Annotated in this window: 43 protein-coding genes and 2 pseudogenes (1 of these 45 running past the window's edge); 24 read left to right on the top strand and 21 right to left on the bottom strand. The window is 73.6% G+C overall.

The window, feature by feature from the left end; all coding sequences use genetic code 11:
* The 8 genes from PV342_RS00005 to PV342_RS00040 all read right to left on the bottom strand — a co-directional run.
* Positions 1–402 (bottom strand): ATP-binding cassette domain-containing protein (locus PV342_RS00005; RefSeq protein ID WP_500315496.1); only part of this gene is annotated, 402 nt, incomplete at its 3' end.
* Positions 399–3,164: an FtsX-like permease family protein gene (locus tag PV342_RS00010; RefSeq protein ID WP_500315497.1), complete on the bottom strand. Its 2,766-nt coding sequence runs from the start codon at positions 3,162–3,164 to the stop codon at positions 399–401. The genes PV342_RS00010 and PV342_RS00005, both read right to left, overlap by 4 nt.
* 1 nt (position 3,165) lies before the next feature.
* On the bottom strand, positions 3,166–6,510 hold the full coding sequence (locus PV342_RS00015; protein WP_500315498.1) for an ABC transporter permease: 3,345 nt from the start codon (positions 6,508–6,510) through the stop codon (positions 3,166–3,168).
* Positions 6,511–6,697: 187 nt separating this feature from the next.
* Positions 6,698–7,777 (bottom strand): trypsin-like serine peptidase, encoded by a 1,080-nt coding sequence (locus tag PV342_RS00020; protein WP_400797456.1) that lies wholly within the window; start codon positions 7,775–7,777, stop codon positions 6,698–6,700.
* Between the two features lie 146 nt (positions 7,778–7,923).
* Positions 7,924–8,334: a VOC family protein gene (locus tag PV342_RS00025; RefSeq protein WP_400797453.1), complete on the bottom strand. Its 411-nt coding sequence runs from the start codon at positions 8,332–8,334 to the stop codon at positions 7,924–7,926.
* A 118-nt stretch (positions 8,335–8,452) separates the two neighbouring features.
* Positions 8,453–8,854 (bottom strand): helix-turn-helix domain-containing protein, encoded by a 402-nt coding sequence (locus tag PV342_RS00030; RefSeq protein WP_386998189.1) that lies wholly within the window; start codon positions 8,852–8,854, stop codon positions 8,453–8,455.
* A 72-nt stretch (positions 8,855–8,926) separates the two neighbouring features.
* Positions 8,927–9,409: an Ig-like domain-containing protein gene (locus tag PV342_RS00035; RefSeq protein ID WP_400797449.1), complete on the bottom strand. Its 483-nt coding sequence runs from the start codon at positions 9,407–9,409 to the stop codon at positions 8,927–8,929.
* 35 nt (positions 9,410–9,444) lie between these two features.
* Positions 9,445–10,578 (bottom strand): MGDG synthase family glycosyltransferase, encoded by a 1,134-nt coding sequence (locus tag PV342_RS00040; RefSeq protein WP_391576264.1) that lies wholly within the window; start codon positions 10,576–10,578, stop codon positions 9,445–9,447.
* Between the two features lie 392 nt (positions 10,579–10,970).
* Between PV342_RS00040 and PV342_RS00045 the strand changes: the two genes are divergently transcribed.
* The 7 genes from PV342_RS00045 (at position 10,971) to PV342_RS00075 (ending at position 17,413) form a co-directional block, all read left to right on the top strand.
* Positions 10,971–11,807 carry an SDR family NAD(P)-dependent oxidoreductase gene (locus PV342_RS00045; protein ID WP_400797445.1) on the top strand — a complete coding sequence of 279 codons (837 nt, stop codon included), beginning with the start codon at positions 10,971–10,973 and terminating at the stop codon, positions 11,805–11,807.
* 4 nt (positions 11,808–11,811) lie between these two features.
* Positions 11,812–12,750, top strand: a complete 939-nt coding sequence (locus PV342_RS00050; RefSeq protein ID WP_500315499.1) for a DMT family transporter — start codon at positions 11,812–11,814, stop codon at positions 12,748–12,750.
* Positions 12,747–13,481, top strand: coding sequence for a polysaccharide deacetylase family protein (locus tag PV342_RS00055; RefSeq protein ID WP_500315500.1), 735 nt, complete (start codon positions 12,747–12,749; stop codon positions 13,479–13,481). Before PV342_RS00050 ends, PV342_RS00055 begins: the two co-directional genes overlap by 4 nt.
* Positions 13,482–13,631: 150 nt before the next feature.
* Positions 13,632–15,476, top strand: coding sequence for an asparagine synthase (glutamine-hydrolyzing) (asnB, locus tag PV342_RS00060; RefSeq protein ID WP_386998179.1), 1,845 nt, complete (start codon positions 13,632–13,634; stop codon positions 15,474–15,476).
* Between the two features lie 30 nt (positions 15,477–15,506).
* Positions 15,507–15,935: a MarR family winged helix-turn-helix transcriptional regulator gene (locus tag PV342_RS00065; RefSeq protein WP_500315501.1), complete on the top strand. Its 429-nt coding sequence runs from the start codon at positions 15,507–15,509 to the stop codon at positions 15,933–15,935.
* 190 nt (positions 15,936–16,125) lie between these two features.
* A complete protein-coding gene (locus PV342_RS00070) occupies positions 16,126–16,698 on the top strand; it encodes a TetR/AcrR family transcriptional regulator (RefSeq protein ID WP_386998175.1) in 573 nt (190 codons plus the stop codon).
* Positions 16,699–16,813: 115 nt separating this feature from the next.
* Complete coding sequence (locus tag PV342_RS00075; RefSeq protein ID WP_500315502.1) at positions 16,814–17,413, top strand: hypothetical protein; 600 nt, start codon at positions 16,814–16,816, stop codon at positions 17,411–17,413.
* 12 nt (positions 17,414–17,425) lie between these two features.
* On the opposite strand, the gene PV342_RS00080 is transcribed toward PV342_RS00075, so the two are convergent.
* Positions 17,426–20,233 (bottom strand): helix-turn-helix transcriptional regulator, encoded by a 2,808-nt coding sequence (locus PV342_RS00080; protein ID WP_500315503.1) that lies wholly within the window; start codon positions 20,231–20,233, stop codon positions 17,426–17,428.
* Positions 20,234–20,454: 221 nt separating this feature from the next.
* Between PV342_RS00080 and PV342_RS00085 the strand changes: the two genes are divergently transcribed.
* Positions 20,455–21,660 carry an epoxide hydrolase family protein gene (locus PV342_RS00085; RefSeq protein ID WP_500315504.1) on the top strand — a complete coding sequence of 402 codons (1,206 nt, stop codon included), beginning with the start codon at positions 20,455–20,457 and terminating at the stop codon, positions 21,658–21,660.
* A gap of 297 nt (positions 21,661–21,957) precedes the next feature.
* Positions 21,958–22,146 (top strand): hypothetical protein, encoded by a 189-nt coding sequence (locus tag PV342_RS00090; RefSeq protein ID WP_018563668.1) that lies wholly within the window; start codon positions 21,958–21,960, stop codon positions 22,144–22,146.
* A gap of 17 nt (positions 22,147–22,163) precedes the next feature.
* Here PV342_RS00090 and PV342_RS00095 read toward each other — a convergent pair whose 3' ends face one another.
* Both PV342_RS00095 and PV342_RS00100 read right to left on the bottom strand, forming a co-directional pair.
* On the bottom strand, positions 22,164–22,787 hold the full coding sequence (locus PV342_RS00095; protein ID WP_500315505.1) for a DsbA family oxidoreductase: 624 nt from the start codon (positions 22,785–22,787) through the stop codon (positions 22,164–22,166).
* A 104-nt stretch (positions 22,788–22,891) separates the two neighbouring features.
* The gene (locus PV342_RS00100) at positions 22,892–23,770 is read right to left on the bottom strand and encodes an alpha/beta fold hydrolase (protein ID WP_386994001.1); all 879 of its coding nucleotides are present in this window, start codon (positions 23,768–23,770) and stop codon (positions 22,892–22,894) included.
* A 137-nt stretch (positions 23,771–23,907) separates the two neighbouring features.
* On the opposite strand from PV342_RS00100, the gene PV342_RS00105 reads away from it, so the two are divergent.
* Positions 23,908–25,911, top strand: a complete 2,004-nt coding sequence (locus PV342_RS00105) for an AfsR/SARP family transcriptional regulator (protein ID WP_500315506.1) — start codon at positions 23,908–23,910, stop codon at positions 25,909–25,911.
* A 79-nt stretch (positions 25,912–25,990) separates the two neighbouring features.
* On the opposite strand, the gene PV342_RS00110 is transcribed toward PV342_RS00105, so the two are convergent.
* The 3 genes from PV342_RS00110 to PV342_RS00120 form a co-directional block, all read right to left on the bottom strand.
* The gene (locus PV342_RS00110; RefSeq protein WP_018563672.1) at positions 25,991–26,194 is read right to left on the bottom strand and encodes a cold-shock protein; all 204 of its coding nucleotides are present in this window, start codon (positions 26,192–26,194) and stop codon (positions 25,991–25,993) included.
* A gap of 241 nt (positions 26,195–26,435) precedes the next feature.
* On the bottom strand, positions 26,436–30,377 hold the full coding sequence (locus PV342_RS00115) for a S8 family serine peptidase (RefSeq protein WP_500315507.1): 3,942 nt from the start codon (positions 30,375–30,377) through the stop codon (positions 26,436–26,438).
* Positions 30,378–30,574: 197 nt separating this feature from the next.
* Complete coding sequence (locus PV342_RS00120) at positions 30,575–32,713, bottom strand: alpha-galactosidase (RefSeq protein ID WP_500315508.1); 2,139 nt, start codon at positions 32,711–32,713, stop codon at positions 30,575–30,577.
* Positions 32,714–32,892: 179 nt separating this feature from the next.
* Here PV342_RS00120 and PV342_RS00125 point away from each other — a divergent pair, with 179 nt between their 5' ends.
* The 5 genes from PV342_RS00125 to PV342_RS00145 all read left to right on the top strand — a co-directional run bounded on the left by PV342_RS00125 (position 32,893) and on the right by PV342_RS00145 (position 39,190).
* Positions 32,893–34,068 (top strand): ROK family transcriptional regulator, encoded by a 1,176-nt coding sequence (locus tag PV342_RS00125; protein ID WP_500315509.1) that lies wholly within the window; start codon positions 32,893–32,895, stop codon positions 34,066–34,068.
* Positions 34,069–34,076: 8 nt separating this feature from the next.
* Positions 34,077–35,390 (top strand): ABC transporter substrate-binding protein, encoded by a 1,314-nt coding sequence (locus PV342_RS00130; RefSeq protein ID WP_400797404.1) that lies wholly within the window; start codon positions 34,077–34,079, stop codon positions 35,388–35,390.
* Positions 35,391–35,410: 20 nt separating this feature from the next.
* On the top strand, positions 35,411–36,379 hold the full coding sequence (locus tag PV342_RS00135; protein WP_400797401.1) for a carbohydrate ABC transporter permease: 969 nt from the start codon (positions 35,411–35,413) through the stop codon (positions 36,377–36,379).
* A complete protein-coding gene (locus PV342_RS00140; protein WP_392609896.1) occupies positions 36,376–37,299 on the top strand; it encodes a carbohydrate ABC transporter permease in 924 nt (307 codons plus the stop codon). The genes PV342_RS00135 and PV342_RS00140 overlap by 4 nt, the downstream gene beginning before the upstream one ends.
* A 64-nt stretch (positions 37,300–37,363) precedes the next feature.
* On the top strand, positions 37,364–39,190 hold the full coding sequence (locus PV342_RS00145; RefSeq protein WP_500315510.1) for an alpha-galactosidase D: 1,827 nt from the start codon (positions 37,364–37,366) through the stop codon (positions 39,188–39,190).
* A gap of 222 nt (positions 39,191–39,412) precedes the next feature.
* On the opposite strand, the gene PV342_RS00150 is transcribed toward PV342_RS00145, so the two are convergent.
* The 4 genes and pseudogenes from PV342_RS00150 to PV342_RS00165 form a co-directional block, all read right to left on the bottom strand.
* The gene (locus tag PV342_RS00150; RefSeq protein ID WP_386993986.1) at positions 39,413–40,699 is read right to left on the bottom strand and encodes an ATP-binding protein; all 1,287 of its coding nucleotides are present in this window, start codon (positions 40,697–40,699) and stop codon (positions 39,413–39,415) included.
* Between the two features lie 45 nt (positions 40,700–40,744).
* Positions 40,745–41,119, bottom strand: coding sequence for an ArsR/SmtB family transcription factor (locus tag PV342_RS00155; protein ID WP_018563681.1), 375 nt, complete (start codon positions 41,117–41,119; stop codon positions 40,745–40,747).
* Between the two features lie 200 nt (positions 41,120–41,319).
* Complete coding sequence (locus tag PV342_RS00160; RefSeq protein ID WP_018563682.1) at positions 41,320–41,694, bottom strand: roadblock/LC7 domain-containing protein; 375 nt, start codon at positions 41,692–41,694, stop codon at positions 41,320–41,322.
* A gap of 162 nt (positions 41,695–41,856) precedes the next feature.
* Positions 41,857–42,781 (bottom strand): annotated as a pseudogene (locus PV342_RS00165) (aminoglycoside phosphotransferase family protein).
* A 108-nt stretch (positions 42,782–42,889) separates the two neighbouring features.
* Between PV342_RS00165 and PV342_RS00170 the strand changes: the two are divergent.
* Positions 42,890–43,582: a hypothetical protein gene (locus tag PV342_RS00170; RefSeq protein WP_500315511.1), complete on the top strand. Its 693-nt coding sequence runs from the start codon at positions 42,890–42,892 to the stop codon at positions 43,580–43,582.
* A gap of 7 nt (positions 43,583–43,589) precedes the next feature.
* Here PV342_RS00170 and PV342_RS00175 read toward each other — a convergent pair whose 3' ends face one another.
* On the bottom strand, positions 43,590–43,934 hold the full coding sequence (locus PV342_RS00175; RefSeq protein WP_500315512.1) for a LysR substrate-binding domain-containing protein: 345 nt from the start codon (positions 43,932–43,934) through the stop codon (positions 43,590–43,592).
* On the opposite strand from PV342_RS00175, the pseudogene PV342_RS00180 reads away from it, so the two are divergent.
* Positions 43,870–44,085 (top strand): annotated as a pseudogene (locus tag PV342_RS00180) (EamA family transporter); the annotation flags it as partial. The gene PV342_RS00175 and the pseudogene PV342_RS00180 overlap by 65 nt on opposite strands.
* A gap of 15 nt (positions 44,086–44,100) precedes the next feature.
* Here PV342_RS00180 and PV342_RS00185 read toward each other — a convergent pair.
* Complete coding sequence (locus PV342_RS00185) at positions 44,101–44,733, bottom strand: hypothetical protein (RefSeq protein ID WP_500315513.1); 633 nt, start codon at positions 44,731–44,733, stop codon at positions 44,101–44,103.
* A gap of 205 nt (positions 44,734–44,938) precedes the next feature.
* Positions 44,939–46,093: an ROK family protein gene (locus tag PV342_RS00190; RefSeq protein WP_500315514.1), complete on the bottom strand. Its 1,155-nt coding sequence runs from the start codon at positions 46,091–46,093 to the stop codon at positions 44,939–44,941.
* Positions 46,094–46,493: 400 nt separating this feature from the next.
* On the opposite strand from PV342_RS00190, the gene PV342_RS00195 reads away from it, so the two are divergent.
* The 7 genes from PV342_RS00195 to PV342_RS00225 form a co-directional block, all read left to right on the top strand.
* Positions 46,494–48,596 (top strand): fibronectin type III domain-containing protein, encoded by a 2,103-nt coding sequence (locus PV342_RS00195; RefSeq protein ID WP_400797379.1) that lies wholly within the window; start codon positions 46,494–46,496, stop codon positions 48,594–48,596.
* Positions 48,597–48,666: 70 nt separating this feature from the next.
* Positions 48,667–49,710: a carbohydrate ABC transporter permease gene (locus PV342_RS00200; protein ID WP_386993979.1), complete on the top strand. Its 1,044-nt coding sequence runs from the start codon at positions 48,667–48,669 to the stop codon at positions 49,708–49,710.
* A gap of 12 nt (positions 49,711–49,722) precedes the next feature.
* Positions 49,723–50,655 (top strand): carbohydrate ABC transporter permease, encoded by a 933-nt coding sequence (locus PV342_RS00205; RefSeq protein WP_500315515.1) that lies wholly within the window; start codon positions 49,723–49,725, stop codon positions 50,653–50,655.
* Between the two features lie 28 nt (positions 50,656–50,683).
* A complete protein-coding gene (locus PV342_RS00210) occupies positions 50,684–53,107 on the top strand; it encodes a glycosyl hydrolase family 95 catalytic domain-containing protein (RefSeq protein ID WP_500315516.1) in 2,424 nt (807 codons plus the stop codon).
* Positions 53,101–54,114 carry an acetylxylan esterase gene (locus PV342_RS00215; RefSeq protein WP_500315517.1) on the top strand — a complete coding sequence of 338 codons (1,014 nt, stop codon included), beginning with the start codon at positions 53,101–53,103 and terminating at the stop codon, positions 54,112–54,114. Before PV342_RS00210 ends, PV342_RS00215 begins: the two co-directional genes overlap by 7 nt.
* Positions 54,111–55,460, top strand: a complete 1,350-nt coding sequence (locus PV342_RS00220) for an ABC transporter substrate-binding protein (RefSeq protein ID WP_400797362.1) — start codon at positions 54,111–54,113, stop codon at positions 55,458–55,460. The genes PV342_RS00215 and PV342_RS00220 overlap by 4 nt, the downstream gene beginning before the upstream one ends.
* A gap of 90 nt (positions 55,461–55,550) precedes the next feature.
* Positions 55,551–57,671 carry the 5' portion of an alpha-galactosidase gene (locus tag PV342_RS00225; protein ID WP_400797357.1) on the top strand. It continues 60 nt past the right edge of the window, so the window shows 2,121 of its 2,181 coding nt (coding positions 1–2,121); its start codon is at positions 55,551–55,553; its stop codon lies off the right edge, out of view.

Genomic DNA, 57,671 nt, shown 5'->3' on the forward strand with positions numbered 1-57,671 from the left:
GGGCAGCAGGTTGCGTGAGGTCTGCTGCCAGACGAAGCCGACGACTTCGCGCTGGTAGCGCAGGCGTGCGGCGCTGTTCATGGCGAGCAGGTCGAAGCCTGCCACCGAGGCGGCGCCCGCGGTGGGGGTGTCGAGGCCGGCGAGGATGTTGAGCAGGGTGGATTTGCCGCTGCCGGAGGCGCCGACCAGGGCCATCAGTTCGCCTTGTCGCACCAGTAGGTCCAGGCCTTGCAGGGCTTGGACCTCCACGCCCTGGGCGGTGAAGATCCGCACCAGGCGGTCGCAGACGATCAGGGCGTCGTGGCCGTAGGCGGGCTGTTCCCGGCTCTCGGTGACGCGTCGTTCCAGGTCGGCCAGTGTGACGTTGCCGCGCTCGGCGGTCCCGGACGTGTGCTGACTCATGATCGTTCCCCCATCCGGAGTTCGGTTCCTTCTCCCCGTCGTCCTGTCAGCCAGGCCTGCACCGCCAGCACCACGCAGGCCAGCACCACCAGCGAGGCCGACGGCAGAAGCAGCGACAGCGGGTCCGTGCGAAGCACCGCCTCGGACACCCCGGTGACCGGCTCGCCCGCGGAGAAGGCCAGCGCGGTCAGATCCACCCCCTGACGCAGCAGCGGCACCGTGGCCAGGCTGACCAGGATGCCGCCCAGCGCACCGAGCAGGACCTGCGGCAGCGTCTCCAGGACGGCGATCCACTGCCGCTGGCGGCTCGTCATGCCCATCGTCCGCAATCGGGCGAGGAGCGCCTTGCGCTGCGGTGTGTGCACCATCAGGGACAGCAGCAGGGCCAGTGCGCTGTAGCCGGCGCCCGCCGCCACGGCTGCCAGATACACCCGGCGCGCACCGATCTGGAGGGCCGAGGAGGTGAACGAGGCGCGCTCCTGTGAGCGCAGAGTCGCCGTCAGGTCCGATGCGGCGGTGCGCGCGACGGCGTCCAGCGCCCGTCCGTCCACCCGCGGCCCGGTCACATAGAGAGCGGTGGCGGCCTGGACGGGGGAGCGGGCGGTCTCGGGATGCGTGCGGGCCAGCCCCTCGGCGGAGATGATCACGAAGTCGCCGCCCAGGACGGCCGGGGTCACGTCGCGCACGGCGACCGTGCGCACCGGCGTCGCCCCGGCGGAGGCCTGCACGGTCGTGGTCGTCGTGCCGAACTCCCCTTCCAGCCCGGGGGAGACGACGGCGGGGAGCGGACCGGTGCCGTCGCCCTCCAGGCTCGCGGCGGGGAAGGGGGCCCCGATCCCCGTCGACGCCACCAGGGCGGCGTAACGCGCCGGATCCACGACCACCAGGTCGTAGGAGGTCCCGGCCGGCGTCGTCGACAGTCCCGTCTCGATCCGCACAGGCGAGGTGCCGAGCACGCCGTGCACCCGGCGGACCCGCGCGTCCAGCCCCTTCGGGAGCGTGGTGAGGGACTCGATCCGCGCGTCGCCGCCGACCGCGCGCGTGGCGGCGCGGTCGCGGCCGCTCTCGACGCCGGTGAGGACGGAGCCGCCGAACGACGTCACCGCCAGCGCCACCAGCACCGCCACCAGCGGCAGTGCCGTGGCGGAGGGCGTACGGCCGGCCCGGGCCAGCCCCAGGTACAGGACGGTGCCCCGCAGCCGGGCCGCGGGGCGGGACAGCAGCCGCAACGGCAGCGGGTACAGCCGCAGCAGGACGAGCGCCCCGATGACGGCGACCAGCACCGGTGCCGCCGCGGTCAGCAGGTCGGCGCCGCCCTCCGCGGTGCCACGGCGCCGCAGTGCCACGACCGCGCCGGTCACGACGACCGCCACCGTCAGCTCGGCCACCGTACGGCGGCGCGAGGGCCGGGTCTGCACGAGGTCGTCGCGCTGCTCCGGTCCCGTCCGGCGGGCGAGCACCACTGCCCGCAGTGGCAGCGCCGGGACGGCGACCGCCGCCACCAGCACCCCCGCGAGCACGGACACCGCCGTCCGTTCGGCCGGTACCAGCAGCAGCGCGAGCAGTACCCCGGCCGCCGCGCACGGGACGACCACGACCGCGCTCTCCGTCAGCAGCCGGGCGCACAGGCCCGTCAGGCTGCTCCCGCGAGCGCGCAGCAGCCGCAGTTCGGTCCGGCGGCGGGTCGCCGACAGTCCGCCCGCCATCAGCAGCACGATGCCCGCCACCGTGCCCACGCCCACCGTCGCTATCAGCACCAGCGGTGCGGCGGCCTCCCGCTCCCGTACGAACGGCCCCAGCAGTTCGGCGAGTCCGTCCTGGTCCACGGTGATGGCCGGGCTGCCCGTCGTCAGGCGCAGCCGGGTGGAGTCCGGCCCGCCCGACAGCGACGCCAGCCGGTCGCGCAGCGCGGGCACGTCGCGGGCGGAGAGCGCGCCGACGTCGGCGGGGTGGTGCCAGTACAGGCGGGCGCCCTCGGGCAGGTCGAGCACCACGCCCGCCGCGTCCTGGCCGATCAGCGCGGTGAAGTGCCAGTAGTGCTCGGGGTCCTCGCCGGGCGGTCCGGGGACGCTCACCAAGGTCGGGGCGAGCAGGTCCTGCTCGGCGTTCCAGAAGGCCTCGCCGGGCGAGCGGGGCTGGACGATCCCGGTGATCCGCACGGTCAGTCCGGCCCCGGTCGTGTCCATCAGGCGGACCGAGGAACCCGCGCGCAGACCCATCACCTTCGCGGTCCGGGCGGTGAGCGCCGCCTCCACCTCGCGCTCACCGGAGGTGGACGCGGGCATGCGCCCCGCGAGGAGCCGGGAGCGGGCGGCGAGGCCGGGCTGCGAGACGAGCGTCGCCCGCGGGTCGCGCTCCTTGGTCGGTCGCGGCAGGCCGGGATCGGTCGCGGCCGCCGCCACCGCGTTGCGCACCCCGTACACCGTCTGCGCGGTGTCCAGGGCCAACGGGGGCCGCACCACACCGCGGAACGCGTCCTCGGTCCTGGCGAGGGCGCTCGCCCGGAACGGTGAACCGCCTCCGACGCGCACCCCGGAGTACGACACGTCCAAGGTGGCGGTGACGCTGCGGTCGGAAAGGGAGGCCCGCCGCAGGGTGTCCCGCAGCGCGGTGTCCTCGTAGCCCTCGACGGTGCGCGGCAGCGCGGCCGCCAGGAACGCGGTCACCAGCACCAGGGCCGCCAGTGCCAGCGCCCCACCCGGGGCGGCGCGCAGACGGGCGGCGGTCCACGAGGACTGCCGGGCCGAACGCGTCTCGGTCAACTCACTCCCCTCCCTGCCGGCGCAACGCGCGGACCGGATCGGCCGTGCGCAGTGCCGCCACCGCCACCGCGAGCAGCGGCAGCACCGCCACCGCGGCCAGCAGCTCCAGCAGCGGCACGGCCGGCAACTCCACGCGCACCGCGGGCACCGGGCTGTCCGCCCGTGCCGTCAGCACGATCAACGGCACGATCGAGCGGGTCAGCAGACCGCCCAGCAGCGCCCCCACCGCGACGGCCGTGAGCACCAGCAGCCCCTGCTCCGCCGCGATGACCCGGGCCAGCGACCTCCTCGGCGCCCCCAGCGCCCGCAGCACCGCGAACTCCTCAGAGCGCTCCCGTACGGCACCCGCCGCGGCGACCGCGAAACCGACGGCGGCCAGCACGGCGGCCGCCACCACCGCCGCCGGCAGGGCCGACAGCGGACCCGCGCCCAGCGGATCACGCCGCAACTCCGCCCGCGCCTCGTCGCGGACCACGATCGTGGCGGCGTCGCCCCGGGCCCGCAGGGCCGAGGCCACCCGGGGCGCGCCGGCCGGCCCCGCGGCGAGCCACCACTCGGTGGGTTCCAGCGGGCGCTGTTCCTGGAAGGCGAGCGCGCGGTCGAGGCTCGCCAGGTCCAGCAGGACGGCGCCGCCACCGGTTCCGGTGGAGCCGTCCCGCCCGGTGGTGGGCAGCGCGAGGACCGACCCCGTGATGCGCAGGGACAGCCGTGTGCCGCTCAGTTCGACGGGGACGGTGCTGCCGGGCCTCGCGTCGACCGCGTCCAGGAAGGCGTCGGTGACGACCGCGGGCAGCACCGCGGGCGGCGGAGGCCCCGCCCGCAGGGTGAGGGAGGCCGCGTCGGCGCCGCCCGGTGTGTCCTTCTGGAAGGGCTCCTCGCCCGTGTCGTAGCGGACGCTCAGCGGGGCTCCGGCCGTTGAGCGCGGTGTGCCGGCGTGCGAGGGGCGGTAGCCGAGGCCGGGAGCCTCGGGGAAGTCGGGGTTGTCGATCTGCGTGCGGGCGGACCACGTCGTCGTGGTAGGGGCGGGCACCTCGCGCGGGCCGCCACCGGTCACCGCGTGTACGCCGGTGACGGTCAGGCTGTGCCGCTCGTTGCGCCGGGGCACCGGGTACTCGGCCCGCAGGCCCGTCAGACGCAGCGGCCCGGCCGGGGCCGCGCCCCGCGCGCGGCCGGTCACGTATCCGAAGTCGGCCTCCAGCACGTGCTGCTCGCCGTCCGCCCGGACCTCGCCCAGAGGGAGGGTGTACGGGACGCCGTAGCGGTCGGTCAGCGTCGCGAACAGCAGGTCGGTGACGGTGCCCGCGACGGTACGGTCCCCGGCCCCCAGGGACCGGAGGCGGACCGCCAGGCGGAGCCGGTCCGTGCCGTCGGGCAGTGCGAACCCGGCGCTGCGGGCGGCGGGGCCGCCGTCCGCCCGCAGCGGCCGCATGAGGTCGGCGAGGGGCTGGGCGGACAGGTCGTCGCGCAGTCGCAGGACACGGGCGGCCGAGGTGGTGTCCACGGCCACGACGGTGGCGTCGCGGTCGCGGGGCAGGGACACCGTGTCGCGGACGGCCGGGGTGACGGCCGCGATGCCGGGTACGTCGTCGTAGCTGCCGCCCTGTCCGAACGCGGGTGTGGCGGAGCCGGACACGCGAAGGTCCGCGCCGACCGCGAAGTCCGCCTGGTCGGCCTGCGAACGCGTCCAGGTGCCGTTCTCCCCGATCGCGAACATGCTGATCGACACGGCGAAGACGAGCAGCAGGGCGGGCCCCGCCCCGCGCCCCGGACGGCGCGCCAGCTGCCAGCCGACCAGGGACGCTGGCAGCCCGCGGGCCCTCGCCGCGCGGCGCTCGCCGAGCCGGGCCGCCAGCGGCAGCAGCCGCAACGCCAGCACCGCACCCGCCAGCAGGCACAGCGCGGGCGCCCCGACCAGGACCGGGTCCAGCCCCAGCCGTCCCGAGGTGTCCGTGCTCAGCGCCCCGCTGCCCGCCTCGCGACGGGACAACTGCCAGAACGCCAGGCCGGCCACGAGCACCAGACCCGCGTCCGCACCCGCCTGCGCGGCGGCGGGCAGCGCCCGCCGACGCCGCCGTGCGGTGGACTGCTGCGCGTACGTCCCCGAGTGCCGCAGTACGGGTCCGACGACGGCGAGCGCACAGGCGAACGCGGTGAGCGCCGCCACCCACCAGGCGGTCGCCGGCGAGGGCTCCAGCCGTACCCCCGCCCTGGAGAGCGCACCGTGACCGGCCAGCAGCCGCACCAGCGGCCCGGCCAGCAGCGGGGCCAGCACCGCGGCCGGCACGGTCAGCAGCAGGGCCTCGGCCGCGGCGAGGCCGGTCATCTGGGCGCGCGAGCCGCCGCGGGCCCGCAACTGCGCGGTCTCGCCGGAACGTTCCTCCACGAGCAGCCCGGCCACCAGCAGCAGCGACAGCGCCGCCAGCAGCATCAGCTGCAGCACGCTGATCAGCAGGGTCGACCGGCTGACCAGCAAGGTGCCGCGCAACTCGGTGAGCAAGCCGGGCAGTTCGCTGTCCGCCGTGACGGAGTTCGCGGCCCGCAGGGTGTCCAGCCGCTGCACGGTCCGCCGGACGCTCCCGCTGACGTCGTCGGCGCGGGCGGTGGTCATCGCCGTGAAGTCCCCGCGGGTCTGCCACACCATCTGCACCGCGGGGACGCCGCCGGAGCCGAAGGCCGCCGGGTCGGCGAGCATCGGCCCGTACGTGGTGAAGGAGAGCGTGCGCACGCCGCGGCCCTCCAGCGGGTCGAGCCGCCAGTACAGGGCGTACCGGTCGACCGGCCGGTAGGTCCCGGTCACGCGCACCCGCAGCGCGCCGCGGTGCAGGCGGTCGGTCAGGGAGATCACCTGCCCGGTGCGCACCTTCAGCGCCGCGAAGGCCGCTTCCGGCAGTGCCACCGGGACGGGGCCACCGTCCGCAGGCGGACCGGGCAGGGCGCCCTCGGTCATGGTCACCCGCGCCCGGTCCAGCGTCGACAGCACCGTCAGGTCCGGGTCCACGGTGCGCGGGGAACCGGGCGGGCGGAGCGCCGCCGGCAGCCCGTACGGGCCGGAACGGGTGACCCCGGCGACGGAGACCGGCAGGCCGTCGTAGGCGCCGCTCAATGTCGCGCGCACGGCCCTGTCCGCGGCGCCCGGGTCCTTGCCGTCCACGTCGGCGGTGATCTCGACCAGCGTCCGTGCGGCCGACTGCTCCTGTAGCGCGCGGCGCAGACCGGCGTCCCCCACGGCCGAGCTGAACGCGGCGAGCGCCGCGACCGCGCAGGTGGTGAGGAGCACGGAGAGCACCGCGGCGCCGAGCAGCAGACGATGCGCGCGCAGACGCAGGAACACGAACGCCGACACCACGCCCCCCGTTCTCGATGGCCCGTGCAATGAGATGGCACAGACTAACGCCCGCCCGGCCCGGGTGAGAGGCCTCGTCGGTCACCGGTTGCGGACCCAACACGCTGTGCCCTGGGCGTTGTTGGACGCACGACGCGGACGGTGCCCCCCGGCGGTGGCCGGGAGGCACCGTGCGGCCGGTGCCGGCGACTCAGCGGGTGGCGCGCCCGGCGCGCTCGGCGCGCTCGTAGAGCGGCCCGGTGACGGCGGAGGTGAACTGCGGGCCCACGAGCCGGCGGGTGCAGTCCGGGGCGGGCTCCCAGGGATCGCAGGTGTTGCCCCCGGCGTCGAGCCGGCTGCCCTCGGAGTTGTCGCCGACGACGGTGCCCACTCCGGACTCCGGGTCGAGGCCGGCTATCCGCGGGCCGCCGCTGGAGCCGCCGCCCATGACGCACTCGGCCCCCCACAGGCCCTTCGCGGCGGGGAACTCGGCAGTGCCGACGACCTGTTCTGCCCGGCCGGTGCAGTAGGCGAGCCGCTCGCCGGTGTACTCGGGCAGGCCCTCGCGGTCCGGGTCCGAGGCCGAACGGGGGTAGCCGAACTGGTGGACCGTCCGGCCCCCGGGACGGTCGAAGCCGATCCTCTGCGCCGCGCCGGCCGCGGCCTGCACGGTCCGGCCCCGCGCGTCCGCGTTGAGGACGACGAACCCCTGGTCGTAGGCGCCGTACACCTCGCCGTGCTGCTGGTCGTTCTCCAGCCAGGCCGGGGCGACGACGCCCAGCCGGCCGGTGAACTTCCCGTAGGGCGCCCGTCCGTCGCGGTAGCCGGGCACGAACAGCACGTTTCGCGTCCACTGGTCGTCCTCACCGATGAGGTCGGTGTTGTTCACGCAGTGCCCCGCGGTGACCACGGTGCTGCCGTTGGCGCTGTCGACGACGGTGGCGGTGCAACTGGCGTCCTCGCCGTGGTCGGTGAAGAACAACCGGCCCACCGTACGGGCGAGGGCGTTCCTCGCCGTCCACGGGGCTCCGTCGGGGCCGCTCCTGGGCGGGTTGCCGGACGACGGCCGGGTCAGCGCCGCGATCCGCTCCGGCGTCCAGTAGTCGAGGACGGCCCGCCGCTCGGCCCGGCTGACCGCCTGGTCGTGGGTGGCCGCGGCGGCAGTGTCCGGCGGGACGGCCCCGAAGGCGTCCGCCGCTGGGGCCGTGACGAGCACGGCCGCGGCGGCGAGGACGGCCGCGAGGAGCGGCCGGTGGAAGTGCGCGGAACGCGGTGGCTGATGTGACGGCATGCTGCTCCTCGGGACGCCGATCGCCCGCCCGGGAGGCCGCGTGCCGGACGGCACGGGGACCTCCGGGCGGAAGGACGTGCGATACAGACGTCCGGGAGGGGCAGTCGGTGGGGACGGATCCCGGGGCGCCCGCGGCGGGGCGGGCCTCAGGCCTTCGGCTGGGTGAAGCGGATGCTGTTGCCGAAGGGGTCGCGCAGACCGCAGTCGATCCCGTACGGGCGCTCGGTCGGCTCCTCGGTGAACTCCACGCCGAGGTCCCGGAGCGTCTCGTACGTCTTGCGGCAGTCATCGGTGCTGAAGATCAGGTGGCCCCCCATGGCGCCCTTGGTGACCAGCTCGCGGACCTGCTGCGCGGTCTCCTCGGACAGCGCCGGCGGGCCCGGCTTCTCCAGCAGGATCTGGCGCTCCGGGTGGCCGGGGACGCTCACCGTGAGCCAGCGCATGAAGCCCAGGTCGACGTCGGCGTTCACCTCCAGGCCGAGCTTGCCGACGTAGAAGTCGAGGGCCTCGTCCTGGTCGAGGACGTAGATCTGCGAGTGCGTGATGGCGTTGAACATGGACATCACGCTACTGGCCGGGCCGGCGGAAAACTTATCCAAAACTGCTCGGTCGGCCGGGTCGGCCGGGTCGGCAGGGCTTGCCCGGCCCACGAGGTCCGCCCGCCTCCGCCGGCAATCAGGCCCTCGGCCGCATCCAGGCCTTGGCGAAGCAGGTCGGCACGTCCACCGCCGTCGCCTGCCCGCGGTACGCCCGCGGCGACGTGCCCACGATGTCCCGGAAGGTGCGGCTGAAGGTCCCCGGGCTGCCGAAGCCGACCTCGAAGCAGATGTCCGTCACGCTGCGGTCGCTCTCCCGCAGCAGGAACATCGCCCGCTCGACCCGGCGGCGCTGCAGGTAGCGGTGCGGCGTCTCGCCGAAGGTGGCCCGGAAGGTGCGCGTGAAGTGCGCCTGCGACACATGGGCGATCCGCGCCAGCGCCGGTACGTCCAGCGGCTGCGCGTACGCGCGGTCCATCGCGTCCCGTGCCCGGAGCATCCGGCGGTTGGTCTCTTCTGCGGCGCGGCTCACGCAGCCCATGAGACCACAGGTTTCCGGCGCCCCGAACAGGGGCGGTGGACGGCGTGCGCGACGGCCGCCCTCACACCGGGTTCACCAGGACCGGCACCCGTCGGGCGAGCCGAAAGGCCGGACCGCCCGGTGGACGCCCGGGGCCGACCGGCGGGTCCGGCATTCCGACGACCCCGGCCGGCGGCCCTGGCCGTCCCGGCACGAGTCGGTGCCGTAGGAGCAGTACTCGGCCGGGGTCACCGTGACCGTCGCCTTGGCGTTCGAGGCGAAGCAGTTGACGTTCCCGTTGTACGCGGCCGTGATCGTGTGTGTCCCGCTGGTCGCGAACCTGGCCACGTAGCTGGCGAACCCGGTGGCCACGACCGGCCGCGTATCGAGGATGTTCCCGCCGTCGAAGAGCGTCACTCCGAGGCCGACGCCACCGCCCGGCTCACCGGGACAGAACACCCGCGCGGTCAGCTGCACGGGTGACCCGGCGGCGGCTGTCGTGGGTGAGATCTGGAGCGTCGTCGTCGACTGATCGGCCGCCGCCGCCGGCGAGGCGGCACCCACCACCGCGGTCATCGCGGGACACGGCGTGCGGCAGGGCGTCCGTCAGGTCAGACCGCGACCGGGTCCGGTGCGCAGGCCTCCATCAGGTGCGCCGCGGTGTCCGGGGCGAAGAGCGCCGCCGCGGCCGGGGAGGGGGTGCGGCGCTCGCGGCGCGGACGGGTGAGGCCGTCCAGGACGTCGATCAGCGTCCACGGGTCGGGGGCGAAGCGGGTCAGCCCGAGCGCGGCCATCTGGTGCGCCCCGGCCTTGCCGTGGCCCGGGATGGGGCGGTGGCCGACGACGGGCAGGCCCATCGCCAGCGCCTCCAGCGCGGTCTGCCCGGCGGCGTTGTCCACCAGCGCGTCCGCCGCGCTCATCAGCGCGGGCATGTCCCGTTCCCAGCCCAGCGCGAGCGTCCCGGGGACGCGGGAGAGGCGGGCCCGCAGCCGCCGGTTCTCGCCGCACAGCGCCACCGGCAGGAAACCGGCCCGGGCGAGCAGGGCGGCGGTGTCCGCCAGGTGTGTTCCGGCTCCCCAGGCGCCGGCGGAGAGCAGGACGGCCGGCCGCTCCGGCGCCCGGGCACGGAACACCCGCTGCCAGGGCCCGGCGTCCGGGGCGGGCGCCAGGAAGCGGGAGGCCACCAGGGGCCCGGTCGCCGCGGCCGGCCGGCCGGTGGCCTCCCGCACCCGGCGGGCGGCGCTCTCCGTGAGGCAGCAGTACAGGTCGTTGCCGGGGTGCAGCCACTGGCCGTGCACGTCGAAGTCCGTGACGACCACCGCGCTCGGCACCTGGAGCGATCCGCGCGCCCGCATCCCGCCGGTGAGCTGGGCGGCCAGGTGGAAGACCGGGACGACCAGCCCCGGCCGCTCGCGCCGGACGAGTTCGGCGAGCCCGCGCTCGGCGAGCCCGGCGAGCCCGCCCGGGCCGGGGGTGCGGCGTGACCCGCCCGGACGCAGGAACGTCGCGTAGATGCCCGCGTAGAGCAGCGGGAGGTGCAGGACGGTGGCGCGGTAGAACCCGCGCAGCGCCGCGCCTGCGTGCGCGGGCAGGAGGTCCAGGACATCGGCCCGTTGGGCCTGCCCGCCGCGGGCGGTGAGCCGCGCGACGAGCTCGTCGGCGACGGCGTCGTGACCGGCGCCCATGGAGGCGCTGAGCACGAGGAAACGCCGGGGCGTACGGGCCGCCCGCCCGGTGTGCGTCACCGCGACACCACGTCCCGCCGGGAGGAAGCGGGCGGGGCAGCTGCGAGCACATCCGGCACGTGATCACCTCGTACACCAGTCGCGGACTACTCGGGTCTAACCGATTTGCCCCGTCTTGAAACGAATCGTGGATACCTCTCCGTGTCACCCCCGACGATCCGGTGACGCGCGTCGCGGTGCGGCGGGCGGCAGGGCCGTCCGCGTCGCACGGTCGCGGCCCGCCGGACGTCACCCCTGGCCCGGGCGCACCGGCCCCTCGTCTCCCGGCGGGTCGCCCACAGAGCCGGTCCGGCGATCGGGCGGTTTACTGAGACCGGAGGGGGACGTGCCCCGGGGAGCCGCACCGGCCCTCCCGGGCGGCAGCTGCAGCGGCAGGGACAGAAAGCGGTGCCATGACCTCTCACCCTCCCCAAGCGGTCCCCGACGGCGGCAAGGCCGTGCACGGCGAGCCCGTGCGCGGTCCGGCGGACACGGGCGGCGGACCGGCCCCGGTCGCGCTGGTCACCGGCGCGTCCTCGGGCATCGGCGCGGCGGTCGCCGACCGCCTCGCCGCCGAGGGCTGGCGACTGCTGGTCAGCGGCCGCGACCACGAGCGACTGCGGGCGGTGGCCGAGCGCACCTCGGCGACCGCGCTGCCGGCCGACCTGGAGGACCCCGGGGGCACCGGCCGGCTGGTGCGTGACGCCGCGCTCGTGACGGGCGGCCGGGTCGACCTGCTGGTGGCCGGGGCGGGCATCGGCTGGGCGGGCCCCTTCGCCTCGATGCCGCAGGGCGTCATCGAACGGATCTTCATGGTGGACGTCGTCTCGGCGATGGAGCTGGTCCGCCGGGTGCTGCCGGGCATGCTGGCGCGGCGCGGCGGCCACATCGTGCTGATCGGCTCCTTCGCGGGCACCGTCGGCGTCCGCGAGGAGGCCGCCTACTCCGCGGCCAAGGCGGCACTCGGCGCCTTCGCCGACTCGCTCCGCTACGAGCTGGCCGGCAGCGGGGTCAGGATCACCCATGTCGTCCCGGGCGTCGTCGACACGCCGTTCTTCGCGACGCGGGGTGTGGCGTACACCCGCTCCCGGCCCCGCCCGATGCCCGTCGAGCGGGTGGCCAGGGTGGTGACCGACGCGATCCGCCGCGGACGGGACGAGGTGTATGTGCCCCGCTGGCTGCGTGTCCCGGTCGCGGTGCGCGGTGTGATGCCGTGGGTCTACCGGCGCCTCGCGGGCAAGTACGGATGACGCGGTGCCCGTCCTGACGGTCGTGCTGGCGCTGCTGGCGGCCCTCGCGAATGGCGCGGCCTCCGCGCTGCAGCGGCGCGCCGCCCTGCAGCAGGAGGAGGAAGGGGGCGCGGGGCACGGTCTGCGCGGGCGGCTGCGTCACCTGCTGGAACTGGTCCGGCGCCCGTTCTGGGCGGCCGGGATGGCGGCGCTCGTCGTCTCCGGGGCCCTGCAGGCGAGCGCCCTGGCGGTGGGGCAGCTGTCGGTCGTGCAGCCGCTGATGGCGACCGAGCTGCTGTTCACCCTGATGGCGGGAAGCCTCGCGTTCTCCCGGCGGCCCGACGCCGGGACCTGGTTGTGGTTCCTCGCGCTGGCCGGGGGACTGGCCCTGTTCCTCGGCGCCGCGAGGCCCTCCGGCGGCGAGGCGCAGGCCCTGCCGGGCACCTGGCCGCGCGCCGCCGTGCCGCTGGCGGTGCTGGTGCTCGTCCTGTGGCTCGTCGGGAGGGTGCTGAGCGGTGGCGCGCGGGCCTGCGTCCTGGGGTGCGCCACCGCTGCGTGTTTCGCCTGCACGGCGGCGCTGATCAAGGACGTCACGGGCCTCGTCCCGGACGGCCTGCCCCGGGTGTTCGCCTCCTGGCAGCTGTACGCGGCGGGCACCGTCGGGCTGCTCAGCCTGCTGCTGCTCCAGGTCACCCTGCGGGCCGGCAGCCTCGCGGCGTCCCAGCCGGCGCTCACCATCGGGGACGCGGTGGTGAGCGTGGCGCTGGGCTGGGTGCTCTTCGAGGAGCGGATCGCGCTCGGGGCGCAGGTGGTGCCCGAGGCGGCGGGTGTCGCCCTGATGGCCGCCGGGGCCGTCGGGCTGTCGCGCTCGCCCGCGGTTGCCGGCGGCTGGGACGTGCCGCGGGGGCACGGCCCGGGCGCGGCGCAGGGCCGTCACCGTCCCGTCCACGGCGGGCCGCGGTGAGGCCCGGCGGCGACGTCCGGCGGGCCGCGCTCGCGGCGGGCGTCCTGGCGGCTGGCCACATCGTCCCGGCCGCCACCTGGCTCCCCGGACTGCGCCGCCGCGCCTTCCCCGCCCTGGCCGGCCTCGGACGTCCCGACCATGTGGCCCTCACCTTCGACGACGGACCGGATCCGCTCTCCACACCGCGCTTCCTGGACGCCCTCGACGAACTGTCGGTCCGTGCCACCTTCTTCGTCCTGGGCGCACGGGTGGACGGCCATCCCCGGGTCGTGCGCGAGGCCGTCCGGCGCGGCCACGAGATCGCCGTCCACGGCTGGACCCACGACCGACCCTGGCTGCCGGACGCCGCACGCGAGCGGGTGGGCCTGGCCCGCGCCGTCCTGGCGGTCCGCGACACCTGCGGCACCGCGCCGCTCTGGTACCGCCCCCCGTACGGCATCCTCACCGGCGGCCGATGGGCGGCGGCCCGCCGCGTCGGCCTGACCCCGGTCCTGTGGAGCGCCTGGGGCCGCGACTGGACGCCCGGCGCCACCGCGGAATCCGTGCTGGCGACCCTCCGCCCCGATCTGCGTGCGGGCGCCACCGTCCTGCTCCACGACAGCGACCACGCCTCGGCGCCGGGGTCCTGGCGGGCGACCCTCGCGGCGCTCCCCGCGCTGGTCACGACCTGCCGGGAGGCCGGTCTGACGGTCGGTCCCCTGGGGGACCACGGGGTCGGTGCGGGCGTTTGACGCCTGGCACTAGCCGACGGAGACTCGATAGATAGGTGCCCGATACATATCACTCGGAGTGACAATCGCGCCTCGGAGCCGGCCAGGGCCGACCCGATCCGTGACGCAGCGGACGACGGTCGGGCACAGCTAGCGCCCGGAGGCATACGCATGTGCGGAATCGCCGGATGGATCTCGTTCCGCAGGGACCTGCGGAACGAGCAGGCAACAGTCGACGCGATGACCGAGACGATGGCCTGCCGCGGGCCCGACGACCGCGGCACCTGGGTGGACGGGCCCGCCGCGCTCGGACACCGAAGGCTCGCGATCATCGACCTGCCGGGCGGCCGGCAGCCGATGAGCGCCGAGGGACCCGAGGGCGGCGCGGTGGCGATGGTCTACTCGGGCGAGGCCTACAACTTCGCCGAACTGCGTGAGGAACTGACCGCGCGCGGCCACCGCTTCACCACCACCTCCGACACCGAAGTGGTGCTCCGCGGCTACCTGGAGTGGGGTGAGGCCGTCGCCGAACGGCTCAACGGCATGTACGCCTTCGCCATCTGGGACAGCCGTGAGCAGAAGCTCGTGATGATCCGCGACCGGATGGGGATCAAGCCCTTCTACTTCTACCCGACCGACGACGGCGTGCTGTTCGGGTCCGAGCCCAAGGCGATCCTGGCCAACCCCCTCGTCCCGCGCCGCGTGACCCTGGACGGGCTGCGGGAGCTCTTCGCCTTCGTCAAGACGCCCGGTCACGCGATCTGGGACGGCATGCGCGAGGTCGAGCCCGGCACGGTGGTCACCGTCGGGCGGGGCGGCATCCGCACCCACGTCTACTGGTCGCTGCGGACCGAGCCGCACACCGACGACAAGGAGACCTCGATCGCGCGCGTGCGCGAGCTGCTCGAGGACATCGTGCGCCGCCAGCTCGTCTCCGACGTGCCGCGCTGCACCCTGCTGTCGGGCGGCCTGGACTCCTCGGCGATGACCGCGCTCGCGGCGCGGCAGCTCGGCGAACAGGGCGAGAAGGTGCGCAGTTTCGCGGTCGACTTCGTCGGCCAGACCGAGCACTTCGTCCCCGACAGCCTGCGCGGGACCCCCGACACCCCGTTCGTCCACGACGTCGCGGAGCTGTGCGGGACCGAGCACCAGGACATCGTCCTCGACTCCGACCAGCTCGCCGATCCCGAGGTGCGGGCGAGGGTGATCCGCGCCCGCGACATCCCGGCCGGGCTCGGGGACATGGACTCCTCGCTCTACCTGCTGTTCAAGGCCATCCGGCAGCACTCCACCGTCGCCCTCTCGGGCGAGTCCGCGGACGAGGTCTTCGGCGGCTACCGCCAGTTCTTCGACGAGGAGGCCCGCAGGGCCGACACCTTCCCCTGGCTGGTGCGGTTCTCGACCGAGTTCGGCGACGACGGCAACATCCTCACGGACCAGATGGCCAAGGCCCTGGACCTGCAGGGCTACGTCCACGACGGCTACCGGCGCGCGGTCGCCGGGGTCGATCGCCTCGACGGCGAGAGCGACTTCGAGTACCGGATGCGCGTCATCAGCCACCTGCACCTCACCCGCTTCGTGCGCATCCTCCTCGACCGCAAGGACCGGGCGAGCATGGCGAACGGGCTGGAGGTCAGGGTCCCGTTCTGCGACCACCGACTGGTCCAGTACGTCTACAACGCGCCCTGGTCGCTGAAGTCCTTCGACGGCAGGGAGAAGAGCCTGCTGCGCGAGGCCACCGCCGACGTGCTGCCCCGTTCGGTCTACGACCGGGTCAAGAGCCCCTACCCCTCCACCCAGGACCCGAGGTACTTCGTCGCGCTCCAGGACAACGCCAGGGACCTGCTGGCCAGGCCCACGCACCCGGTGTTCGACCTGGTCAGCCGGACCTGGCTGGAGGACGCGGTGAGGACCGACACCCCGGTCAGCACCCACGCCGCCCGGCACGGCCTGGAACGCGCCCTCGACCTGGCGCTGTGGATGGACCTGTACTCGCCGACGATCGGGATTCCCTGACCCGACACGGACGAAGCGAGGGGGCGGAGGATGGCGGCGGTCAGCGAGGACGAGGCCCTGGACTTCGTGGTCTCCCTGCACCGCCTGGTGCGGCTGCTGCGCCGGGCCCGCCCCGAGCCGCGGGTCCAGCCGACCCCGCTGATCGTCCTCGCCCTGCTCAACCAGTACGGTCCCTGCCGCGTCGGCGTCCTCGCCGAGCGGGCCGCGTGCACCCAGCCCACGATCACCGCCGCGGTGGGCCGGCTGGAGGCGGGCGGACTGGTGCGCCGCGAACCCGACCCGGCCGACGGCCGTGCCACCCGGGTGGTCATGACCGCGCCGGGGAGGCGGGAACTCGTCCGGATGGCCCGCGGCGAGGCGGAGGCGCTCGCCGGGCGCCTCGCCACCCTGCCGCCGGAGGACGTGCGCAAGGTCCTCGAGGCGGGCCGGGTGCTGCGCCGCCTCACGGACTGCGACTGACACACGGACGCGACCGGCACCGGACCCGACCGGCACCCGGACGCGACCGACGCTGGACGCCACGGCCACGCGCCACCGGCCTGGCCGATCACCGCGGGTGACGGGCGATGGGCCTGGAGTACGCTCCCGGCGGGAGCACCCTCCGGCGGGGCGGGCTCCACCGCACCCGACGATGCGATGGGGAGGCCCCGTGACCGGTACGGACGCCCGCCGGCGCGCGGACGCGCTCCGGAACCGGGAGCACATCCTGCGGGTGGCCCAGGAGGCCTTCGCCGAATCGGGCGCCGCCTCGCTCAACACCATCGCCAAGCGGGCGGGCGTCGGCGCCGGCACGCTGTACCGGCACTTTCCGACCCGCGAGGCCCTCGTCCTGGCCGTCTACCGGCACGACGTCCAGCGCCTGATCGACTCCGTCGACGACCTCCTCGCCGCGCACGGCCCGCTGGAGGCGTTCCGCATCTGGTTCACGTCCCTCGCGGACTGCGTCCGCGTCAAGCACGGACTCGGCGAGGCCCTGCACGGCGCGGCGGCCCGGGACACCGTCGTCCACGAGACCTGCGGCCGCGTCGTCGGCGCCGTCGGTACGCTGCTGCGCGCCTGCGAGGCGGACGGCAGTGTCCGCCCCGGACTCGCCCCGCAGGACGTGCTGCTGCTGATGGGCTTCCTCTGGCGCGTCGGCGGCGACACCCTCGGCCGGGACCGGGACCGGGACCGCCGTGTCACCGAGCTGGTGGTCAACGGACTGCGGGCCACCGGCGGTTGACGAGCCGGCGCGCCGTGCGCGCGGGTCCCGCGATCACGGGGGACCGGCGGGACCGCTGCTTGATCGGCGCGGGTTGGTCTGTGCGCGTCCGGACGTCAGGAGTGGGGAGCTGGGTGTGGCCGAGATGACGGACCGTCGCCGGCGGGCGGCGGTTCTGGTGCTGGTCGGAGTCGCGGGGTTGCTGATCCTCGGCGCGTGGACCGGGCGGCGGGAGCGGCGCCGCTCGGGCGGGCTGCTGCTCGCCGCCCAACTCCTGGACCATCCTGTGGTGTTCACCGTCGCGGTGGGGGCAACCCTGACCGCGGCGCTGCTCCTCGCGGTGCGGGGCGCCATCCTGCGGACCCTGTTCCTGGTGGCGGGCGTCCTCGGCACGCTGGTGGTGACGCTGGCGGCCGGCCTGTTCGGGTTCTCCGGCGGGCAGGAGACCATGCGCGCCGGGGCGCCGGACCGCCCCGACCGGCACCTGGTGGTCGAGGAGGGAGCGGCCATGGTCGACCCGCTGTGGTGGGTCTACGTCGACGAGGGGTCCGGGCTGACGGCGCGCCGCCGGCACGTCGGCTTCGTCGACGGGGACTACTACGCCCTGCGCGCGGCGGAGTGGCACGGGCCGGACCGGGTCCGCCTGACGGTGGACGTCGGAGAACGGGACGAGGTCCACGTGGTCGAACTCTCCCCGTCCGACGGCAGGCCCCATCGCTTGGTGGACAGGGGCTGACGAGCCCGCGGCTCAGCCCCACTGCCCGGTCGCCGTCCCCGTGGGGGGCAGCGCCGTGCGCAGCTGCCGCCGCCCGGAGACGCCGAGCTTGGTGAAGACGTTGCCGAGGTGCCACTCCACCGTGCGCGGACTGATGAACAGCTGCGCGGCGATCTCGTAGTTGGTGTGCCCGTCCCTCGCCCGCGCCGCGATCTGGGCCTCCTGGCCTGTCAGCCGGTCGGCGGCGCCGACCGTCCGCTTGCGTACGGTCTCCCCGGTCGCCAGCAGCTCGCGATGGGCGCGTTCGGCGAAGCCGTCCGCCCTGAGCCCGCTGAACACCTCGTGGGCGGCGCGTAGTTGGATGCGGGCTTCCTGGCGGCGGTTGCGGCGGCGCAGCCACTCGCCGTACAGCAGCCGGGTGCGGGCCAACTGCACCGCGATACGGCAGCGGCCCAGGTGGTCGACCGCCTCCCGGTAGAGCGCGTCGGCGGTGCGGTCGTCGTCGCTCAGCAGCGCGCGTGCGCAGGCCTCGGTGCCCAGCGCCCACTCCGTGCCGCTGGCGCCGGTGCGTTCGCAGAGCCGTTCCAGCGCGGTGGCGGCCGCCTCGGGCCGGCCGCTGCGGGCGGCCGCCTCGATCAGTTCGAACAGCGTCCACCCCAGGAAGCCCAGGTCCTCGTACCGGCAGGCGCGCGTCGCGGCCTGCAGCGCGGCGTCGTAGCGGCCGAGTCCGTTGTGGAGCACGGCGGTCGAGTACTCGGCGAGAGTGAGGGCACGGCCCTCGCCGCGGTCACCCACCTCCCGGATGTGGTGCTCGATCAGGTCCAGCGCCCGGGACTCCTCCCCCCGCCAGGCGGCGAGCAGGAGCGAGGTGTACACCATCGGTACGCTGCCCGTCGCCTCCGAGATCGCCGCCGCTTCGTCGATCAGCGCCTCCGCGGTGTCGAACTCGCCGGCGTGCACGTGGAAGCACGCCTGGAAGCTGAGCGCCATCGGGAGGACGGCAAGTGCTCCTCCCGCGCGGGCGACGCACACCGCTCCGGACGCCAGTTCGCTCCACGCGGCGTCGTCCCACAGCTCCAGTGCCAGGGGTTCGGGCGTCACCGGGCAGGCCAGCCAGAGCCAGCGCCGGTCGCCGTCCGCGCGCACGGCGCCGGAACGCAGTTCCTGGCGGACGCGGCCCAGCGCGTCCCTGAGAGCGTCCGCGCTCGCCGCGAAGCCGTCGAGCACCAGAGCGGCCACGCTGTCCAGGAGCACGTCGAGCGTCCGCGGCACCGGGGGCGCGGGCGCCGCACGGGCCTCCTCCGCGATCTCGCGCAGCCCGGGCCCCTCGCTGAGGCCGCCCGCGAAGATCGCCGCGCCGACCGCCTCGAGCAGCGTGTCCCTGGCCAGGGCGCTGTCGAGCGGCTCCAGCCGGCGCGCCGCGTCGAGCAGGAGCCGGGGCGCGACGCTTCCGCGCACCTGCGAGAACTCCAGGCGGGCGCGCAGCCGCTCCAGCCGGGCGCGCTGCAGTTCGTCGAGCGGGCCGGCGTCGGCAGTCGCCAGCAGGGTGCGGGCCCGGTCGACCCCGCCGGAGTCGATGGCGGCCTGGGCGGCGGCCAGGGCACGGCCGGCGCGGCGCGCGGGATCGGGGGTGAGCTCGACCGCCTGACGCAGGAACGCGGCAGCGGCGGCGGCCCCACCCCGCCCCTGCGCGCGGCACGCCGAACGTTCCAGGTCGAGGGCGACGCTCTCGTCGGGCCGCGCTGCGGCGTGGGCGCGGTGCCACGCCCGGCGATCGGGGTCGAGGCGGGGATCGGTGGCCTCGGCCAGCGCGTGGTGCGCCGCCCGGCGCTCGGGCGCCGGCGTCCGCCGGTAGACGGCCGAGCGTGCCAGGGGGTGGGGGAAACGCACCGTGGCGCCGAACTCGACCAGCTCCGAGGCCTCGGCCGGACCCGCAGCGTCCGCCGGTATGCCCTGCGCGGCGGCCGCGCGCCACAGCAGCGCCACATCGCCGGTCGGTTCGGCCGCGGCGGTCAGCAGCAGCCGGCGGCTGTCCCGCGGCAGCGACAGGAACCGCCGGCGGAACGCGCTCTCCACGTGGCCCGCCGCCGCACACCTGCCCGGGAGCCAGAAGCCGCCTGCCAGCTCGGAGGGGGTGAGCGTACTCGGCAGGTGCAGCAGGACCATCGGGTTGCCGTGGGCTTCGGCGACGATCCGGTCCCGCACCAGCGGGTCGAGCGGCACGCGGACGGCCGAGGCCAGCAGGGCGCGTGCGTCGGGTTCGCTGAGCCCCTTCACGGTCAGCTCGGGGAGTCCGGCCAGCTCCCGGTCGTCGTCGGGCTCGCGTACGGCCAGGACCAGGGCCACGGATTCGGCCACCAGACGTCTGGCGACGAAGGCCAGCACCTGCCGCGACCCGTCGTCGAGCCACTGGGCGTCGTCGACGAAACACGCCAGCGGGCGCTCCTCCGCGGCGCCGGCCAGCAGGCTCAGCACGGCCAGGCCCACCAGGAACCGGTTGGGCGCGGTGCCCTCCCGCAGCCCGAACGCGACGGACAGGGCGTCCCGCTGCGGTCCGGGCAGCCCGTCGAGCCGGTCCAGCAGGGGTGCGCACAACTGGTGGAGGCTGGCGAACGGCAACTCCATCTCCGCCTCGACGCCCGCGATGGCGGCGGTGCAGAACCCGGCGGCCCGGGCCGCCGCGTGGTCGAGGAGCGCGGTCTTGCCGATCCCCGGCTCGCCACGTACGACCAGGACGGCGCTGGTGCCCGACCGCGCCGTGGCCAGGACCCGCTCGAGCGCGGCCATCTCCTTCTCCCGGCCCCGCAGTCCGAGCTGTGCGTCGATCGCGGGCACACCCATGAGTCGATCTTCCTGATCTCCTGCCTGACGTGGTCATTTTAGTTCATTCATGCGTTTTGGGGGAGTTGCTCCGGGCTGCTGCCCCCCGGGGTGCCAGGGACACCCCGGGGGCGCGGCCCCGGGGTGATCCCCGGGGGTTCCACTGGGGCGATACCCGCTCCTTTCGGCCACCTTGGGTGAGCCGGCGACGCAGGGTCGCCGCAGACGACGAGGAGAGCCAGATGTCCTTCACTCCGCAGAACCCGGAGATCCGTCCGTTCACGTTCGAGTTCTCCGATGCGGAACTCGCGGACCTGCGCGCACGCATCGAGGCGGCGCGCTTCCCCGAGAAGGAGACCGTCGACGACCAGTCGCAGGGCACCCAGCTCGCCACGGTCAAGGAACTCGCCCGCTACTGGGCGACGGAGTACGACTGGCGCAAGGTCGAGGCGAGGCTGAAGGCGCTGCCGCACTTCATCACCGAGATCGACGGGCTGGACATCCACTTCGTCCACGTGCGCTCGAAGCACGCGGACGCCCTGCCGGTGATCGTGACGCACGGCTGGCCGGGCTCGATCGTCGAGCAGCTGAAGATCGTCGAGCCGCTCACCGACCCCACCGCCCACGGCGGCGACGCCTCCGACGCCTTCCACGTGGTCATCCCCTCGATGCCGGGCTACGGCTTCTCCGGCAAGCCCACCGCCAAGGGCTGGGGGCCGGAGCGCATAGCCGCCGCCTGGGGCGAGCTGATGAAGCGCCTGGGCTACACCAAGTACGTCGCGCAGGGCGGCGACTGGGGCGCGGTCGTCACGGACCTCATGGGCGTGCAGGAGCCCGAGGGCCTGGCCGGCATCCACACCAACATGCCGAAGGTGATCCCGCCCGCCATCGAGGAGGCGATCGTGGCCGGCAACCCGCTGCCGTCCGACGTCGTCCTCGCCAACGACGAGGAGAAGGCCGCCGTCGAGCAGCTCGACTTCGTGTACCGGCACGTGTACTACGCGTACATGATGGGCTCGCGCCCGCAGTCGCTGACGGCCCTGGCGGACTCCCCGGTGGGCCTGGCGGCCTTCATGCTCGACCACGACAAGGCCAGCCTGGAGCTGATCACCCGCTCCTTCGAGGGCGTGAGCGAGGGCCTGTCCCGCGACGACGTCCTGGACAACATCACGCTGTTCTGGCTGACCAACACGGCGGTCTCCGCGGCCCGCCTGTACGGGGAGAACACGACCCCGTTCTTCGGTGCGAAGGGCGTCAAGCTTCCCGTCGCCGTCAGCGTCTTCCCGGACGAGCTCTACCAGGCCCCCAGGAGCTGGGCCGAGCAGGCCTACCCGAACCTGGTCCACTACAACCGGCTCCCCAAGGGCGGGCACTTCGCCGCCTGGGAGCAGCCGGAGCTGTTCGTGAACGAGCTCCGCACGGGCTTCCGCGCGATGCGCCAGGGCTAGGCCTTGTCGTCACCTTGGCTCCCCCAGCTACCGCTGGGAGGGGCCCCCGGTGCGGTGCATCGCAAGGCGGAGGATCGTCCTCGTGGTGGGCTGCTCGGACGATGCGACAACGCAGCGTGGGGGCACCTCCCGGCGTCAGTTGGGGGAGTGCGGTGCCAGGCGCCGCGGGGTGAGGACGCCCCCGGCCGAAGGTGGGGCGAGGGCATGTGACGATACGGCCCAGTCGTCCCGGGTTGCGGAATCCCACCGTCAGCGCGGACGGTGGGATTCCGGGCCCATCACAGAGGAGGTTCCGCCATGGACGTTCCGACCCTGGCCGGGCTCCTGCACGAGACCGAGGACCGCCACGGCGCGTACGAGGCGACCGCACCGGAGCACCACTGGTGGGACTGGTACGCCGCCTACCTGTTCGCCCGTGAGCAGGGCCGCACCCCGGACGAGGCCGCCCGCGAGGCCGCGGCCCACATGGAGGCGCTGCTGAAGTAGGCCGCCGCCGTCCCGGCTCAGGACGTGAGTGCCTCGGCCCAGTCCCGGTACCACTCCCGGGGCCGCAGCCCGGCGATGCCGTGCCGGCCGGAGACCCAGGTGGGCGTGGAGTGGACGCCGTACCGCACGGCGAGCGACTTCGACGCGGCCAGCGCGCCGTTCATCGCCGGGGAATCCCATGCCGCGCGCAGTCCGTCCGCGTCGCCGCCGGACTCGGCCGCGAGGGAGAGCAGCAGCTCCCGGGACTCGATGTCGAGGCGGTCGGCGAAGTTGGCGTCGAACACGGCGACGGCGAAGCGGCAGGCGGCCTGCGGGGCGGTGGCGGCGAGCCACTCGTGGGCCGCCAGCGCCGGGCGGGAGCAGGCGACGCGGTCCGTCCAGTGCAGCGGGAGGCCGGCGGCCTCGGCCTCCCGTGCGAGGAACGCGTAGCCGGGGCCCGTGCGCGGGCCGGCCGGTACGCCGCCGGGCCCGATCCCGGGGTGGATCTGCAGCGCGTGCCCGACCACGTGGACCCCGTGCTCCCGGAGGATCCGGGAGCGGTCCTGGGCGACGTAGCAGTAGGGGCAGATGAAGTCGAACCAGTGCTCGGCGGTCGCGATGCGCGGCGGCGAGCCGGTCCCGGGGGCGAGGGTGGCAGGCATCGGGTCCTCCTCGATGGGGTTCCCATGTTTCGTTACGATTAATGTCCGTAACGAATTCCTCTCCCGTCCTCTTCCCCTCACCCGGGCGCGCGTGCGTGCGGAGGTCAGGAGGCGACGAGCGTGCGCAGTGCCGTCGCGACGAGTTCCGGGTCCTCCTCCGCCATGAAGTGGCCGCAGCCGACCGTGGTGTGCGTCAGATCCGGTGCCCAGGCCTGCCAGAGTGCGCGGGCGTCGTAGCCGAGGGCGGCGCCCCAGTCCTGCTGGAGGACCGCGACCGGCATCCGCAGCCGCCGCCCCGCTGCCCGGTCGGCGCGGTCGTGGTCGATGTCGACCGTCGCCGAGGCGCGGTAGTCGGCCACGATCGAGGGGACGGCCGCGCGGCACGCGTCCAGGTACGCGGCGCGCACCGCGGGCGGGACGGCGTCCGGGGACGGGTTCCACACGTCGAGGAAGTGGCCGAAGAAGGCGTCGGGGGCGGCGCCGATCAACGCCTCGGGCAGGCCAGGAGGCTGGGCCATCAGGTAGAGGTGGAAGGCGACGGCCGCGCCGGCGCCGCGCAGCACGTCCCACATGTCCAGGGTCGGCAGCACGTCGAGACAGGCCAGCCGGCTGACCGCGTCGGGATGGTCGAGCCCGGCGCGGAAGGCGACCAGGGCGCCGCGGTCGTGTCCGGCGAGCGCGAAGCGGTCGTGACCGAGCGCGCGGGCCAGCGCGACGACGTCCGCGGCCATGGTGCGCTTGGCGTACGTGGCGGGTCCCGTCGCGGCCGGCTTGTCGCTGGCACCGTAACCCCGCAGGTCGGGGCAGATCACGGTGTGGTCGGCGGCCAGGTCGGCGGCGACGTGCCGCCACATGAGATGGGTCTGCGGGAAGCCGTGCAGCAGCACGACGGGGCTGCCCGAGCCGCCGACGGCGACGTTGAGGGCGACGCCGTCGGCGACGGGGACGCGGTGGTGGGTGAAGCCGGGGACGACCGGTGTCATGGTGCGTTCTCTCGTTCCGTGGTCGGGGGAGTCGGGTGCCCGCCGGCGGCGGACGAACCGAGCCTCCCGCCCGCGAATCAGCAACCGGTCAGCGCGTACCGTGGCAGCGGGGGATGACGGCCGGAGAGGTGGGCAGGGTGCGGGTCGCGTTCGGTGTGCTCGGGCCGGTCGACGCCTGGGACGGCGACGGTCGCGCGCTCGCGCTCGGGGGACCGCGGCACCGGGAGGTGCTGGCCCGGCTGGTCGTTGCACGCCGCCGCGTCGTACCCGTGAACCGCCTGGTGGCGGATCTGTGGGACGAGCCGCCGGCCGGAGCCGTCGGGGCCGTGCAGACCTTCGTAGGGGCGCTGCGCCGCGAGCTGGAACCGGGGCGGCCGCCCCGGGCACCGGCCCGGCTCCTGGTCACCGCGGGCACCGGGTACGCCCTGCGGGCTGACCCGGACAGCGTGGACGCCTGGCGGTTCGAGGCAGCCGTCGACGCCGCCGCGGCCCTGTCGCCCGCGCCGGCCCTGGCGCGGCTCGGCGAGGCCCTGGAACTGTGGCGCGGTCCCTCGTACGGCGAGTACGCCCACCGGCAGTGGGCCCGCGGCGAGCGCTCCCGCCTCGCCGAACTGCGGTTGCGGGCCGTGGAGCGGCGCGCCGAGGCCCGGCTGCGCCTGGGCCTGGCCGCCGAGGCGGTGCCCGACCTGGACGCGCACCTGACCGAGCACCCGTGGCGTGAGGACGCCTGGCGCCTCCTGGCGCTCGCGCTGTACCGCTCGGGCCGCCAGGGGGACGCGCTCGCCGTGCTGCGCAGGGCCCGGGCGATGCTGGCCCAGGGCCTGGGGCTCGACCCGGGACCGGCGCTGCGCCGCCTGGAGGCGGACGTACTCGCCCAGGACCCGCGGCTGGACGCGCAGGCGCCGTTGCCCGCCGACCCGGGCGACACGGCCGCCCGCGTGTGGACGCGGGCGGCCGAGGCGTACGACCGCACCGTCGCCGCCGGGGCCCGCGCACGGCTGGAGTCGACGGTCGGCCTGCTGCGCAATCTCGCGCTGACCGGGGGCGGCGGCCTGGAAGCCGCCCGCGAACACCGTCTCGCGGCCGTCACCGCGGCGGAGGAGACCGGCGACCCGGAGCTGGCCGCCCGGGTGATCGGCGCCTACGACGTGCCCGCGATCTGGACCCGAGGGGACGACCCGGAACAGGCCCGGAGCGTCGTCGCCGCGGCCGAGCGCACCCTGGCCGCACTGCCCGCCGATGCCGCGCACGAGACGGCCCGCTGCCGGCTGCTGGCCACGATCGCGGTGGAGACCCGCGGCGTCCGCACCCCGCGCGGACCGCTGGCGGCGCGGCAGGCCGAGGAGGCGGCCCGCCGGCTCGACGATCCGGCGCTCCTCGCGTTCGCCCTCAACGGGGTGTTCATGCAGACGTGCACCCGGGCGGGCCTCGCCCCGCGCAGGGACGAGATCGGCGCCGAACTGGTCTCGCTGTCCCGGCGGCACGGCCTGACGACGTACGAGGTGCTCGGGCACCTGATCCGCCTCCAGGCCCGCAGCGCCCTCGCCGACTTCCCCGCGGCCGACGTGCACGCCGCCGCGGTCGACGTCCTCGCCGAACGTCATGAACTGCCCCTGGCGGGCGTCTTCACCCAGTGGTACGGCGCGCTGCGCACGGCCGCCTCCGGGGACGGGGGCGCCGCGCGGGCCGAAGCCGCCTACCGGGCCGCCGCGGCGCGACTGGAGGGCGCCGGGATGCCGGGCGTCGAACGCGGCCTGCTCCCGCTCTCGCTGCTCTGCCTCGACCTGGCCGACGGCGCCGTCCCGGCGGCGCGGCTCGCCGAGCGCGTGGACCCGGCCGCGGACTGGGGGCCGTACCGGCCGTGGGCGGAACCCTTCGCCCTGCTGCGCTCCGGCCGCCGCGCCGAGGCCCTGGCGGCCCTGCGGGTCCTGCCCGAGCCGCCTCCCGACCTGCTGTACGAGGCGCTGTGCTGTCTGCAGGGCGTGCTCGCCGTCGAGCTCGGCGACCGCGAGGTCCTCGAGGCAGTCCACGCCCGCCTGCTCCCCGCCGCCGGGCAACTGGCGGGAGCCGGCAGCGGTCTGCTCACCGCGGGCCCGGTGGACCGCCACCTGGGCGCCGTCGCGGCGGCGCTCGCCCGGTAGACCCGGGGCCCGCGCCGCCCCCAGGGAAGAGGAAGGGCCGGCACCCCGAGAGGTACCGGCCCCTTGCATCCCCGGTGGATCAGATGGGGAGGATGTTCTCCGCCTGCGGGCCCTTCTGGCCCTGCGTGACGTCGAAGCTCACCTTCTGGCCCTCCTGGAGCTCACGGAAGCCCGAGGTGGCGATGTTGGAGTAGTGAGCGAAGACGTCGGCGCCGCCGCCGTCCTGCTCGATGAAGCCGAAGCCCTTTTCCGAGTTGAACCACTTCACGGTGCCGGTCGCCATGGGAATCTCCTTTGGGAGCAGTACATGAAGGCCGCACTTTGCGACCTCCCGTCGCCGCAATGACCCCTCCGGAAGGACCGGAAAACAAAAGTGCACCTGTCGGTTACATCCCGGCAGGTGCACGTAAAGTTCATGGGTACCAAAACTGCAACGCGCTTAACGTAGCACAGGTGTCACCACGTGGCCGTGGAGGCCGGGTCCGCCGTCTGTGCGTGGCGGACCCGGCCCCGTGGGCCCGCGGTCAGTAGGTGAACCGCTGGAGCCCGTTGGCCCAGGGGTTCACCAGGAAGACCGTGCGCGTGTCGGTGTCGAGGAACAGCCCGCGCCGGCCGGTGAAGTCGAAGTTGCTGGTGCTGAGCGTGGAGTTGACGAGGTTGGCGACGGGGTGCCGGGCGAGCACCCTGCCCGTGTCGGGGTCGAGGACGGTGATCTCGCTCAGGGCGTTGTTGTCGCCGGTGGTGGCCTCCTCGTAGAGATGGGCGACGAGGGCGACGTGGTGCCGGGTGTCGAGCACCGGCCACATGACGCCCCGGGTGCCCAGGTCGGCCGGGGCGGCGGTGGCCAGGGACTTCTGGTCGGCCGAACGCCAGGTGCTGGTGGGGAACTCGCCCGTGGTGTAGCTGGGCGTGGCCGGCCCGGCTGCGACGTAGACCCGGTCGCCCTTGCCGTCGGGCAGGAGCCCGGCGGTGCAGGCCGGCATGGTCGTCAGCGGCGACACCTTGCGGGTGCCGGGGTCGACCGACACCGCCCAGTAGGGGACGCGTCCGGACAGGCAGGGGCCCATGGTGCCGGTGGTGGCCGCGAAGAACGTGCCGGTCGACGCGTCGACGGAGACGTTGCCGAAGGTGCGCCCCGGGTTGTCCGCGTTGAGCGGGATCGGCGTCGAGACCTCGCCGGTGGCCATGTCGACGGTCCACAGCGAGGCCACGCCCGAGACCCCGTCGAAGGTCGTCACGGCCGCCCGGTGACGGGCCGGGTCGACGACTCCGCCCTGGAAGTAGACCGACGCCGAGCCGGTGCCCGGGTCGAGCGTGCTGAGCTTCACGCGCTCACCGGTCGCAGTGTCGCGCAGGTCGACCTCGGGGAGCACGCCGCCGTCGAACGGCCGGTGGCCGATGAGGGTGTGTCCCGTGCCGAGGTCGGCGCCCAGCACCTCCTGCATCATCGAGGTGCCGGTCTCGCGGGACACCGTGGTGCCGAGGGTGCCCTCGGAGAGCGAGTACGCGGTGGTGGTGGAACTCTCCAGGTGGATCCAGCCGTCGTCGCCCTCGGCGAAGTCGTCGGTGGAGAGCAGCGCCTTGCCGCCGCTGACCTCGATGTTCTCCAGGGTGCCGGAGACCGTGTCGCCGTCGAGGTACTGCACGAACGACGTGGGCGAGGCCTGCCCCACGGGCTTGCCGGCCCGGGTGGGGAGGATCCGGACCGGGTACTGCAGACCGGTCGGCAGACCGAGCGCCCTCAGGTCGAGCACGGTCCGGCCCTTCACCGACGGCAGGGGCCGGAAGAGGGTCGAGGCGTGGTCGACGCCGTTGTCGTCACGGCCGCTGCCGTTCTGGTTGGTGGCGGTGTTGAGCGCCCCGTACAGGGTGGGGGCCGGGGTGAGGAACTCGATGGCCGCGCCGTCGGCGTGCCGCACCGAGGAGGCGTCCCAGGAGACCGTCAGCCTCGGCTCCGGGCGGCTCAGTTCGACGGCGTGCGCCGTGGCGGACCTCCCCTGCCCCAGCAGCGGTGCCTGCGGCCGCTGGTCCGCGCCGGGCCCGATGCGCAGGGCGCGGAAGTCCCCGAAGACCTGGCCGTCGTAGAGCGTGACGCCGATGCCGTAGAGCCCGGCGCCACCCGGCCTGAAGGCGGAGGCGGGGATGGTCACCGTGCCCTTGGTGCCGGCGAGTGGTGTGCGCCACTGGGCACGCCACTTGTCGCTGGTGGTGAAGGGCGTCCAGTGGCCGACCGAGGAGAGCACCAGCTCGGGGGAGGTCGCGTCCCGCAGTCCGGTGAGGTCGTAGTGCACGGTGACGGGCTTGCCCAGCGGGGCCGAGCCGGGCGCGGTCGGGGCCTTGGGCTGCACGTAAGTGCCGTCGGCCGCGCCGAAGGTGAGCCGCCGGCCGGTCGAGGCGACCACCTTGCTCCCGGACAGCGCCTCGAACGTCACCTGCAGGGTGCGCGGTTCGCCGGAGGCCAGCGGCAGGCCGGCGGCGGCCAGCAGCTCACGGGGCAGGACGCGCAGGCTCGGGCCCGCGGACGGGATCGTGCCCCTGTCGCCGACGCGCAGACGGTACGTCAGCTTCCGGTGGGCGCCGGTGAGGTCCAGACCGAAGGTGATGGGCGAGACCGCGTTCTGCCCGGACGGGTTGCCCCAGGCGTCGGCGGGGCCCGCCAGGTCGATGGCGGAGGGGTCGGTGGCCTCGACGAAGGCGGTGGTCGGGCTCACCGACAGCAGTTGGCGTTCGGCGACGGACAGCCGCACCGCGGCCGGGCTGAGGTCGTGGCGCTTGGCGAGCACCTTCTCCACCGCCGCGGTCACGTCCAGCTGCGGGCCCATGCGCAGTTCCCGGTCGGCCTGCGGGGGCTGGGCGATCGGGCGGCCGGTGTCGACCAGCAGCTTCCTGACCTCACGCGGGCTGAGCTTCTGCCCGGTCGCCTCGGCGGCCGCCAGCACGTTGGCCGCCGCGGCGGCGATCATCGGGGCGGAGGCCGAGGTGCCGCCGTTGAGCACCACGCCCGGTCCCTCCGGGGTGTGGATCAGCGAGGGCAGGTTGTCACCGGGCGCCGCCAGGTCGATCCGCGTGCCGAACCCGGAGGAGTATCCGGCGGACCCGTTGTAGCGGGTCGTCGGGTAGACGGCGGTGCGTACGTCGTCCGAGCTCAGGGTGTCGTCGACGGTGGTGCCGCCGGCGGCGATCACCCCGGTGTCGCGGACCAGGGTGGGGGTGGTGGTGGGTGCGACGTCGTCGATGGACGTCTGCGCGCTGCCGTTCGACGTCACGTCGGTCGGGGTGCTGCCGCCGTCGGGGCCCACGGAGACCGGAAGCCCCAGGCGGGTGCCGTCGTTGGACGAGACGACCACGACGATCCCCGAGTCCACGATCGAGCGCAGGGTGTCCCTGATCTCCGGGTCGTCCTCCAGCCACCGCGAGGGGAAGCCGATCGAGCCGTCCGTGCCGAAGCCGAGGCTCGCGGTGATGACGTCCGGCCGGGGCTTCTGGGCGGCCGCCGCCCGCAGCGCGGCGGCGATGCCCACGGCGGAGGGCTCCTCGGGGATCACGAGCCGGTACTGCGCGCCGGGCGCGATGCCCAGCAGGTCGGTGGCGCCGCTCCCGGTGGCCTCCGGGCGCTGCCGGTCGTGCGGCAGCGGGGCCATCATCGAGAAGTCCAGGAGCACTTCGGCGAGGTTGGGGTCCTGGCCCTCGATGGCGCCGGCCGGGTCGAGGCGGCCTTTGTTGTCGCTGGTGTAGGTCGGTATCAGCGGCAGGGAGGGGAAGTCCAGGTAGCGCCTGCCGTCGCGGAGCACCGTGGTCGGGCCGTTGAGGCGCACGTACTCGTCGCCCGCGTCGGCCATGCCCTGGTCGGTGAGGTCGCCCAGCGACACATTGGTGACGATCTGCCCCTTACCGGGCAGCGCCCGCAGATACGTGGCGGTGTCGTGGAAGGCACCGACCGCGTTGACGCCGCCCGCGTTGAGGTACGACTGGAAGGACGTCGTCAGGCCCTCGTTCGAGGGCAGGTCCTTGGCGGCGGTGGCGGGAGCCGCGGTGCGTGCCGCGGCCCGGTCGCCGATGCCGTCGACGGCCGCGAGGACGTCCTTCGGGAGCGGCGCGGCACCGGAGTTCATCGTGCGGGGCCGGACCGCGGAGCCGGGGCCGGTGGACGCGCCCACGCTGTACGGCGTCAGCGCGGCGGCGTCGGCCCGGCGCCGGAGGATCTCGGCCGAGGGGGTCAGCGGGTCGCCGAACGCGCTGCGGCCCTTGCCGGCCGCCACGGGGAACGCACGGGTGGTGCCGTCCCTGCGGGTCAGGGTGCCTGAGCCGTCGTCGGACCAGCGCAGCACCGAACCGTCGGAGAGGGTGAGGGAGTGCGCCGAGGGGGCCGCCTGCGCCGCGGACCGGGACGCGGGGGCGTCCGGGTCCGCGGCGTGGGCGACGGAAGGCACGGCGATCGTGGACAACAGGGCGGCGAGCGCCGTCAAGCGCGCTCGTCTGAAGCGGTGGGACATGCAACGCCCTTCGGGATCGGGTGAGGAACGTGCAGAGGGCCGGCGGGTCTTCGGGACGGGCGGACGGAGCTCACCTTGACGGTGTCACGTCACGTCGGACAAGCTTCGGCAGCTGCGGGTTTGTGCAGTTGCCCACATGCGCGGGGCGTCGCCGCGGCCAGGCCGCGCGGTCACGCGCCGTCCCGCTCCGCGAGGCGGACCAGGTGTACCGCCGAGCTGGCCCAGTCTCCGGGCGGCAGGTCGAGCGAGAGCCCGTACCCGCCGAGCACGGTCGCGTGGTGCACGGTCCCCGTGCGCGTGTCGCGATAGCGTGCCCCCGGCGTGAGACCGCCCAGCCGCACCGGCCCCCGCGGGCCGCCGTGCCGCTGGACGCGCTGCCAGGCGAGCACCAGCGCCTCGCTCCCGTCGTGCGCGGCGTACTCCACCACGGTGGGGCCCTCGTCCCCGGGTCCGCGCAGGCGGTGCAGCGCGCCGTGCTGGACGAGGTGCCGTACCCGCTTGTACCCGGCCACCAGCTCGGCGCCTTCGGCCAGTTCCTCCTCGGACCAGCGGGTGAGGTCACCTCCGATGCCCAGCAGCCCGGCCATCGCGACGTGGAAACGGAAGCGCAGCGGCACCGTGCGCCGGGTCAGCTGGTTCGGCACGTCGGTCACCCAGGCGGCCATCGTGCGCGCGGGATAGACCTGGCCGAAGCCGTGCTGGATGGCCACGCGGTCGGCGGCGTCGGTGTTGTCCGAGGGCCACGCCTGGTCGGTGCGGGACAGGATGCCGAGGTCCACCCGCCCCCCGCCGCCGCTGCAGGACTCGATCCGCAAACGCGGGTGGTCGGCGCGGAGCCGGTCGATCACCCCGTAGAGGTTGTGCACGTACCGCGTCCACAGCCGGTCCGCGCCGTCGTCGCGGCCGGGCCAGCCGGCCTCGCTGAAGGCGCGGTTCATGTCCCACTTGAGGAAGTCCACGCCGTTCTTCGCGACGAGCCGGGTGAGCCAGTCGTACGCCCAGTCGGCGACGTCCTGGCGCGCGAAGTTGAGGACCAGCTGGTTGCGCAGCTCGGTGCGGGTGCGGTCCGGCACGTGCAGCACCCAGTCCGGGTGCTCGCGGTACAGGTCGCTGTCGGGGTTGACCATCTCCGGCTCCACCCACAGGCCGAAGCGCATCCCGAGCCGGTGCACCTCGTCGGAGAGGGGGGCGAGCCCGGAGGGGAAGCGGTCGGCGGCCGGTGCCCAGTCACCCAGTCCCGCCCGGTCGTCGCGCCGCGCCCCGAACCATCCGTCGTCGACGACGTACAGCTCCACGCCGAGCGCGGCGGCCCGGGCGGCGAGCGCCGTCTGACCGGGTTCGTCGACGTCGAAGCCGGTGGCCTCCCAGGAGTTGTAGAGCACCGGAGCCGTCTCCCGCGGGTGCGGCAGGACGTGGGCCAGGGCGTGGGCGTGCCAGGCGCGGCTCGCGGCACCGAAGCCACCGTCGGTGCACACGCCGGCGAAGCCCGGTGTGGTGAACTCCTCGCCGGGGGCGAGCGGCACACTCGTCCCGTCGTGCCCGGCGCCCCCGGTGAAGCCGGCCCGGCCGTCCGGGGTCCGCTGCGCGGTGATCCGCCAACTGCCGCTCCAGGCCAGGGCGGCGCTCCACACCCGGCCGTGCGTCTCGGTGGCGTCGCCCGCGTCGAGCATCACCCAGGGGTTGGCGTGGTGGCTGGTGATGCCGCGGCGGCTGGTCAGCACGGTCTCGCCGTACGGCAGCCGGTCCCGGCGCAGTTGGCTCTCCGCGGACCACTGGCCGGTCACATGGCTGAGCCGGTAGTCGGGCAGGGGCGGCAGACTCCACGCCGCGGAGTCGGCCCGGAGCACGGTGAGGCTCCGGTCGCCCGCGTTGCGCAGGACGGTGTGCCGCTCGATGACGTCGCTGTCGTCGTGCACGCGGTACCGCAGGGTGACCTCCAGCGGGTGGAGGCGGTCACGGAACCGCAGCGACAACTCGGCCGCGCCGGGCGCGGGTTCGCGTACGTCGTGTCCCACCGGCTGCCACTCGAAGGCCCGGGTCCCGTCGGCGAAGCGGACCTGGAGTGACGGCGGCCCGAAGCGGGCCCCGCCGTCGACGGGGAGCTCCTCGCCCACCGGGGACCGGCCCTCGAAGCTGCTCGCGTCCGGCCCCGCGGGGACGGCGAGTTCCGCCGCCTCCTCGAGGGTGAGCCGCGGACCCCAGGCGACGTGGCAGGGGGCACCGGTGGCGTCGATGCGCAGCGCGTACGACGTGCGCGGGGTGCTCAGCAGCCAGATCCCGGTGTCCGGGGCATGGGAGATCACGGGCATGGGTCCTCACGTTCGGGTGGTGCCAGGGGACAGGCGGCAGCCAATCCTTACCTTGGATCAGATGTCAACACCCATCCTGGTCCGGTCTTTTCCAGTTGACAGGGCCTCACAGAGGCAACTTACGAGGAACCTTGATTCTTTTATTGACAGCAGAAAAGAACCCACCTAGGTTCCCGGCCATGCGCTCGATCCTGCCGGGGGAGGCGTTCCCGGCCCACACGCCGGCCGCCTCCCAGATCTTCACCACCGTCCTCTGCCACGGTCCGCTCACCCGCACCGAGGTCGCCAAGCGTGCCGGGCTGTCCGCGGCCGCGGTCACCAAGGCGGTCCGGCCGCTGATCGAGGCCGGTTACCTCGTCGAGGACGTGGACGAGGAGGCGCGTCCCTCCCTGGGGCGGCCGGCCAACCCCGTACGGGTGGACGGCGGCCGGGCGCTGTTCATCGGCCTCAAGATCACCGGGGACGAGATCATCGGCGTGCTCACCGACCTGTGCTGCCGGATCCGGACCTCGCGCCACGTACCGCTGGCGGCCCCCGGCCCCCGGCCCGTGCTGGAGTCGGCGGCGGCCCTCGTGCACGAACTGCTCGCGGAGGCCGACGGTTTCGGCGTACCCGTCAGCGGCGTGGGCATCGCGGTCTCCGGCGACGTGGACCGGGCCGGCGGCGTGGTGCGCTACTCGCCGTTCCTCGAGTGGCGCGACATCCCGCTGGCCGAGTTGGCCGGGATGACCACCGGCCTGCCCGTCACCGTCGACAACGACGTCAGGGCGCTCACCGTCGCCGAGCAGTGGTTCGGCGCCGGGGTGGGCCTGTCCGACTTCGCCGTGGTGACGGTCGGCGCCGGCATCGGCTGCGGTCTCGTCGTGCACGGGCGGGTGGTCTCGGGCGCGTACGGGGTGGCCGGTGAGATCGGGCATCTGTCCATCGATCCGGCGGGACCGCTGTGCCACTGCGGCAACCGCGGCTGCGTGGAGGCGATCGCGGCGGACCCCGCCATCGTCCGCGCCGTCCGCGAGGCGACGGGCATCCCCGTGGCCGACGCCGCCGAGGCACTGCGACTGGCCCACGGGGGCGACCCCGGGGCCAGGGAGGTGTACGCGCGGGCCGGTGAGGCGATCGGCCGGGCCATCGGTTCGGTGGCCAACCTCTTCGGCCCCGAGCGAGTGATCATCTCGGGCGAGGGCCTGGTGGCCCACGACCTGTTCGCCGACCAGATCCTCGAGGCGTTCGCCGCCTCCGCCTTCGGCACCGCCGGGCAGTGCGACCTGCGGACCCGGCCGCTGCCCTTCGAGGAGTGGGCGCGCGGGGCCGCGGCCACCGCGATCCAGTCCTTCATCAGATCAGACACGTACTAGGAGTAGCGATGACGCTGCAGAGCCGCACCGTCCTGACCGCGCCTCAGCCCAGCCGCCGCACCGTCGTCGGCGGGCTGTTCGGGCTCGGCGCCGCGGCGCTCGCCGCCCCCCTCCTCACCGCCTGCGGCGGCGGAGCGGCGGCCGACCCCAAGACGGTGACGTTCGGGTCCAACGGGGCCGACGCCACGCCCAAGTCCGCCTACGCGGCCGTGACCAAGGCCTTCGCCAAGGAGAGCGGACTGACGGTCAAGACCAACACCGTCGACCACGACAGCTTCCAGAAGGGCATCTCCAGCTATCTGCAGGGCACCCCGGACGACGTCTTCACCTGGTTCGCCGGCTACCGCATGCAGTACTTCGCCAAGAAGGGGCTCGCCACCCCCCTCGACGACGTGTGGGAGAAGATAGGCGGCGGCTTCAGCGAGGCCACCAAGCAGCTCTCCCGCGGCGAGGACGGCAAGTTCTACTTCGTCCCGCTGTACAACTACCCCTGGGGCGTCTTCTACCGCAAAAGCCTCTTCCAGGAGCGCGGCTACACCGTCCCGCGCACCTGGTCGGAGTTCACCGCGCTGGCCAAGCGGATGAAGAAGGACGGCCTCTCCCCGATCGCCTCCGGCTACGGCGGCGGCGACGCCTGGAGCATCCTGGGCGCCTTCGACTACCTCAACCTGCGGGCCAACGGCTACGAGTTCCACATGTCCCTGATGCGGGGCGAGGTCTCCTGGACCGACAAGCGCGCCGCCACCACCCTCGACCTGTGGCGCGAGATCAGCCCGTACTACCAGCAGGGCGCCGGCGGACGTTCGTGGCAGGACGCGGCCCAGTCCCTGCTGGACAAGAAGTCCGGCATGGCGGTCATCGGCCTCTTCCTCGGCCAGCAGGTCTCCGACGAGGCGCTCCGCGCCGACATCGACTTCTTCCCCTTCCCCGAGATCGACCCGGCCAACGGGCAGGACGCCGTCGAGGCGCCCACGGACGGCTTCATGCTCAGCCGCCGCCCCAAGAACGAGAAGGGCGCCAAGAAGCTGCTGGAGTTCCTCGGCAGCGCCAAGGCGGAGGGCCTCTACATGGGCGTCGACCCCAGCAACGTGGCCGTCCACGCGCAGGCCGACACCGGTTCCTACAACCCGCTGCAGAAGAAGTCCGCGGAACTCATCGCCTCCGCCAAGCACATCACCCAGTTCGCCGACCGCGACAGCGACCCCGGGTTCATCTCCACGGTCGTCCTGCCCGGGCTCACCCAGTGGCTCGGCCACCCGGACGACGGCACCGCCCTGCTCAAGCGCATCGAGTCGCAGCGCTCGCGCTTCTTCACCTCCTGACCGGACCTGGAAGGTTCACCGTGCCCTCCGCGTCCCCCACCGCAGCACCCGTCCCCGGGCCCGAGACCCCCGACACCGGGGCGCCCCGCCGCCGCCCCCGCCGGCTCGGTCCCGGCGACCGGCTCTTCCTGACCGTCGTCATCGGCGTGCCGCTGCTCGCCCTGCTGGTCTTCGTCTGGCTGCCGGCGCTGGCCTCGATGGGCCTGTCCTTCACCAGCTGGGACGGCATCTACCTGTCCGACATCCACTGGGTCGGGCTCGACAACTACCACCAGATCCTCACCAACTACCCGCCGTTCTGGCCGGCGGTGCGGCACAACGTCGTCTGGCTGCTCTTCACCGCGCTGCTGCCCACCCCGTTCGGGATCTTCCTCGCCTACCAGCTCGACCGGAAGCTCCGCTTCACCCGGGTCTACCAGACCGCGATCTTCCTGCCGATGGTGCTCTCCCTGGCCGTCGTCGGCCTCATCTGGGAGATCATCTACAACCCCGACACGGGCCTGCTGGACGGCATCCTGGGCGCGGTGGCCCCGGGCCACCACATCGACTGGCTGGGCGACCCCGACCTCAACCTGTGGGCCGTCCTGGTCGCCTCGGCCTGGCGGCACACCGGCTACATCATGATCCTCTATCTGGCCGGGCTGAAGGGCTTCGACCCGGCCCTGAAGGAGGCCGCCGCCCTCGACGGCGCCAACGGCCGCCAGACCTTCCTGAAGGTGGTCTTCCCCGCCCTCAAGCCGGTCAACGTCATCATCCTGGTCGTCACCGTCATGGAGTCCCTGCGGGCCTTCGACGTCGTCTACGTGCTCGGCGGCGGCGTCGGCAGCAAGCCCGGCATGGAACTGCTGTCCCTGCTGATCACCGACAACATCATCGGGGAGTCCAGCCACATCGGTTACGGCTCCGCCCTCGCGGTCGTCCTGCTCCTGGTCTCCCTCGCCGCCATCGGGACCTTCCTCGTCCAGAACTTCCGCAAGGAGGACCGGTGACCACGACCGCCCCCGCGCCCGTCACCCCGTCCCACCCCCGCGACGAGCCGCCGCGCGCCGCCGCCTCCAGGCCTCCGCGGCAGACCGGCCGGCACCTGATGCTCGCCACGATCGCGCTGCTCTGGCTGCTGCCGCTGCTGTGGGCCGTCTACACCTCGCTGCGCCCCTACGCGGACACCAGCAAGCACGGCTACCTGTCGTGGCCGCGCGGCATCAGCCTGCAGAACTACACCGACGCCTGGAACCAGTCGGGCATGCCGCACTTCTTCTGGAACTCGGTCCTCATCACCGTCCCGTCCGTCCTGGGCACCCTGCTGTTCTCCGCGGCCGTCGCCTTCTTCGTCTCCCGCTTCGACTTCCGCTGGAACATCGCGCTGCTGATGCTCTTCACCGCGGGCAACCTGCTGCCCGCGCAGGTGCTCATCACCCCGCTCTACCGGCTCTACCTGCTGGTCCCGCTGCCGGCGTGGATGAGCGACTCGCTGCTCCTGTACAACTCGACGTGGGGCATCATCGCCATCCACATCGCCTACCAGTGCGGCTTCTGCACCTTCGTGCTGAGCAACTACATGAAGACGATCCCGGGGGAGATCTCCGAGGCGGCCCTCGTGGACGGCGCTCAGGTGTGGCGGCAGTTCTTCCAGATCATCCTGCCGCTGTGCCGGCCGGCCTTCGCCGCGCTGGCCACCCTGGAGTCCATCTGGATCTACAACGACTTCTTCTGGCCGCTCGCCCTCATCGAGACGGGTGACAAGCGCCCCATCACCTCCGCCCTGGCCAACCTGCAGGGCCAGTACTTCACCAACCCCAACCTCATCGCCGCCGGCGCGCTGATGACCGCCGTTCCCACCCTGCTCGTGTACTTCGCGCTCCAGCGGCAGTTCATCAGCGGCCTGACCATCGGCTCGGGCAAGGGCTGACGCCCGGGCCCGGAACACCCCCGCACCGCACCCGCCGTACCCCCACCCCCAGGAGGCCCGACCCATGCGGTCACCCTCGCGCTCCACCCTGCCCTCGACCGCCGCCAGGACCCTGCTCGTCCTGGCCCTCACCGCCGGAGTGTCGGCGGCCGTCCCCGCGGCCGGGGCGACCGGCCCGGACACCGCGCCCAGCGCGCCCGCGGCCACCGCGCACCAGGCCGCCGCCAAGCCCTACATGGGCTGGTCGAGCTGGAGCATGCAGTCCTCGAAGTACCCCGGACTCAACCCCACCGGCGACTACAGCTACCTGACGGAGGCGAACGTCCTCAAGCAGGCCGACGCCATGGCCGCCAAGCTGAAGAAGTACGGCTACGACTACGTCAACCTGGACGCGGGCTGGTGGCGCGACCAGTCCTGGAAGCCCGAGTTCGACGCGTACGGTCGGCAGACCCCCGACCCCGAGCGCTTCCCGCGCGGCATGAAGGCGGTCGCCGACCACGTCCACGCCAAGGGCCTGAAGGCCGGTATCTACCTGCCCGTCGGCCTGGAGAAGGAGGGCTACGGCGACGGCAAGGTGCCGATCTGGAACACCACCGACTGCACCACCGCCGACATCGTCTACGACGACCTGCGCACCACCAACGGCTGGGACAGCTCCTACAAGATCGACTTCTCGAACCCCTGCGCGCAGAAGTACGTCGACTCCCAGGCGCGGATGATCGCCGACTGGGGCTACGACTTCCTGAAGATCGACGGCGTCGGTCCCGGCTCCTTCAAGAGCGGCGACAACTACGACAACCGCGCCGACATCGCCGCCTGGCAGAAGGCCATCGCCGCCACCGGCCGTCCCATCCACCTCGAACTGTCCTGGTCGCTGGACATCGGCCACGTCGCCGACTGGAAGAAGTACTCCAACGGCTGGCGCATCGACACCGACGTCGAGTGCTACTGCGACACCCTCGTGTCCTGGGAGAACTCGGTCGACGACCGCTTCGACGACGCCGCGGCCTGGAGCCGGCACGGCGGCCCCGGCGGCTGGAACGACCTGGACTCCCTCGACGTGGGCAACGGCGAGATGGACGGCCTGACCAAGGCCGAGCGACAGACCTACATGACGCTGTGGGCCATCGCCAAGTCCCCCCTGTACACCGGTGACGACCTCACCCGCCTCGACGACTACGGGCTCTCCCTGCTGACCAACCGCGAGGTCATCGCCCTCAACCAGTCGAGCACCCCGCCGGCCCGCCCCGTGACCCCCGCCGACGACCGGCAGGTCTGGGCCGCGAAGAACGCCGACGGCAGCTACACCGTCGCCCTGTTCAACCTCGGTGACACCCCCGCCGCCGTGACCGCCGACTGGACCTCGCTCGGCTTCTCCGGCCGGGCCGCCGTCCGTGACGTGTGGAGCCACGAAGACCTCGGCTCGTATCGGGACGAGATCACCAAGTCCCTCCCGGCGCACGGCTCGCGCCTGTTCACCGTCACCCCGCACGGACCCGCCCAGCGCACCACCGGCTACGAGGCGGAGGCCGCCGGCAACACCCTGTCCGGCAACGCCTCCCTCGCCGACTGCTCCGCCTGCTCCGGCGGCCGCAAGGCCGGCAACCTCTATCTCGGGGGTTCGCTCACCTTCAACGACGTCGTGGTCAAGAAGCCCGGCACCTACCTGGTCAAGGTCGCCTACGTGAGCGGTGACGTCCGCACCGTCCACGTCTCCGCCAACGGCAACGCCGCCACGGGCCACCGGTTCCCCGCCACGGGCGACTGGGGCACCGTCGAGACGGTCAGCCTCCCCGTCACGCTCAAGGCGGGTGCCAACACCATCACCTTCGACAGCGGCACCGGGTACGCCCCGGACATCGACCGGATCGACGTGCCCAAGCTGTCCTGACACCCCGTGGGGCCCGGCACGCGCCGGGCCCCACGGCGGCCGGAAGGCAGGTCGGGCCGGCAGACACGGACGGGGGAGCGCGTATCTCCCGACCCACGATCACCCTAGGGCCCCTCGGGGGGCAACCGCCCGCTCATCGCGGATGTCCGCCGGTTCCGGCCACGAACCCCGCGGGAACGGCCGCCACCCTTCGCTCACCCCTTCAGCCGGGCCCCGCGTGCCTCACACGCGGGCGGCGGAGCGCAGGTCGTGGTCGAAGGCGCGGATGTCCTCCGTCGTGAGGGTCGCACGGGTGCGGGCGACGGCCTGCAGATAGTCCTCGGTGCGGTGCGTCAGGTCCGCACTGCTGCGGGGGTCCGTCGCCAGGTGCCGCTCGAAGGCGGTCTGCGCGGCGGCCTGGGCCGCGTACTCGATGTCCGCGGGCGTGAAGCGGTCGCTGGCCTCGACCAGGGCGTCCAGGTCGATGTCCGCCACCCGGTCCGGCCCGATGTAGCGGATCCAGATGGCCCTTCGGGCCGAGGGGTCCGGCGGACCGACCGGGATCAGGAAGTCGAAGCGGCCGGGCCGCAGGAAGGCCGGGTCCAGCGACCGCACCGCGTTGGTCGCGCAGATCAGCAGCCGGCGCTCGCCGCGCCGGAACTGCGGGATGAGCTTGAGCAGCTCGTTGGTCACCCGGTGGGCCAGGGTGGAGGGGTCCTGCCGCTCGGAGGCGATCTCCTCCGCCTCGTCGAAGAAGAGCACCACCTGCTCCAGGTGCTCGACCCGGGCGAAGAGGCGCCGCAGCCCGTCCGCCACGCCGTGCGCGTCCTCGGCCAGCTGGTACGGGAGCACCTCGATGAACGGCCACGCCAGCCGGGAGGCCACGGCCTTGGCGAACGTCGTCTTGCCCGTACCCGGCGGACCGAAGAGGACCACGGCACGCGGCGGCACGAGGTGGTAGCGCTCCGCGACCCCCGGGTTCTCCAGGGGAAGCACCAGCCGCCGCTCGATGAGCGTCTTCTCCGCGGTCATGCCCGCGATGCGGTCCCACAGCCCCTCCTCGGGGACCGCGCCACCGAGCTGGTCGAGCAGGGTGTCCTGCGCGGAGTCGGCCGACAGCAGCTTCTCGAAGTAGCCGAGCCCGGGGCGGAAGGAGTACCCGGAGTTCCGGAACGCCTGCTCACCGACCTCGCCCTCGGGTAGCAGCGCCCCGATCCGGCGCATCCCGGCCTGGCTGAGGCTGCCCTCGAGGGCGGCCAGCAGCGCTGAGCCCATCCCGTGGTGGCGCCACTGCCGGGCGATGGCCAGCCGCAGCACCCAGGCGCGCTCCTGGGCCGTCGAGGACACCGCCGCCCCCACGACCCGGTCACCGACCATCGCCACCACGGCGGGCGCTCCCGCGCGCAGCGCGCCGACCACCTCCGCGAGGGTCACGGCGGGATCCTCGGTCGTGTCGCGCGACTCCTCCCAGATCCGCACGACCTGGTCGAGGTCGCCTTCCTCCAGATCACGAACCCGCCAAGGCGTCATGGCGCTCACCTCTCGACCATTCTGGCCCAGCCGGCGCCGGAACGCTCAGCCGGCGGGGTGGCTGACGTGCTCGTCCGCGTGCGCGGGCGGGGCGTCGGCCTGGCGGAGTTCCGCGAGCAGCTCGGTCTGGCCGGCGAGGAGTTCGGTGAGGATGCGGCGGGCCGCGCGCAGGAGTTCGGCGACGTCACCGCCGGCGAGCGCGTAGCTGACGGTGGAGCCCTCGCGAATCGACACCACGATGCCGGACCGGCGCAGCACCGCCAGCTGCTGGGACAGGTTTGACGGCTCGATCTCGATCTCGTTCAGCAGGTCCCGCACCGGCACCGGGCCGTTCTGGAGCAGCTCCAGGACCCTGATCCGCACGGGGTGCCCGAGCATGCGGAAGAACTCGGCCTTGGCCTGGTACAGGGGTACCTGCATCGTCTGATCGCTCCTGCCCGGATTCCGACGGCCCTTCCCGCACCCGCCGGCGGCGGCTCCCGCTGCCACCGGCGCGACGCTGCGTCCAATCCTTCCCTCTCCGGGGCCCGTGCACCGCCGTGCTTGTGCGGATCAGGATGTGCCGAATTGAAGGAATCTTCAATTCCCGGGCGCACGGAGCCCCGAGGAAGGACCGGCGGCTACAGCTCGAGGTCGGCCTCGATGCGCCTGAGGCGGTGCCGGGCCATCGCCAGATTGGCGTTGCGCCGGTCGAGCACCAGGTAGAGGAACAGACCGTTGCCGTCACGGCTCTTGAGCAGCCGGATCAGGTGGTACTGCGTGCCCATCGTGATCAGGACGTCCTCGATCTCCTCCTTGAGGCCCAGTTCCTTCATCGTCCGGGCCTTGGCGCGGATCACGTCGGTGTTGCCGGCGGCCGCGACGGTCAGGTCGAGGTCCTTGCCGCCACCGATCGTGCCCAGCGCCATGCCGCTCGTGTAGTCGACCAGGGCAGCACCCACGCTGCCCTCGATCGACGTCATGGTCTCCTTGAGGGAGGTCTCCACATTCGCCATCGGCGTTCGCTCCTTGCCGTCGCTCTCCGGCGTCCGCGCGTCCGCGCGCCGCCGCCCCGGTTGGTGACGGTGAAGCTACTGAAAGTGACGCCACCGGTGGGGGAATCGCCGATGCCGGCGAGCGGCCCGGCGGCCCCCGGTAGGATGCGCGGCCCCCTTCGGTCAGCCTTCCCCGCCGGCGAGTTCGCCGAGGACGGACCGGGCGATCGAGGCCATCCGCTCGTGGGTGCCCCGGTAGTGCCGCAGCTCCATCAGCGCGATCGACAGCGCCCAGCCGCGACCGCGCGCCCAGGTCGCGTCGTCGGTGCCCAGCGCCGCGCGGAACGCACCGCGGGCCGCGGCGGGCAGCACGTACCACGCGGCGATCGTGTCCACGGCGGGGTCGCCGAGGCCGGTGCAGCCGAAGTCGATGACCGCGCACAGGCGACCGTCCGCCACCAGGAGGTTGCCCGGTTGCAGGTCCGCGTGCACCCACACCGGCGGCCCCTGGGGTTCCGGAGCCGCCAGTGCGGCCTCCCACACCGCGTCGGCCGCCGCCGCGTCCACCTCCGTGCGCAGTACGTCGATCGCGGAGCGCGTCGCGCGATCGCGGGCCGCGAGGGGCTCGCCGCGGTACGCGGGCGGTACGCGGGCGGTACGCGGGCGGTACGCGGGCGGGGCGCCGGCGGGGCCGACACGCTGCAGGGCGGCGACGGACGCCGCCAAGTCGCCCGCGAGCGCGGCGGGTCCGGCGAGACGGCCCACGACCGGGTTCTCGCCCGCCGGCCAGCCGTACACCGACCACGGCCAGGGGTAGCCGTCGACGGGAGCCCCCCTGCCCAGGGGCGTGGGGACGGAGGCGGGGAGCCCCGGCGCGAGCCGCGGCAGCCAGCGGTGCTCCTTGTCGACGTCGTCGGCGGCACCCGCGGTCCTGGGCAGCCGCACGACCATGTCCGTTCCCAGCCGGTACATGTCGTTGGGAGGTGCCGGCCGACCCGGTGGGGGTGAGCGGGAGGTCCGCCCAGTGCGGGAACTGCGCCTGCAGCAGTCGGCGTACCAGGGCCGTGCCGTCGCCGGCCCCGTCGCCGTCAGGGGTGCGTGGGGGCATGCCCGCCTTCCGACGTGGTTGTGCCGGATCACGATGAGCGCACAGGGGATCTGCGCGGCAACGCATTTTCCGCGTGCCCGGAGCCCCGGCCGCGGGGTTGCCGGGGCCATGGGCTTGGATGTGCGCGTGACCGTCCACGATGTTGCCCCGCTCCTGCCCTCCATCGCCGAACTGCGCGACCACTGCCGCGCCCTGGCGATGCTCGACGCGATCCTCAGCCCCGAGTGGGAGATGCGCTACCACTCCTTCGACGCCGCGTGGGACACCGGCGAGGAGATGGCCTCCCTGCGCAACGGCTCGGGCGACGAATACACGATCGTGTTCTCCGCCGCCGGGGCCTTCGTCCGCGGCTTCGACCACGAGTCGCCCATGAGCCCCTACGGTCCGGGGGGATCCAAGCCCTGGCCGGGCGTGGTCGACGAGGTACCCGAGGTGTTCCGGCCGTACGTCGAGGAGCCGGCCTTCTGCGACGAGGACGGCGTGCCGGTCGCGACCGTCTGCCTGTGGCGCGGCGCCGGGGACGACGCGTGGCGGCACGGCCCGGTCGACCTGCCGGCCGACCGCGAGGACCCCGACGGCGCGTCGTACCTGTTCGAGCTGCTGACCGACCGTTCCCCCGAGGCGTTCCGCGCGTTCGCCAAGGACTACTACGAGGTGCCGGTCGACCTCGACGCGGTCCGCCATATCAAGGCGCTGCGCCCGCTCACCCCGGAGGTCGTCGCGACGCTGAACGCGGACGTGACGATCGAGGGGCTGGCCGAGGACGTCGCGGGCATCGGCTATCCGCAGGGCGGCGCCTGACGATCGGTCACGAACGTGCGGGGGCCGCGGTGCGCCGCGCGACGTCCCGCAGCGCGTCGAGCAGCCCCCGCACCGGGGGCTGCCGCAGCGACGCCTCCCGCACGGCCGTGTGGACCGCCCGTACGGGCTCCGGGCCGCGCACCTTGCGTACGACGACCCCGGGATGGTGGCGCGCCAGGGCGGACCGCGGCAGCAGGCTCACCCCGAGGCCGGCGGCCACGTGGCCCTGGGCGGTGGCGCTGTTCGTCACCGGCACCGGCGGTATCGCGATGACGCTCCGATCCTCGGTGGCGGTCCTCGTCCTCGGCGTCCTGTGCCCGGGCGTCACCTTCCACCCGACGGTGCGCGTCATCGCCGACGAGGGACCGACCGACGCGGCCACCGTCGGCTACCTCCTTCCCGTCGTGTCCGTGGGGCTCGGCGCGCTCGTCCTCGACGAACCGGTGGGCGGACGGGTGGTGGCCGGGATGCTCGTCGTCCTCGCCGGGGTCGGGCTCACGCGGGCCCGCGGCCTTCGGCTACCGCGTCGGCGGAGGCATGTCGACGGCCCGGGCGAGCACGCCGACGAGCTCGGGGGCGTGTTCGGGCAGCCGCACGGCGGCCCAGTGGGCGGCGGCACCGAGGAACCCTGCCAGGTCCCGCTCGGCGCCGGCGACCCCGCGGCGCAGCACGTCGACGGCGACCTCGAACGCCGGGCTGTCGGCCCGCCCGGCGTCGACGGTCAACCGGACGACGTCGCCGTGCCGTTCGGCGAGCGGTGAGGGGCCGTGGCCGAGCCACGCGTGGCCGCTGCCGTCGAGGAGGTCGAACCATGCCTCCCGCCATTCCTCCAGGCCGCTGCAGCAGCCGGGCAGCAACGCCGCCCCGCGGGCGGTGTCGGTGACCCGCAGTCCGCCCGGCGCCTGGACGTCCTCCGCGTCGAGCAGCGCCCGCACGAAGTGCCCGACGGGATCCACGGACCGGGTGGGCGCGGCCTCGTCGTCCGCCTGCCACCGGTTGTACGCGGCGACGGTCATCACGGCCGTGCCGACCCCGGCCGCCGACAGGGCGGCGTGGAGCGGCATGAAGGTGAACGGCTTCCACTCCGCCACCGGCCAGAGGGCGAAGCCGTCCGCTCCTTCGATCTCCAGCACGGGCTGCACGACGATCACCGCCCGAGTCTGCACCGGGGCACGGCGCGGCCACCTCCCGTTTTTCGCGGGTCGTGTGCGCGGGGAAACGAAGCGGCGGGCTGCTGTCCGGAGTGGGTTGCCCCCAGTACCCCGGGTTCGGGGAGGGCCATTCGGTACCCGGTGCTCGTGACGCGGTTCCCGGCGGCGGCCGGCCCTCCGGGGGAGGGGGTTCACACCGGGGACGTCACTTCGCGGGGGCGAAGACCCGCTGCGCGGCGACGGCCGCGCCGCCGCGCGCCCACTCCTCGAAGGGCAGCGGACGCACGACGAGGTCGCAGTCGGCGGCGGCGCCGAAGGCGTGGTCGGCGAAGGTCTGCCGGATCTGGTCGGCGAACAGGTCGTAGGAGGCCGCGCCCTCGCCGGAGATGATGATGCGCTCCGGGCCGATGAGGTTGGCCACCGAGGCCATCGCCAGGCCCATCACATGCCCGGCGCGGGAGAAGACCGCGCGGACGGCGGCGTTGTCGGCGTGGGCCAGCCGCACCGCCTCCTCCATCGTGAGCGCGGGGTCGCCGGTGGCCTGCCGGGCCTGCTCGGTGATGGCGTGCGTGGAGGCGACGGTCTCCACGCACCCGGTGTTGCCGCAGGTGCAGGTGCGCTCGGTGCCGCCCACCGGAAGGTGCCCCACCTCGCCGGACACCCCGTGGGCCCCGGACACCACCCGGCCGCCGATGGACAGCCCGCAGCCGATGCCCGCGCCGACCGTGACCAGGGCGAACGAGGACAGCCCCACCCCGGCGCCGAACCACTGCTCGGCGACGGTCAGCGCGCGCACGTCGTTCTCGATCACGGTCGGTATCCCGGACGCCGACTCCACCAGTTGCGCGAGCGGCACCCGGCGCCAGTCGAGGAACGGCGAGTACTGCACGGTGCCGGTCTGCCCGTCCACGTCCCCGGAGATCGTCACGCCGACGCTGTGGACGCCGCCGTCCTGCTCCGCCCCCGCGGCGGTGCGCAGTCGCCCGACGAGCCGGGCGATCGCCAGCACCACGGTCCCGACGTCGCGGGAGTCCAGCGCGGCGCGCAGGGAGGCCAGCGGCCGGGCGGTCAGATCGGTGAGCACGCCGATGAGTTCGTCGCCGGTCACCTTCACGCCGACGAACCGCGCGCGGTCGGCACGTACGGCCATCGGCGTCGCGGGGCGGCCGCTGGACCGCTCGCCGGCCGGTCTGCCGAGTTCGGTGATCCAGCCGTCGGCCAGCAGGGGAGTGGCGGCCTTGGTCACCGCGCCCGCCGACAGCCCCGTACGCCGCCCGATCTCGGCCCGGGTGAGGGAGCCGTGCACGAGCAGCGTCTGGAAGACCAGGACGGCGGCGGGGGGCTGGTCGGCGAGGCTCATGCCCGCGACCATACCTTTCCAACGGAAAGCAAGGAAGGGGCTCACTCATCCCATCTTTCGCGCGGGGTGAGGGGTTCAGAGGCGTGTTTTGCGCCTGCAGGCCGCAGTCCCGCGCAGTAGACATCCGATTTTTGCCGCCGAATATGTTGACGCTGGAAGGAAAGCCTGGCTACATTCGCCGCACTCCTCGCCCGGAGCGGACGAAGTCCCCCCGCCGAGGAGCGTGACCGGAGCCTCCCCCGGTCGCGGCACGCCCGCCCTCGGTGGTGTTCCGGGACGACCGCCACCGGGGGACCCCCTTGCCTCCCGTACCCCCTGCCCCCTCGAAGCGGACGCCGTCGCGCCGGGATGGAGTGCCCCCATGGCCCGTTCAGCTGTACTCGCACGTCTCAGATGGCCAATGACACGCAGCCGCGGCGGCACGCGCAGGGCCGCCGTGCCCGCGCTCGTCGCGACCGCGCTCGCCACGGCCCTCGCCGTACCCGCCGCGGCGTCGCCCGCCGCACCCGCGTCCTCCGCACCCGCCTCGACCGCGTCGCGGGCCGGGGCCGCCGTCTCCGAGGCCGCCCCCGTGGTCGGCGCCAAGCCCTACATGGGCTGGAGCAGCTGGAGCCTGGAGTCCACCAACTTCCCCGGCTACGGCGGCTCCTGGCTCACCGAGCCGCACGTGCTGCAGCAGGCCGACATCCTCGCGTCCAAGCTGAAGCGGCACGGCTACGAGTACGTCAACATCGACGCCGGCTGGAACGTCGGCAGCGAGACGAACAAGAGCCTGTCCGACGAGTACGGCCGGCCCGTCGCCGACCCCGTCAAGTTCCCGCACGGCATGAAGTGGCTCGGCGACCGACTGCACGCCAAGGGCCTGAAGTTCGGGCTCTACCTGGCGGTCGGCCTGTACATCGACACGTACAACGACGGCAGGACGCCGATCCACGGCGCGCCGGGGTGCACGACCAAGGACATCGTCTACCCGGACCTGCGCAAGACCAGCGGCTGGGACAACGTCTCCTACCAACTGAACTTCTCCAGCCCGTGCACCGAGAAGTACATCCAGTCCGTGGCCGACCAACTGGCGGGCTGGGGAGTGGACTTCCTGAAGATCGACGGAGTCGGCCCCGGCTCCAACCAGGGTGACGCGGCACACGACAACGTCCCCGACATCAAGACCTGGCACGCCGCGCTGGAGAGGACCGGCCGGCCCATCCAGTTCGTCCTGTCCTGGTCACTCAGCCACGACAAGGCGGACGTCTGGAAGGAGAACTCCAACGGCTGGCGCGTGGACACCGACGTCGAGTGCTACTGCGACACCCTGGTGACCTGGAACAACTCGGTCAAGCAGCGGTGGAACGACGTCGTCCCCTGGATCGACGACGCCGGGCCCGGGCACTGGAACAACCTCGACTCCCTCGACGTCGGCGCGGGCCCGCTCGACGGCCTCAACGAGGTCGAGCGGCAGAGCTACATGACGCTGTGGGCCATCGAGAGCGCCCCGCTCTACATCGGCGACGACCTCACCAAGCTCGACGCGTACGGCCTGTCTCTGCTCACCAACGACGAGGTCATCGCCGTCGACCAGGCCGGCAACCCCGCCAGGCCGCTCAGCCAGGACACCCCGCAGCAGGTCTGGTACGCCCGCAACGCCGACGGAACGTACACGGTGGCCCTGTTCAACCTCGGCAAGGGCTACTCCGACGTGACCGCCGACTGGAGCGAACTGGGCATCAGCGGCAAGCCCGCCGTCCGCGACCTGTGGAGCCGCAAGAACCTCGGCACGGTCGCCGACGGCTTCACCGACAACCTGCCGCCGCACGGCTCCCGGCTGCTGCGCGTGACCCCGGCGAAGACGACCGGGAAGCCCGGGGTCCCCCTCGGTGTGCGTGCCACCGCCTCCACGCCCGGCAGCGTCTCGCTCGCCTGGGACGCGGTGAACACCGGCACCGCGACCACCGGTTACGAGGTGTACGCCGACGGAGCCAAGGTCGCCACGGTGGACGGCACCTCCGCCACCGTCACCGGCCTGCACGCCGCGACCGGCTACACGTTCACCGTCGTCGCCCACGACGCCAGGGGCCGTACGTCCGCACCGGGCAACGCCGTCTCCCTGACCACCCCCGCCGCCGACGGGCCCACAGCCTACGAGGCCGAGGCGTCCGGGAACCCCCGCACCGGCAACGCGAGCATCGGCGAATGCTCCCGCTGCTCCGGCGGCAAGAAGGTCGGCAACCTGGGCGTCGACGCCTCCGTGACGATCAAGGACGTGACGGCGCCGAAGGACGGCACCTACCTGATGACGGTGGACTTCACCGACGGTTCCTCGGGCCGCACGGCCGTGGTCACCGTCAACGGCACCGCCTTCCAGCTGCCGCTGCACGGCGGCAACGACAACGACTGGGGCCGCCCGCGGTCGGTCACGGTGCCCGTCCACCTCAAGGCCGGGACCAACACGATCGCCTTCGGCAACCCGTCCGACTACGTGTCCGACGTCGACCGGATCACCGTCTGACCGACGGCCGGCCCGGCAGCGGGCCGCCGTCCCACCCGTCCGACCCGACGCACACGAGAAGGAGAGTGCCGTGGTGGTCACATCGCAGGGCAACCACACGGCGCCGGCGGCACCACCGTCCGGCGCGGCCGGTACGGGGGCCACCACGGCCTCTTCCGCCCCGAGGACCCGCGGACCCCTCAAGGTCCGCGGCAACACCGGCGGCCGCCGGACGCGGCGCGTGACCGCGACCCGGTCCGCGGCGGCCCGGCGGCGGGACCTGCCGGTCGCGCTGCTGCTGATCCTGCCCGCCGTGGTCGGGTTCGCGATCTTCTACGCCTACCCGACCCTGCGCGGCATCTACCTGGGCTTCACCGAGTTCCACGTCCTCACCCCGCCGCGCTGGGTGGGACTGGCCAACTTCCGCGAGATGGCCGGTGACGGGGTCTTCTGGCACTCCCTCCTCGTCACCCTCTGGTTCGTGGCCCTCTCCGTCGTCTTCGGCACGCTGATCTCCCTGGTGACCGCGGTGGTGCTGCACCGCGTCACCGACTCCTCGCTGCTGCGCGGCGTGATGCTGCTGCCGTTCCTGATCTCCAACGTGATCGCCGCGCTGGTGTGGCAGTGGATGCTCGACCCGCACCTCGGGGTCGTCAACATCGTGCTCGACCACCTGATCGGCCACCCGGTGCTCTTCCTCGGCAGCGGCCCCTGGGCGATCCCCTCGCTCGCCGCGATCAGCGTCTGGAAGTGGATGGGCTACTACTCCCTGCTGATCTTCGCCGGGCTGCAGACCATCCCGTCCACGATCTACGAGGCCGGCCGGGTGGACGGCGCGAGCGAGTTCCAGATGTTCCGCCGCCTCACCGTGCCGCTGCTGCGGCCGATCCTCGTGATGGTGGTCGTCCTGACGGTGATCAACGCCTTCCAGGTCTTCGACATCGTCGCCGTCACCACCAGGGGCGGCCCCGCCAACGCCTCGAACGTGCTGCAGATGTACATCTACGACAAGGCCTTCCGCCAGTTCGACTTCGGCTACGCGGCGACGATGTCGCTGGCCCTGTTCGCCCTGCTCATCACGGTCACCTTCACCCAGCTCCGGCTCGCGCGGGCCGACGAATCCGACCTGAACTGAAGGAGGCCCCCGATGACGCTTCCCCTCGCTCCCCGCACGACGAGCGTGCGGCGCACCCGCTCCCGCACCCGCAAGGCGACCCCCGGCCGGATCGCGGCCTGGGCCTACCTCGGCCTCGTCTCGCTGATCACGCTCTTCCCCTTCTACTGGATCGTGCGCACCGCGCTGTCCAACAACTACCGGCTCGCCACCGACCCCTCCTCGCCGCTGCCCGTCGGCTTCACCTTCGGCGCCTTCAAACGGGCGCTGGGCCTGGCCTCCACCGCCGAGGCCCAGGCCCAGGGCGGCTCGGGCGCGTCCCCCGACATCGCGCTCTACCTGCGCAACTCGGTGATCTACGCATCGGTGCAGACCCTGCTCATCGTGCTGTTCTCCGCCTGCGCGGCCTACGCCTTCTCACGACTGCACTGGCGCGGCCGCAACCTGGTGTTCGGCGTCCTCATCAGCGCGCTGATGGTGCCGAGCGTCTTCACGCTGCTGCCCAACTTCGTCTTCATCAAGGACCTCGGCCTCACCAACACCTTCGCCGGCCTCATCCTGCCCGGCGGGCTCTTCCAGGCGTTCACGGTGTTCTTCCTGCGCCAGTTCATGCTCGGCCTGAGCAGCGAGATCGAGGAGGCCGCGATCATCGACGGCGCGGGACCGCTGCGGATCCTGTACCGCATCATCCTGCCGATGTCGGCGGCGCCGATCGCCACCGTGTCGCTGCTGATGTTCGTCAACGCCTGGAACGACTACATGTGGCCGCTGCTGGTCACCAACGACGCCGGGGTGCAGCCGCTGACGCTCGCGCTCGGCGTGTTCAAGCAGTCCTCGCCGCAGGCCGCGCCCGACTGGGCGGGGCTGATGGCCGCCGCCCTCATCGCGGCGCTGCCGATGCTGCTGCTCTTCCTCGCCTTCGGCAAGCGGATTGTCAACTCCATCGGCTTCTCCGGGCTCAAGTGACCGCGCACACGCCCCAGGACGGCACCCCATGAACCCCACTGACCTGCTGCTCCGCTGGCCCGCGCCCGCGGCCGACTGGAACGGGGCCGCACCGGTCGGCAACGGCCGCCTCGGCGCCATGGTCTTCGGCGGCACCCACCGCGCCCGCATCCAGATCAACGACTCCACCGTGTGGTCCGGCACCCCCGGCGGGCCCGCGAAGGCGCTCGCCGGCGTCGTCGCCGCCGGTGCCGGTCCGCGGCGGCTGGAGGAGGTCCGCGACGCGCTCCGCGCAGGGGAACCGCACCGGGCCGAGGAGCTCCTGATGGCCTTCGAGGGCCCGTACAGCCAGGAGTACCTGCCCTGGGCCGACCTGTGGCTGACGGTGCCCGGCGCGCGGGACGCCACCTACCGGGGCCGCACCCTCAACCTCGACAGCGGGATCGCCGAGGACGCCTTCGACCTGCCCTCGGGCGCGTCGGTCACCCGCCGGACCTGGGCCGACGCGAGCACCGGGACGCTGTGCACCGACCTGGTCGCGGCCGGCGGCACCGTGGACCTGCGGCTGGAGGTCACCACCCCCCTCCGGGAGGTGCACCGCGCCGCCGGTCCCGAGGGCGTCGTCATCGGCATCGAGATCCCCGTCGACGGGGCACCCGCCCACGAACCCGACGTCCCGGAACCGCTGCGGTACGGGGACGGCCCCACCGACGGGTACGACCCCTTCGGCGCGCTGGCCCTGCGCGTGGTCACCGACGGAGAGGTCACCGCCGACGGGGGAGTGCTGCGCGTCACCGGAGCCACCCGGCTCCTCGCGGCCGTGGCGAGCTCCACCGAGGCGCTGCGGCACTGGCGGGGCCTCGACGCGCCGGCCGGCCGCGCGGCGCACCTCGAAGCCGCCGCCGACAGCGCCGCCCGGGCCGTGGAACGCGGCACCGACGTGCTGCTCAAGGCGCACGAGACCGAACTGCGCGCACTCCTCGGCGGCACCTCGCTGCGCATCGGACCGCGCCGCCCGGGTATCCACGACGTCGCCCGCGACATCCTCTCCGGCGAGGACGAACTCCTCACCGCCACGGTGCTGTTCCAGCTCGGCCGCTACCTCCTGGCCGCCGCCTCCCGCCCCCACGCCGGACCGCCCGCCAACCTCCAGGGCATCTGGAACGCCGACCTGCGTCCCGCCTGGTCGTCCAACTACACGATCAACATCAACACCCAGATGAACTACTGGGGTGCCGAGGCAGCCGGTCTCGGCCCGTGCCACGAGCCGCTGTTCGACCTCCTCGACCGCGTCGCCGCGCACGGCCGGGGCGTCGCCCGGCAGTTGTACGGCGCCCGCGGCTGGGTCGCCCACCACAACACCGACATGTGGGGCTGGGCGCTGCCCGTCGGCATGGGCCGCGGCGCCGCGTCCTGGGCGATCTGGCAGATGGGCGGCGCCTGGCTCGTACAGCACCTGTGGGACCACTGGGAGTTCTCCCAGGACACCGCCTTCCTGCGCGAACGCGCCTGGCCGCTGCTCAGCGGCTGCGCCGAGTTCCTGCTCGACTGGCTGGTGGACGACGGCACGGGGCGGCTGGGCACCCTCCCCTCCACCTCGCCGGAGAACCACTACCTCACCCCCGACGGCTCCATGGCCTCGCTCACCCGCTCCTCCACCATGGACACGGCACTCACCCGGGCCGTCCTCGAACGCACCCTGCGCGCCGCCGCGGTCCTCGGCATCGACACCCCGCTGGGCGACCGCATCTCCGCGACGCTGCCGCGCCTGCACCCGCCCCGGATCGCCGCGGGCGGCTGGCTCCAGGAGTGGGCCGACGACCTCCCCGAGCAGGACCCCCACCACCGCCACCTGTCCCAACTGGTCACCGTCCACCCGCTCGGCCAGATCGACCCGGACGGCACCCCGGAACTCTCGGCCGCCGCGACGGCCCTGCTGGACCGGCGCGGTCCCGGCGCGATGGGCTGGTCCTGGGCCTGGAAGATCGCACTGCGCGCCCGGCTGCGCGACGCCGCGACCGCCCGCTCGCTCCTGCTGGAGGCGAGCCGTCCGCTCACCGGCGACCCGGACACCGACGCGCCCGTCGACGGCTCGGAGTGGGGCGGTCTGCTCCCCAACCTGTTCTCCACCCACCCGCCGTTCCAGATCGACGGCAACTACGGCCTCATGGCCGCGCTCACCGAGATGGTGCTGCAGAGCCACGACGGCGGCGTCCACCTGCTGCCCGCGCTCCCCGCGCAGTGGCGCGAGGGCGAGGCCACCGGCCTGCGCTGCCGCGGCGGCCTGGCGGCCGACTTCACCTGGCATGACGGAGCCCTCACCGCCGTGACCCTGCGCCGTCACGCAGGGGACGACAGCGAGCCGGTGACGGTCCGCCACGGCGACCGCACCACCCGGGTACGCGTCGCCACCGGCATCCCCGTCACCCTCGACGCCCACCTCACCCCGCGCCAGGAGGCCAGGCCGTGCTGACCGAGGACGACGTCCCCGAACTGTGGGCCTACCGCAGCGCGTACCGCGAGCCCGCCGACTTCGACGCCTTCTGGAAGGACACCCTGGAGGCCGCCCGCGTCCACGAACCACGGCTCGAACTCACCCCGGTCGACACCGACCTGGAGACCGTGGACGTCTACGACGCCGTCTTCCCCGGCTTCGGCGGCCACCCGGTCCACGGCTGGCTGCGGCTGCCCCGCCACCGCGACGGCCCCCTGCCCGCCGTCGTGCAGTTCCACGGCTACGGCAGCGGACGCGGCGCCCCCGTCGAGGACCTGCTCTGGGCCTCCGCCGGCTACGCCCACCTGCTGGTGGACACCCGCGGCCAGGGCGGAGCATGGGCGGGCGGCGGCGCCACCGGTGACCCGGTCGGCAGCGGCCCCTCGCATCCCGGCTTCCTCACCCGCGGCATCGAGGACAGGGACACCTACGTCTACCGCCGTGTCTTCACCGACGCCGTACGCGCCGTCGAGGCCCTGCGCTCGTCACCGCACGCCGACCCCGACCGGGTCGCGGTGACCGGCCCCAGCCAGGGCGGCGGCATCGCCCTCGCGGTCGCCGGACTCGTCCCCGGGCTGCGCGCCGCGCACTTCCAGGCGCCGTTCCTGTGCGACATCCGGCAGGCCCTCCGGCTCACCGGCGAGCAGCCGTACGCCGAGCTCATCGGCTACCTCGGCGCCCGCCGGGACCGGGTCGAGCAGACCTTCCGGACCCTCGGCTACTTCGACGGACTCGCCTTCGCCCGCCGCGCCACCGCGCCCGCCTGGTTCTCCGCCGGGCTGCGCGACGAGGTCTGCCCGCCGGCCACCACGCTCGCCGCCTACCACCGCTACGGCGGGCCGAAGCAGATGCGGCTGTGGGAGTTCAACGGCCACGACGCCGGCGGCCCCGAGGACCTGGTCATCGCTCTGAGCGCCTTCCGCGCGCTCCTCAAGACGTCGTCCCACCAACCGCACCAGGAACCGTCCCGAAAGAAGGAAACATGAGAATGCGCGCAGTCGTCGCCCTCGGGGCCACGCTCACCCTCACCGCGGTGCTGTCCGCCTGCTCGTCGGGCTCGGACACCGCGGGCGGTTCGCAGACCGTGAACTGGTGGACCTGGGACGACAAGCAGGCCGCCGCGTACAAGACCTGCGCCGCGGACTTCGAGAAGGCCAACCCCGGTACGACCGTCAAGATCTCGCAGTACAACGTCGACGACTACTTCACCAAGCTGACCGCGGGCTTCGTCGCGGGCAGCGCCCCCGACGCCTTCCAGAACAGCGTGCAGTTCTTCCAGGCCTACGCCGGCCAGAACCAGCTGCTGCCGATGGACGACTTCATCGCCAAGGACAAGTTCGACCTGTCCCGCTTCTCCGTCGGCGTGAACGCCTGGAAGTTCACCGACGGCAAGCAGTACGCGCTGCCGCTGGACTGGGCCGCGGCCGGTCTCTACTACGACCGGGACGCCCTGACCAAGGCCGGCTACAGCAAGGCCGACGTCGAGTCCGTGACGTGGAACCCCGACGACGGCGGCGAGTTCGGCAAGATGATCGCCCGTCTCACCGTGGACGAGAAGGGGCGCCGCGGCGACGAGCCCGGCTTCGACAAGGGCCACGTCAAGACCTTCGGCTTCGGCCAGATCGCCGCGAAGGACTTCATCGGGCAGACCTCCTGGAGCCCGTTCGCCTCCAGCACCGGGTGGCGGCTCGGCGACAAGGAGAGCTGGCCGACGGTCTTCAACTACGCGGACCCCCGCCTGGTGAAGACGCTGAAGTGGGCGCGCTCCCTGACCGAGAAGGGATACGCGCCCAAGCTCGGCGAGTTCACCTCCAGCGTCAGCGACGTCGACCTGCTCTCCTCCCACCGGGTGGCCATGGAGATCGGCGGTTCCTGGTCCGCCTCCACCTTCGCCAAGATCCCCGGCGTCAAGACCGGCGTCGCGGCGCCCCCGTACGGCCCCGACGGCAAGACCCGCGCCGTGATGAGCAACTCCAACGGCAACAACATCTGGGCGGGCACCAAGCACCCCGAACTGAGCTGGAAGTGGGTGTCCTACATGGGCTCCGAGGCCTGCCAGTCCAAGGCCTCCCGCACCGGTACGTTCTTCCCGTCCATCCCGGCCTCCATGGACGCCGCGACCAAGGCACTGGCCGCCGACGGGGTCGACCTGTCGGTCTTCACGAGCATGCTGAAGGACAAGGTCCTGTACCCGTCCCCGGTCTACGGCAACGGCGCCGCCGTGCAGGACGCGCTGAACCCGCTGTTCGAAGGCTACTTCGCCGGCCAGAAGGACGACTCCGTCTTCGCCGACATGGAGAAGCAGAGCAAGACCCTCCTGGCGAAGAACTGAGCCACCGGAAGCGAATTGCGCCCCCCGCCGCCGGACGCGCCCCCATCCCGGGGCGTCCGGCGGCGGGGCACACCCGAAAGGAATCCCCCCATGGCAGACAGCACCGCGCGGATCGTCCCCCTGCGCGCGGCCGGCACCGCGTTCGTCGTCGAACTCACCGAGCCGGTGCCCAGGGTCCTCCACTGGGGAGCCGACCTCGGGCCGCTGTCCGCCGACGACCTGGCCGCCCTCAGCCTCACCGCCGAGCCCGCGGTCCTCAACAACTCCCTCGACGCACCACGCCGATTCACCGTCTGGCCCACCGAGGCGGACGGCTGGGCGGGCACCCCCGCGCACCACGGGCACCTCGACGGCGGTGCCGCCGCCCCCCGGCTGACCACGACGGGCACCTCCGTCCGCCAGGACGCCGAGGGCGGCGAACTGGCCGTCTCCCTCACCGACGCCGCCGCGGGGCTCGACATCACGATCACCTACCGGCTGGAACCCTCCGGCGTGCTCGCCGTGCACAGCGAGATCACCCGCCATCCGGACGCGGACCCGGCCCCGTACGACCTCTCGCAGGTCACCGCGCTGCTCCCGCTGCCCGGCCGGGCCGGTGAGATCCTCGACTTCACCGGCAAGTGGAGCCGCGAACGCTCCCCGCAACGCCGCCCGCTCGCCCACGGCACCCACGCCCGCGACGTCCGGCGCGGCAAGCCCGGCCTGGACTCGCCGTACCTCCTCGCCGTCGGCGTACCCGGCTTCGGCTTCCGCGAGGGCGAGGTCTGGGGCGTGCACGTCGCCTGGAGCGGCGACCAGCGCTACCTCGTCGAGCTACTGCCCGAGGGCGCGGGCGTCCACGCCGCGGTGCTCGGCGGCGGGGAACTGCTGCGCGCCGGCGAGGTCCGCCTCGCACCCGGGGACGCCCACCGCACGCCCGTCTGCCACTACGCCTGGTCCGGCGCCGGCCTGGACGGGCTCGCCGGCCGCTTCCACACCCTGCTCCGGGACCGCCCCGGCCACCCGCGCCGCCCCCGGCCGGTCATCCTCAACAGCTGGGAGGCGGTGTACTTCGACCACGACCCGGAACGCCTCCTGCGGCTCGCCGACCGCGCCGCCGAGGTCGGTGTGGAGCGCTTCGTCCTGGACGACGGCTGGTTCCGCGGGCGGCGCTCCGACCGCGCGGGGCTCGGCGACTGGACGGTCGACCGGGAGGTGTGGCCCGACGGCCTGGCACCGCTCGCCGACCATGTGCGCTCCCTGGGCATGGAGTTCGGCCTGTGGGTCGAACCCGAGATGGTCAACCTCGACTCGGACCTGGCCCGGCGGCACCCGGAGTGGGTCCTCGCCCCCGCGCGCGGCGCCGGTCCGGCGGCCCGGCAGCAGCACGTCCTCGACCTGTCCCACCCCGGCGTCGTCGACCATCTGCTCGGGGCGCTGGACGCCCTGGTCACGGAGTACGGCATCGCGTACCTCAAGTGGGACCACAACCGCGAGGTGCACGAGGCCGTGAACGGACCGGCGGACCGCCCGGCGGCGCGCGCCCAGGTCGAGGCGCTGTACGGCCTGCTGGACACCCTCCGGCAGCGCCACCCGTCCCTGGAGATCGAGAGCTGCGCCAGCGGTGGCGGACGCGTCGACCTGGGCATCCTCGCCAGGACCGACCGGGTGTGGGCCTCCGACTGCAACGACCCGGTGGAACGGCAGTCCATCCAGCGGTGGACCGGGCAACTGCTCCCCCCGGAGCTGGTCGGCGCCCACGTGGGGCCCGACCCCAGCCACACCACCGCACGCGTCAGCTCCGACACCTTCCGCCTGGCCACCGCGCTCTTCGGCCACCCCGGCATCGAGCAGGACATCACCCGCTGCACGGAGGAGGAGGTGGCCCGGCTCACCGCGTGGACCGCCCTGTACCGGGAACTGCGCCCGCTGCTGCACGGCGGACGCACCGTCCGCGCCGACCTCCCGGGCGACGCGACGCTGCTGCACGGCGTCGTCGCCCACGACGGCACGGCCGCGCTCTACTGCTGGGCCCGCGTGGCGACGTCCCCCGAGGGCCAGCCGGGCCGGGTACCGCTGCCCGGCCTCGACCCCGCCCGCCGCTACCGCGTACGCGTCCGCACGGACGTCGGCCTGCCGTCCTTCCACCACAGGAGCGGCCCGGCCTGGCTCACCGAGGCGATCGACGACCGCCTCACCCTCCCCGGCGCACTCCTCACCGCCGCGGGCCTG

The organism is Streptomyces sp. PA03-3a (genome assembly GCF_033792735.1).
Lineage (GTDB): Bacteria > Actinomycetota > Actinomycetes > Streptomycetales > Streptomycetaceae > Actinacidiphila.

Coding starts and splice junctions, on each gene's coding strand:
- PV342_RS00020 (WP_400797456.1), bottom strand. CDS start 7,777: ATGCCGTCACATCAGCCACCGCGTTCCGCGCACTTCCACCGGCCGCTC.
- PV342_RS00025 (WP_400797453.1), bottom strand. CDS start 8,334: ATGTTCAACGCCATCACGCACTCGCAGATCTACGTCCTCGACCAGGAC.
- PV342_RS00030 (WP_386998189.1), bottom strand. CDS start 8,854: ATGGGCTGCGTGAGCCGCGCCGCAGAAGAGACCAACCGCCGGATGCTC.
- PV342_RS00035 (WP_400797449.1), bottom strand. CDS start 9,409: ATGACCGCGGTGGTGGGTGCCGCCTCGCCGGCGGCGGCGGCCGATCAG.
- PV342_RS00045 (WP_400797445.1), top strand. CDS start 10,971: ATGACCTCTCACCCTCCCCAAGCGGTCCCCGACGGCGGCAAGGCCGTG.
- asnB (WP_386998179.1), top strand. CDS start 13,632: ATGTGCGGAATCGCCGGATGGATCTCGTTCCGCAGGGACCTGCGGAAC.
- PV342_RS00065 (WP_500315501.1), top strand. CDS start 15,507: ATGGCGGCGGTCAGCGAGGACGAGGCCCTGGACTTCGTGGTCTCCCTG.
- PV342_RS00080 (WP_500315503.1), bottom strand. CDS start 20,233: ATGGGTGTGCCCGCGATCGACGCACAGCTCGGACTGCGGGGCCGGGAG.
- PV342_RS00085 (WP_500315504.1), top strand. CDS start 20,455: ATGTCCTTCACTCCGCAGAACCCGGAGATCCGTCCGTTCACGTTCGAG.
- PV342_RS00090 (WP_018563668.1), top strand. CDS start 21,958: ATGGACGTTCCGACCCTGGCCGGGCTCCTGCACGAGACCGAGGACCGC.
- PV342_RS00095 (WP_500315505.1), bottom strand. CDS start 22,787: ATGCCTGCCACCCTCGCCCCCGGGACCGGCTCGCCGCCGCGCATCGCG.
- PV342_RS00100 (WP_386994001.1), bottom strand. CDS start 23,770: ATGACACCGGTCGTCCCCGGCTTCACCCACCACCGCGTCCCCGTCGCC.
- PV342_RS00110 (WP_018563672.1), bottom strand. CDS start 26,194: ATGGCGACCGGCACCGTGAAGTGGTTCAACTCGGAAAAGGGCTTCGGC.
- PV342_RS00120 (WP_500315508.1), bottom strand. CDS start 32,713: ATGCCCGTGATCTCCCATGCCCCGGACACCGGGATCTGGCTGCTGAGC.
- PV342_RS00125 (WP_500315509.1), top strand. CDS start 32,893: ATGCGCTCGATCCTGCCGGGGGAGGCGTTCCCGGCCCACACGCCGGCC.
- PV342_RS00130 (WP_400797404.1), top strand. CDS start 34,077: ATGACGCTGCAGAGCCGCACCGTCCTGACCGCGCCTCAGCCCAGCCGC.
- PV342_RS00145 (WP_500315510.1), top strand. CDS start 37,364: ATGCGGTCACCCTCGCGCTCCACCCTGCCCTCGACCGCCGCCAGGACC.
- PV342_RS00150 (WP_386993986.1), bottom strand. CDS start 40,699: ATGACGCCTTGGCGGGTTCGTGATCTGGAGGAAGGCGACCTCGACCAG.
- PV342_RS00155 (WP_018563681.1), bottom strand. CDS start 41,119: ATGCAGGTACCCCTGTACCAGGCCAAGGCCGAGTTCTTCCGCATGCTC.
- PV342_RS00160 (WP_018563682.1), bottom strand. CDS start 41,694: ATGGCGAATGTGGAGACCTCCCTCAAGGAGACCATGACGTCGATCGAG.
- PV342_RS00170 (WP_500315511.1), top strand. CDS start 42,890: ATGGGCTTGGATGTGCGCGTGACCGTCCACGATGTTGCCCCGCTCCTG.
- PV342_RS00175 (WP_500315512.1), bottom strand. CDS start 43,934: ATGACGCGCACCGTCGGGTGGAAGGTGACGCCCGGGCACAGGACGCCG.
- PV342_RS00190 (WP_500315514.1), bottom strand. CDS start 46,093: ATGAGCCTCGCCGACCAGCCCCCCGCCGCCGTCCTGGTCTTCCAGACG.
- PV342_RS00195 (WP_400797379.1), top strand. CDS start 46,494: ATGACACGCAGCCGCGGCGGCACGCGCAGGGCCGCCGTGCCCGCGCTC.
- PV342_RS00205 (WP_500315515.1), top strand. CDS start 49,723: ATGACGCTTCCCCTCGCTCCCCGCACGACGAGCGTGCGGCGCACCCGC.
- PV342_RS00210 (WP_500315516.1), top strand. CDS start 50,684: ATGAACCCCACTGACCTGCTGCTCCGCTGGCCCGCGCCCGCGGCCGAC.
- PV342_RS00220 (WP_400797362.1), top strand. CDS start 54,111: ATGAGAATGCGCGCAGTCGTCGCCCTCGGGGCCACGCTCACCCTCACC.